Source organism: Schinkia azotoformans (assembly GCF_035811335.1).
Lineage (GTDB): Bacteria > Bacillota > Bacilli > Bacillales > Bacillaceae_J > Schinkia > Schinkia azotoformans.
Map to the genome: position 1 here is coordinate 57672 of NZ_JARSMD010000027.1, position 57671 is coordinate 115342.

At 37.7% G+C, this 57671-nt stretch carries 53 protein-coding genes, 3 pseudogenes and 1 riboswitch (2 of these 57 cut by a window edge); of the genes and pseudogenes, 42 read left to right on the top strand and 14 right to left on the bottom strand.

Annotation, left to right across the window (positions count from 1 at the left end):
- The 14 genes from P9E47_RS17015 to P9E47_RS17080 form a co-directional block, all read left to right on the top strand.
- Positions 1–1576 carry the 3' portion of a DHH family phosphoesterase gene (locus P9E47_RS17015; RefSeq protein ID WP_326164106.1) on the top strand. It extends 395 nt beyond the left edge of the window, so 1576 of the gene's 1971 nt are visible here — the last part of the coding sequence; its start codon lies off the left edge, out of view; it ends in the stop codon at positions 1574–1576.
- The gene (gene rplI, locus P9E47_RS17020) at positions 1576–2022 is read left to right on the top strand and encodes a 50S ribosomal protein L9 (protein WP_326164107.1); all 447 of its coding nucleotides are present in this window, start codon (positions 1576–1578) and stop codon (positions 2020–2022) included. The genes P9E47_RS17015 and rplI overlap by 1 nt, the downstream gene beginning before the upstream one ends.
- A gap of 245 nt (positions 2023–2267) precedes the next feature.
- Entirely contained in the window at positions 2268–3623 is a 1356-nt protein-coding gene (dnaB, locus tag P9E47_RS17025) for a replicative DNA helicase (RefSeq protein ID WP_003329743.1), read from the top strand.
- A 196-nt stretch (positions 3624–3819) separates the two neighbouring features.
- Positions 3820–5112 carry an adenylosuccinate synthase gene (locus P9E47_RS17030; RefSeq protein WP_003329742.1) on the top strand — a complete coding sequence of 431 codons (1293 nt, stop codon included), beginning with the start codon at positions 3820–3822 and terminating at the stop codon, positions 5110–5112.
- A 427-nt stretch (positions 5113–5539) separates the two neighbouring features.
- Positions 5540–6991, top strand: coding sequence for a peptidoglycan DD-metalloendopeptidase family protein (locus P9E47_RS17035; protein WP_326164109.1), 1452 nt, complete (start codon positions 5540–5542; stop codon positions 6989–6991).
- 189 nt (positions 6992–7180) lie between these two features.
- A complete protein-coding gene (gene yycF / locus P9E47_RS17040; RefSeq protein WP_003329740.1) occupies positions 7181–7885 on the top strand; it encodes a response regulator YycF in 705 nt (234 codons plus the stop codon).
- Positions 7886–7890: 5 nt separating this feature from the next.
- Positions 7891–9720, top strand: coding sequence for a cell wall metabolism sensor histidine kinase WalK (walK, locus tag P9E47_RS17045; RefSeq protein WP_003329738.1), 1830 nt, complete (start codon positions 7891–7893; stop codon positions 9718–9720).
- On the top strand, positions 9717–11051 hold the full coding sequence (locus tag P9E47_RS17050; RefSeq protein WP_003329737.1) for a YycH family regulatory protein: 1335 nt from the start codon (positions 9717–9719) through the stop codon (positions 11049–11051). Before walK ends, P9E47_RS17050 begins: the two co-directional genes overlap by 4 nt.
- Entirely contained in the window at positions 11038–11853 is an 816-nt protein-coding gene (locus tag P9E47_RS17055) for a two-component system regulatory protein YycI (RefSeq protein ID WP_003329736.1), read from the top strand. Before P9E47_RS17050 ends, P9E47_RS17055 begins: the two co-directional genes overlap by 14 nt.
- Positions 11837–12631: an MBL fold metallo-hydrolase gene (locus P9E47_RS17060; protein ID WP_003329735.1), complete on the top strand. Its 795-nt coding sequence runs from the start codon at positions 11837–11839 to the stop codon at positions 12629–12631. Before P9E47_RS17055 ends, P9E47_RS17060 begins: the two co-directional genes overlap by 17 nt.
- Positions 12632–12900: 269 nt before the next feature.
- The gene (locus tag P9E47_RS17065; RefSeq protein WP_326164111.1) at positions 12901–14124 is read left to right on the top strand and encodes a S1C family serine protease; all 1224 of its coding nucleotides are present in this window, start codon (positions 12901–12903) and stop codon (positions 14122–14124) included.
- 155 nt (positions 14125–14279) lie between these two features.
- A complete protein-coding gene (locus tag P9E47_RS17070) occupies positions 14280–14435 on the top strand; it encodes a CxxH/CxxC protein (RefSeq protein ID WP_326164113.1) in 156 nt (51 codons plus the stop codon).
- Positions 14436–14518: 83 nt separating this feature from the next.
- Positions 14519–14998: a 23S rRNA (pseudouridine(1915)-N(3))-methyltransferase RlmH gene (rlmH, locus tag P9E47_RS17075; protein ID WP_326164114.1), complete on the top strand. Its 480-nt coding sequence runs from the start codon at positions 14519–14521 to the stop codon at positions 14996–14998.
- A gap of 263 nt (positions 14999–15261) precedes the next feature.
- Positions 15262–16956 carry an RNA-binding domain-containing protein gene (locus tag P9E47_RS17080; RefSeq protein WP_003329731.1) on the top strand — a complete coding sequence of 565 codons (1695 nt, stop codon included), beginning with the start codon at positions 15262–15264 and terminating at the stop codon, positions 16954–16956.
- Positions 16957–17273: 317 nt separating this feature from the next.
- Here P9E47_RS17080 and P9E47_RS17085 read toward each other — a convergent pair whose 3' ends face one another.
- Positions 17274–18464 (bottom strand): coenzyme F420-0:L-glutamate ligase, encoded by a 1191-nt coding sequence (locus P9E47_RS17085; protein ID WP_003329730.1) that lies wholly within the window; start codon positions 18462–18464, stop codon positions 17274–17276.
- A gap of 133 nt (positions 18465–18597) precedes the next feature.
- Between P9E47_RS17085 and P9E47_RS17090 the strand changes: the two genes are divergently transcribed.
- The 4 genes from P9E47_RS17090 to P9E47_RS17105 all read left to right on the top strand — a co-directional run bounded on the left by P9E47_RS17090 (position 18598) and on the right by P9E47_RS17105 (position 23669).
- Positions 18598–19482, top strand: a complete 885-nt coding sequence (locus P9E47_RS17090; protein ID WP_326164115.1) for a LysR family transcriptional regulator — start codon at positions 18598–18600, stop codon at positions 19480–19482.
- A 118-nt stretch (positions 19483–19600) separates the two neighbouring features.
- A complete protein-coding gene (locus P9E47_RS17095) occupies positions 19601–20053 on the top strand; it encodes a hypothetical protein (RefSeq protein ID WP_003329727.1) in 453 nt (150 codons plus the stop codon).
- A 387-nt stretch (positions 20054–20440) separates the two neighbouring features.
- A complete protein-coding gene (locus tag P9E47_RS17100) occupies positions 20441–22375 on the top strand; it encodes a PhoX family protein (RefSeq protein ID WP_326164117.1) in 1935 nt (644 codons plus the stop codon).
- A 301-nt stretch (positions 22376–22676) separates the two neighbouring features.
- The gene (locus P9E47_RS17105; RefSeq protein ID WP_004430814.1) at positions 22677–23669 is read left to right on the top strand and encodes a spermidine synthase; all 993 of its coding nucleotides are present in this window, start codon (positions 22677–22679) and stop codon (positions 23667–23669) included.
- 70 nt (positions 23670–23739) lie between these two features.
- On the opposite strand, the gene P9E47_RS17110 is transcribed toward P9E47_RS17105, so the two are convergent.
- From P9E47_RS17110 to P9E47_RS17120, 3 genes are all read right to left on the bottom strand, one after another.
- On the bottom strand, positions 23740–24204 hold the full coding sequence (locus P9E47_RS17110) for a hypothetical protein (protein WP_004430818.1): 465 nt from the start codon (positions 24202–24204) through the stop codon (positions 23740–23742).
- Positions 24194–24607, bottom strand: coding sequence for an adenosylmethionine decarboxylase (speD, locus tag P9E47_RS17115; protein ID WP_004430820.1), 414 nt, complete (start codon positions 24605–24607; stop codon positions 24194–24196). Before speD ends, P9E47_RS17110 begins: the two co-directional genes overlap by 11 nt.
- A gap of 151 nt (positions 24608–24758) precedes the next feature.
- A complete protein-coding gene (locus P9E47_RS17120) occupies positions 24759–26558 on the bottom strand; it encodes a spermine/spermidine synthase domain-containing protein (protein ID WP_326164118.1) in 1800 nt (599 codons plus the stop codon).
- Between the two features lie 213 nt (positions 26559–26771).
- On the opposite strand from P9E47_RS17120, the gene P9E47_RS17125 reads away from it, so the two are divergent.
- The 5 genes from P9E47_RS17125 (at position 26772) to P9E47_RS17145 (ending at position 32219) form a co-directional block, all read left to right on the top strand.
- Positions 26772–28334 (top strand): flavin monoamine oxidase family protein, encoded by a 1563-nt coding sequence (locus P9E47_RS17125; protein WP_326164119.1) that lies wholly within the window; start codon positions 26772–26774, stop codon positions 28332–28334.
- 243 nt (positions 28335–28577) lie between these two features.
- The gene (locus P9E47_RS17130; RefSeq protein ID WP_004430824.1) at positions 28578–29879 is read left to right on the top strand and encodes a pyrimidine-nucleoside phosphorylase; all 1302 of its coding nucleotides are present in this window, start codon (positions 28578–28580) and stop codon (positions 29877–29879) included.
- A 20-nt stretch (positions 29880–29899) separates the two neighbouring features.
- Positions 29900–30574: a deoxyribose-phosphate aldolase gene (deoC, locus tag P9E47_RS17135; RefSeq protein ID WP_004430825.1), complete on the top strand. Its 675-nt coding sequence runs from the start codon at positions 29900–29902 to the stop codon at positions 30572–30574.
- A 99-nt stretch (positions 30575–30673) separates the two neighbouring features.
- A complete protein-coding gene (locus P9E47_RS17140) occupies positions 30674–31855 on the top strand; it encodes a NupC/NupG family nucleoside CNT transporter (RefSeq protein ID WP_004430826.1) in 1182 nt (393 codons plus the stop codon).
- A 79-nt stretch (positions 31856–31934) separates the two neighbouring features.
- Positions 31935–32219: a hypothetical protein gene (locus P9E47_RS17145; RefSeq protein WP_326164120.1), complete on the top strand. Its 285-nt coding sequence runs from the start codon at positions 31935–31937 to the stop codon at positions 32217–32219.
- A gap of 212 nt (positions 32220–32431) precedes the next feature.
- Here P9E47_RS17145 and P9E47_RS17150 read toward each other — a convergent pair whose 3' ends face one another.
- From P9E47_RS17150 to P9E47_RS17160, 3 genes are all read right to left on the bottom strand, one after another.
- A complete protein-coding gene (locus P9E47_RS17150) occupies positions 32432–32656 on the bottom strand; it encodes a hypothetical protein (protein WP_004430827.1) in 225 nt (74 codons plus the stop codon).
- Between the two features lie 3 nt (positions 32657–32659).
- Entirely contained in the window at positions 32660–32980 is a 321-nt protein-coding gene (locus tag P9E47_RS17155; RefSeq protein WP_004430828.1) for a YbjQ family protein, read from the bottom strand.
- Between the two features lie 143 nt (positions 32981–33123).
- Complete coding sequence (locus tag P9E47_RS17160; RefSeq protein WP_004430830.1) at positions 33124–34437, bottom strand: cation:proton antiporter; 1314 nt, start codon at positions 34435–34437, stop codon at positions 33124–33126.
- A gap of 208 nt (positions 34438–34645) precedes the next feature.
- On the opposite strand from P9E47_RS17160, the gene P9E47_RS17165 reads away from it, so the two are divergent.
- From P9E47_RS17165 to crcB (P9E47_RS22975), 4 genes are all read left to right on the top strand, one after another.
- Positions 34646–34975, top strand: a complete 330-nt coding sequence (locus P9E47_RS17165; RefSeq protein WP_326164121.1) for a PepSY domain-containing protein — start codon at positions 34646–34648, stop codon at positions 34973–34975.
- Between the two features lie 60 nt (positions 34976–35035).
- Positions 35036–35443, top strand: a complete 408-nt coding sequence (locus P9E47_RS17170; protein ID WP_004430834.1) for a hypothetical protein — start codon at positions 35036–35038, stop codon at positions 35441–35443.
- A gap of 105 nt (positions 35444–35548) precedes the next feature.
- Entirely contained in the window at positions 35549–35929 is a 381-nt protein-coding gene (gene crcB / locus P9E47_RS17175; RefSeq protein WP_004430836.1) for a fluoride efflux transporter CrcB, read from the top strand.
- A 3-nt stretch (positions 35930–35932) separates the two neighbouring features.
- Positions 35933–36292, top strand: a complete 360-nt coding sequence (gene crcB / locus P9E47_RS22975; RefSeq protein WP_004430837.1) for a fluoride efflux transporter CrcB — start codon at positions 35933–35935, stop codon at positions 36290–36292.
- 16 nt (positions 36293–36308) lie between these two features.
- Here crcB (P9E47_RS22975) and P9E47_RS17180 read toward each other — a convergent pair whose 3' ends face one another.
- A complete protein-coding gene (locus P9E47_RS17180) occupies positions 36309–36713 on the bottom strand; it encodes a hypothetical protein (RefSeq protein WP_004430840.1) in 405 nt (134 codons plus the stop codon).
- A 282-nt stretch (positions 36714–36995) separates the two neighbouring features.
- Here P9E47_RS17180 and P9E47_RS17185 point away from each other — a divergent pair, with 282 nt between their 5' ends.
- Positions 36996–37325, top strand: a complete 330-nt coding sequence (locus P9E47_RS17185; protein WP_004430841.1) for an LSm family protein — start codon at positions 36996–36998, stop codon at positions 37323–37325.
- 58 nt (positions 37326–37383) lie between these two features.
- On the opposite strand, the gene P9E47_RS17190 is transcribed toward P9E47_RS17185, so the two are convergent.
- On the bottom strand, positions 37384–38103 hold the full coding sequence (locus P9E47_RS17190) for a class I SAM-dependent methyltransferase (RefSeq protein ID WP_326164122.1): 720 nt from the start codon (positions 38101–38103) through the stop codon (positions 37384–37386).
- A 92-nt stretch (positions 38104–38195) separates the two neighbouring features.
- Here P9E47_RS17190 and P9E47_RS17195 point away from each other — a divergent pair.
- Positions 38196–38322, top strand: a pseudogene (locus P9E47_RS17195) (M20/M25/M40 family metallo-hydrolase); the annotation flags it as partial.
- Between the two features lie 144 nt (positions 38323–38466).
- Here P9E47_RS17195 and P9E47_RS17200 read toward each other — a convergent pair.
- Positions 38467–39237 (bottom strand): formate/nitrite transporter family protein, encoded by a 771-nt coding sequence (locus P9E47_RS17200; RefSeq protein ID WP_004430845.1) that lies wholly within the window; start codon positions 39235–39237, stop codon positions 38467–38469.
- 217 nt (positions 39238–39454) lie between these two features.
- Here P9E47_RS17200 and P9E47_RS17205 point away from each other — a divergent pair, with 217 nt between their 5' ends.
- Positions 39455–39769 carry a thioredoxin family protein gene (locus P9E47_RS17205; RefSeq protein WP_004430846.1) on the top strand — a complete coding sequence of 105 codons (315 nt, stop codon included), beginning with the start codon at positions 39455–39457 and terminating at the stop codon, positions 39767–39769.
- A gap of 246 nt (positions 39770–40015) precedes the next feature.
- Here the strand turns inward: P9E47_RS17205 and P9E47_RS17210 are convergent, their stop codons facing one another.
- Together P9E47_RS17210 and P9E47_RS17215 are read right to left on the bottom strand one after the other, a co-directional pair.
- Positions 40016–40444 carry a YugN family protein gene (locus P9E47_RS17210; protein WP_326164123.1) on the bottom strand — a complete coding sequence of 143 codons (429 nt, stop codon included), beginning with the start codon at positions 40442–40444 and terminating at the stop codon, positions 40016–40018.
- Between the two features lie 177 nt (positions 40445–40621).
- Positions 40622–41131 (bottom strand): OsmC family protein, encoded by a 510-nt coding sequence (locus tag P9E47_RS17215; protein ID WP_326164124.1) that lies wholly within the window; start codon positions 41129–41131, stop codon positions 40622–40624.
- Between the two features lie 275 nt (positions 41132–41406).
- On the opposite strand from P9E47_RS17215, the gene P9E47_RS17220 reads away from it, so the two are divergent.
- Positions 41407–43008: an FMN-binding glutamate synthase family protein gene (locus tag P9E47_RS17220; protein WP_004430852.1), complete on the top strand. Its 1602-nt coding sequence runs from the start codon at positions 41407–41409 to the stop codon at positions 43006–43008.
- Between the two features lie 76 nt (positions 43009–43084).
- Positions 43085–43168: riboswitch (ZMP/ZTP riboswitch) on the top strand.
- A gap of 240 nt (positions 43169–43408) precedes the next feature.
- Positions 43409–44605 carry a phosphoglycerate dehydrogenase gene (locus tag P9E47_RS17225; RefSeq protein ID WP_326164126.1) on the top strand — a complete coding sequence of 399 codons (1197 nt, stop codon included), beginning with the start codon at positions 43409–43411 and terminating at the stop codon, positions 44603–44605.
- 60 nt (positions 44606–44665) lie between these two features.
- Here the strand turns inward: P9E47_RS17225 and P9E47_RS17230 are convergent, their stop codons facing one another.
- Positions 44666–45658, bottom strand: coding sequence for an NAD-dependent epimerase (locus P9E47_RS17230; RefSeq protein ID WP_326164127.1), 993 nt, complete (start codon positions 45656–45658; stop codon positions 44666–44668).
- 394 nt (positions 45659–46052) lie between these two features.
- On the opposite strand from P9E47_RS17230, the pseudogene P9E47_RS17235 reads away from it, so the two are divergent.
- Both P9E47_RS17235 and P9E47_RS17240 read left to right on the top strand, forming a co-directional pair.
- A pseudogene (locus P9E47_RS17235) lies at positions 46053–47138 on the top strand (CotS family spore coat protein); the annotation flags it as partial.
- A 206-nt stretch (positions 47139–47344) separates the two neighbouring features.
- Positions 47345–48481 (top strand): annotated as a pseudogene (locus P9E47_RS17240) (glycosyltransferase family 4 protein); the annotation flags it as partial.
- A 72-nt stretch (positions 48482–48553) separates the two neighbouring features.
- On the opposite strand, the gene P9E47_RS17245 reads toward P9E47_RS17240, so the two are convergent.
- Positions 48554–48709 (bottom strand): anti-repressor SinI family protein, encoded by a 156-nt coding sequence (locus tag P9E47_RS17245; protein WP_326164128.1) that lies wholly within the window; start codon positions 48707–48709, stop codon positions 48554–48556.
- A gap of 52 nt (positions 48710–48761) precedes the next feature.
- Between P9E47_RS17245 and P9E47_RS17250 the strand changes: the two genes are divergently transcribed.
- The 8 genes from P9E47_RS17250 to P9E47_RS17285 all read left to right on the top strand — a co-directional run.
- A complete protein-coding gene (locus P9E47_RS17250; RefSeq protein ID WP_326164129.1) occupies positions 48762–49424 on the top strand; it encodes a sensor histidine kinase in 663 nt (220 codons plus the stop codon).
- A gap of 112 nt (positions 49425–49536) precedes the next feature.
- The gene (msrA, locus tag P9E47_RS17255) at positions 49537–50493 is read left to right on the top strand and encodes a peptide-methionine (S)-S-oxide reductase MsrA (RefSeq protein WP_326164131.1); all 957 of its coding nucleotides are present in this window, start codon (positions 49537–49539) and stop codon (positions 50491–50493) included.
- 249 nt (positions 50494–50742) lie between these two features.
- Positions 50743–51813, top strand: coding sequence for a hypothetical protein (locus tag P9E47_RS17260; RefSeq protein WP_326164132.1), 1071 nt, complete (start codon positions 50743–50745; stop codon positions 51811–51813).
- A 76-nt stretch (positions 51814–51889) separates the two neighbouring features.
- The gene (locus P9E47_RS17265; protein WP_004430871.1) at positions 51890–53005 is read left to right on the top strand and encodes a glycosyltransferase family 4 protein; all 1116 of its coding nucleotides are present in this window, start codon (positions 51890–51892) and stop codon (positions 53003–53005) included.
- A complete protein-coding gene (locus P9E47_RS17270) occupies positions 53002–53778 on the top strand; it encodes a HipA family kinase (RefSeq protein WP_004430874.1) in 777 nt (258 codons plus the stop codon). Before P9E47_RS17265 ends, P9E47_RS17270 begins: the two co-directional genes overlap by 4 nt.
- Positions 53779–53914: 136 nt before the next feature.
- Entirely contained in the window at positions 53915–54841 is a 927-nt protein-coding gene (gene galU / locus P9E47_RS17275) for a UTP--glucose-1-phosphate uridylyltransferase GalU (RefSeq protein WP_004430876.1), read from the top strand.
- Position 54842: 1 nt separating this feature from the next.
- On the top strand, positions 54843–56162 hold the full coding sequence (locus P9E47_RS17280) for a UDP-glucose dehydrogenase family protein (protein ID WP_326164133.1): 1320 nt from the start codon (positions 54843–54845) through the stop codon (positions 56160–56162).
- A gap of 432 nt (positions 56163–56594) precedes the next feature.
- A protein-coding gene (locus tag P9E47_RS17285; RefSeq protein WP_004430880.1) for an ABC transporter substrate-binding protein crosses the window boundary here: on the top strand, positions 56595–57671 show its 5' portion. Its footprint extends 123 nt past the window's final position; only the first 1077 of its 1200 coding nucleotides appear in the window; its start codon is at positions 56595–56597; its stop codon lies beyond the right edge, outside the window.

A 57671-nucleotide genomic window follows, 5' to 3' on the forward strand; every position in this document is an offset into this window, starting at 1 on the left:
AGATCATAACAAAATAATTTTAGATGGACAAATATTCCACGTTCATATTAAACGAGATGAAAGACTTCTATATTTTTTCGACATAACGAACCAAGAGGAAATTGAGCGATTATACGAGGAAGAAAAAGCTGTATTAGCAATCATCTTTTTAGATAATTATGATGATGTAACACAAGGAATGGATGATCAAACCAAAAGTACAATCAATAGCAAAGTGATCTCTATCCTTAATAATTGGGCTAGTAAATACGGTATTTTCCTTAAAAGAACTTCATCGGACCGTTTTATTGCAGTGTTTAATCAATTAATCTTAACCCAGCTGGAAAAAACAAAATTTGATATTTTAGACGAAGTTCGGGAATTAACAACAAAACAAAATGTTTCGTTGACGCTTAGCATTGGGATTGGCAGTGATTCTTCTAATTTGCCGGAGCTTGGAGGTTTGGCGCAATCCAGTTTGGAACTCGCCCTTGGTAGAGGAGGCGACCAGGTTGCGATTAAAAGCCTGAATGGAAAAGTGAAGTTTTATGGCGGTAAGACGAATCCAATGGAGAAACGGACGAGAGTAAGAGCAAGAGTAATCTCTCATGCCCTTCGTGAATGGGTGCTTGCTAGTGATAAAGTTTTTATAATGGGACATAAAGCGCCTGACATGGATGCGATTGGGGCAGCGATAGGGATTCTAAAGGTTGCAGAGGCAAATAATACGGAAGGCTATGTTGTTCTTAATGAAAACGATATTGATTCAGGTGTCCAAAGGCTAATGGCCGAGGTTAGATTGAAAGGTGAGTTATGGCAAAGATTTATTTCACCTGAAGAGGCTTTAGAAATTGCTACTGACCATTCTTTACTAGTTGTTGTTGATACTCATAAGCCATCTATGGTCATTGACCAGAGGCTACTTAATAAGCTTGATAATGTCGTCGTTGTTGACCACCATCGTCGCGGTGAAGAATTCATTGAGAATCCAGTTATGGTGTATATGGAGCCTTATGCATCCTCTACATCAGAGCTTGTTACGGAGTTATTAGAATATCAGCCGAAAACATTAAAAATTGATATGTTAGAATCAACGGCATTATTAGCAGGGATCATCGTTGATACGAAAAGTTTTACATTGCGAACCGGTTCGCGGACCTTTGATGCAGCCTCCTATTTACGCTCGCATGGCGCCGATACGGTACTTGTCCAAAGATTCCTAAAAGAAGACTTAGACCAATATATTAAACGGTCAAAGCTAATTGAAAATAGTAAAATCTATAAAAAAGGAATTGCTGTTGCGAAAGCCGGAGCCGATCAAACCTTTGGCCAAGTATTGATAGCCCAAGCAGCGGATGCACTATTATCAATGAATAATGTGATCGCCTCATTTGTGATTTCTAAAAGGCAAGATGGTAAAATAAGTATTAGTGCTCGTTCATTAGGTGATGTTAACGTTCAAATCATTATGGAGAGCTTAGGTGGGGGTGGTCATTTAACAAATGCAGCCACTCAAATTGAAGGAAAAACAATTGATGAAGTTGAACAATTATTAAAAGATGCTATCGATGATTATCTCGAAGGGGGAAAAAAATAATGAAAGTTATATTTTTACAAGATGTTAAAGGTAAAGGAAAAAAAGGTGAAATCAAGAATGTTGCTGACGGATATGCCCATAATTTCCTTTTAAAGAATAATTTAGCCCTTGAAGCAACACCTGCAAATATGAAATCATTAGAAGCGCAGAAGAAAAAACAGGAGCGCGAAGCTGCTGAAGAATTACAAGAAGCAAAAGTGTTAAAAGAAAAGCTAGAAAAGCTTACAGTTGAGCTATCTGCTAAATCAGGAGAAGGCGGTAGACTATTTGGGTCGATTACTTCGAAGCAAATTGCAGATGAGCTAAACAAAGCCTACAGCATTAAAATTGATAAACGTAAATTAGACCTAGACGACTCTATTCGTTCACTAGGTGTAACAAATGTACCGGTTAAGCTTCATCATGAGGTTACAGCTACATTAAAGGTACATGTAAAAGGAAACTAAATAGAAAAGCGGAAGTGCCCGTTCAGCGACGAAAAAACTGGAGCACGTCGACTGATATAAAGGAAACACGACGAATGAAAAGAGTCGATGTTGACTTATCGTAGGGAGACGGGGGAAGTTTTTCGAGTCGCTGGGCACAGGAGCTAGACAGATATACGCAAATTATTATAAAGAGGCTGCCACAAAGATTCTGGACAGCCTCTTTTCAAATGCAAGATTTAACTTAAATGAGAGGGGCAGTCAATATGAGTGATGTATTTACTGATCGAACACCACCGCATAATCTGGAGGCAGAACAAGCGATCATTGGTGCAATCTTTCTTGAGCCGTCTGCTTTAACAACTGCTTCAGAAATTTTGGTGCCTGATGATTTCTATCGAACAGCCCATTCGAAAATATTTACTGCTATGCTTGATCTTTCAGAAAAGGGCGAGCCGGTTGATATCGTAACAGTGACTTCAGAACTCGCTGACAAAAAGCTTTTGGAGGAAGTCGGTGGACTTCAATATTTGAGTGATTTAGCTGATGCTGTTCCAACAGCTGCCAATATAGAATATTACGCTCGAATTGTGGAAGAAAAATCTATATTAAGACGACTCATCCGTACTGCGACTGTCATCGTTACAGATGGCTTTAACAGTGAAGATGATGTGGAAGCATTATTAAATGACGCGGAAAAATCGATCCTTGAAGTAGCAAATCGAAAAAATACGAGCGGTTTTAGAAATATTAAAGATGTATTGGCTAACGTTTATGATAATATCGAGGTCCTTCATAACCGTAAAGGGGATGTAACGGGAATTCCAACCGGTTTCGTTGATTTAGACCGAATGACGGCTGGATTTCAACGCAATGACTTAATTATCGTCGCGGCCCGTCCATCAGTTGGTAAAACCGCCTTTGCCTTGAATATTGCCCAAAACGTTGCCACGAAAACGGATGAAAATGTTGCGATTTTTAGTCTAGAGATGGGCGCAGAGCAGCTTGTTATGAGGATGCTGTGTGCGGAAGGAAATATTGATGCACAAGCCTTAAGAACTGGAAAAATGTCAGAAGATGATTGGAAAAAGCTCACAATGGCGATGGGGAGCCTATCGAATGCAGGTATTTATATCGATGATACTCCAGGGGTTAGAATTAACGAAATCCGCTCCAAGTGCCGCCGATTACAGCAGGAACATGGACTTGGCATGATTTTAATCGATTACTTGCAATTAATTCAAGGCAGCGGACGTTCAGGTGAGAACCGTCAGCAGGAAGTATCAGAAATATCCAGATCCCTGAAAGCATTGGCACGTGAATTAAGTGTTCCAGTTATTGCGTTGTCACAGCTTTCCCGTGGTGTTGAGCAACGTCAGGATAAGCGCCCGATGATGTCAGATATTCGTGAATCAGGAAGTATTGAGCAGGATGCGGATATTGTCGCTTTCTTATACCGCGATGATTACTATGATAAAGAAACAGAAAACCAAAATATAATTGAAATCATCATTGCCAAGCAGCGTAACGGCCCTGTAGGGACGGTAGAGCTTGCGTTCGTTAAGGAATATAATAAATTCGTTAATCTAGAACGTCATCGAGATATGCAACCTAGTGCTTAAGCATTGGGTTGCTTTTTTACGAACAAAGTATTCAATTTTATTAAAAATTGTTCGTGTTTAATTGACTTTAAAGTTGTATATTGTTACACTTACTTTGGTATTTATTTGCATTCCTTAAGCAAATTTATACTTAATTCAGTGACAATAGACTCATGGAAAAATTATGCCGTATTTATATTCGGAGGTGCAGACAAAAATGTCTTCAGTAGTAGTAGTAGGATCACAATGGGGCGATGAAGGTAAAGGAAAGATTACTGACTTTCTATCACAAAATGCAGAGGTCGTTGCTCGTTACCAAGGTGGAAATAACGCAGGTCACACGATTGTATTTGGTGGCAAAAAGTATAAACTACATTTAATTCCATCCGGGATTTTCTTTAACGATAAAATTTGTGTAATTGGGAACGGAATGGTTATTGACCCTAAAGCGTTAGTAACGGAATTACAATACTTACATAACGAAGGTGTAAATACTGATAATTTAAGAATTAGCAACCGCGCCCATGTTATCCTGCCTTATCATCTAAAAATTGATGAGTTAGACGAAGAACGAAAAGGTGCTAACAAAATAGGTACTACTAAAAAAGGTATTGGTCCGGCTTATATGGATAAAGCTGCTCGTATTGGCATTAGAATTGCTGATTTATTAGACCGTGAGGAATTTGAAAGAAAGTTAACGCAGAACTTAGCGGAAAAGAATCGTATTCTTGAAAAGCTTTATGATGCAGAAGGCTTTAAGATTGAAGATATTTTAGATGAATATTATAACTATGGACAACAGTTTGCAAAATACGTATGTGACACATCTGTTGTATTAAATAATGCCCTTGATGAGGGAAGACGTGTATTATTTGAAGGTGCACAAGGGGTTATGTTAGATATTGACCAAGGTACATATCCGTTTGTTACATCCTCCAATCCAGTTGCTGGTGGAGTTACAATTGGATCTGGTGTGGGGCCTTCAAAAATCAACCATGTTGTTGGTGTTTGTAAGGCCTATACAACACGTGTCGGCGATGGCCCATTCCCAACTGAGCTTCATGACGAAATTGGTCACCAAATTCGTGAAGTGGGCCGTGAGTATGGAACAACAACAGGCCGCCCACGCCGCGTTGGCTGGTTTGACAGTGTAGTAGTTCGTCATGCACGTCGTGTTAGTGGAATTACAGATTTATCATTAAATTCTATTGACGTTTTAACAGGCATTGAAACATTAAAAATTTGCGTTGCTTACAAATATAAAGGTGAAGTTATTGAAGAGTTCCCAGCAAGCTTAAAAGTTTTAGCAGAATGTGAGCCAGTTTATGAAGAAATGCCAGGCTGGACTGAGGATATTACTGGTGTTAAAAAGTTAGATGAGCTTCCTGAAAATGCACGCCATTATGTTGAACGTGTTTCACAATTAACAGGTATTCCACTTTCTGTTTTTTCAGTAGGCCCTGACAGAAACCAAACAAATGTGATTCGCAGCGTTTATGCTTCAAATTAGAAAAGCGTAAGCCACCCGTTAAGCGGCGAAAAAACTGGAGCGCGTCGACTGAGATATAGGAAACACGACGAATAAAATGAGTCGATGTTGACTTATCGTAGGGAGGCGAGTGAAGTTTTACGAGCCGCTGGGTGGCTGGAGCTAGACAATGATAACATAATAAAGTGATAATTGGCTGTCCTAAATAGGTGTAGCATCTATATATAATACCTAGAACTATATCTGGGTATTATATGTGGTTGTACACTACATATGGTATAGCCTATTTCTATTTTCGGGTATTTTCGACAAATTTAGGATTTTGGTAGAGTTTTAGATTAATTTATGGTAAATTAAAAAAGGTGAAATATGGGCATGTTTCATTAAAAAAATTCTGAAATTTTCTTTACAGAAAGAAGGAGTAGGAAGAAACATAGGAGGAAGTTCCGTGGTTCAATTTTTACAAAAGATGACTGCTAATATGACACGACTATTCCAACCACCTCATTCCAATAAAACGATTAAAAAGGCGATTATTGCAACTTCTGTTGTTGCTACTTTGTCAATTGGTTCTGTATATGCTGCTAACGATAAAGATAAAGATGTTGATACTGTATACCACATATATTCCGAAGGTAATTTGCTTGGTACTGTTAGTGATAAGACCGTAATTAACGATGTACTAAAGAAAAAGATTAAAGAAGCTGAAAATACATATAGTGAATTAGATTTTTCCATAGATGATCAGATTACATATGTACCAGAAAGAGTGTATACACCTTTATACGATAATAAAGAAGCCATTAAAAATGTAAATAGTTCATTTAATGTGTTGGCAGATGCTGAAGGAATTGCCGTTGATGGCAAGGCTGTTGCATTTGTATCCAATAAAGAAGAGGCTGACCGAGTTATTAAAAGGTTAAAGATGAAATATGTTCCAGAAAAAGTTCTGACTGAGCTGGAGAATGGTTCAAAAGAAGTTAAATACGATGACTTCGTATATATTGACGTTCATCTAGAAGAAAATGTTACATCAGCCGCTGAGAAAGTTGTTCCGGAAGATATTTTATCTGTTGATAAAGCAGTGGAGCTATTAGTAAAAGGTACTCTCCAACCGAAGAAACATGTAGTAAAGGAAGGGGAAGTATTAGGCCAAATTGCAAATGATAATGGTTTAACATTAGCGCAATTTCTTAAATTGAATCCAAATTTAAACGAAGAGGCAACCATACATATTGGGGATGAAGTGAACATACAGTCATATGAACCGTTAGTTCATGTAACAGTTGAAAAAAATGCTGTTCGAAATGAAGTAATTCCTTTCGAAACAGAGGTCATCGAGGATAAAACCGTATTTAAAGGCACAACCAATGTTAAGCAAGAAGGTGTGAATGGAGAAAAAGTAGTAAGATACTCCATTATTGAAAAGAATGGTTCGATTGCAAAAAAGGTAGTCGTAGATGAGGCTATCGTGAAGGAACCTACAAAGAAGATTATGATTAAAGGAACAAAGGTGATCCCATCTCGTGGAACTGGCAATTTAAGCTGGCCAACTGTTGGTGGATATATTTCAAGTCCAATGGGATACAGATGGGGAAGACAGCATAAGGGTATTGATATTGCGGGACCAAGTAACTACACAATCATGGCAGCTGATAATGGTAAAATAGAGTCTGCAGGCTATGATGGTGGTTATGGAAATAAGATTGTCATCAACCATGGCAATGGCATGAAAACATTGTACGGCCATTTATCAAAAATTGAAGTAAAAGTCGGTCAAACTGTTTCAAAAGGTCAAAAGATCGGTGTAATGGGCTCAACTGGTAATTCAACAGGTACCCATTTGCACTTCGAAGTATATGAAAATGGTAAATTAGTAAACCCAAGAAAACAATTGTAGAATCATAATATAATAGGGCTTCTCAAATGAGCGTGTGCTTGCTGCATTTGGGTAGCCCTTTTTGTCATTGGAATTAATGGGAAAAACTCGGGAATATCTTACAAAGTGGACGTCAAGGGATGCTTAAAAGCTAAAGAAATGGTAAAGTAAAATAGGAAACTTCTGAACGATTATGGGGGAGTGAATTAGTTGGAAAAGCACATTCTAGTTGTCGATGACGAAATGCCGATAGCGGATATTTTGCAATTTAATTTAGAGAAAGAAGGCTATAAGGTTACTTGTGCTTATGATGGGTTAGAGGCTCTTCGCAAGGTGGAAGAAGTAAAACCGGATTTAATTTTATTAGATATTATGTTACCGCACAAGGATGGAATGGAAGTTTGTCGTGAAGTTAGAAAAAAATATGAAATGCCGATTATTATGTTAACAGCGAAGGACTCCGAAATAGATAAAGTATTAGGGTTAGAGCTTGGAGCAGATGATTATGTGACAAAACCATTTAGTAATAGAGAATTAATTGCTCGGGTTAAAGCGAATTTACGAAGACATCAACAAGATGCTGACAAAGGTAATGGGGAATTATCGGAGATCGTTGTAGGAGCACTTTCGATCCATCCCGATGCATATGTTGTCACAAAAAGAGGAGAACAGATTGAATTGACACATCGTGAATTTGAGCTTGTTCATTATTTAGCTAAACATATAGGCCAAGTGATGACTCGTGAGCATCTTTTACAAACTGTGTGGGGGTATGATTATTTTGGTGATGTTCGCACAGTTGATGTGACTGTTCGGAGGTTAAGAGAAAAGATAGAGGACATCCCCAGTCATCCATCATGGATTGTCACTCGTCGTGGAGTAGGTTATTATTTCAGAAATCCAGATCAGGAGTAACAGCAATGAAAAAAGTCGGTTTCTTTAAATCGATCTATTTTAAATTCGTATTAATTTATGTTTTGCTCATCTTATTTGCCATCCAGGTTATTGGCGTATACTTTGTTCGTGAGCTTGAACAGCAGCTAGTCAACAATTTTACCGAATCGATTAATGAACGGATTAGGCTATTAGTCTATAATATTGGGCAGGAAATGAAAGAAGAACGAAGTGGTAGAACGTTGCAGCTTGAAGACAAAATTAATTTGATTTTACAAGACTTTCTTTCAGACGATATTACATCTGTCCAAGTTGCAGACAGCAGTTTTCGTGTTATTGGTATTTCCGACCCGTATAATCGTGGGATGATTGGTAGAAGAACTACAGAGGTCCGAATAAAGAAGGCTATTATTGGTGGAATTGAGTCAGAGAAAATTTTATTGGATCCTCGAACAGGAAACAGGATGTTTGTAAGGGCAGTCCCTGTTAAGATGAATGAAGATGTGATTGGCGGCATGTACATCATCGCTTCAATGGAAAAAGTTTATGAACAAATGCGTGTTATCAATGCTATTTTAGCCTCAGGTACTATTATTGCCCTGGTAATAACCGCATTATTAGGGGTGTTTGTCGCCCGCACGATTACAAGACCGATCGCAGATATGCGGAAACAAGCCCTTGTCTTAGCTGAAGGGGATTTTTCTCGAAAGGTTAATGTATTTGGGGAAGATGAAATTGGTCAGCTTGCTGAGACTTTTAATGATTTGACGAATAAGCTCGAGATCGCCCAGGAAACAACGGAAGGCGAAAGAAGAAAGTTGAGTACAGTCTTGGCACATATGTCCGATGGTGTTATCGCTACCGATAAGGACGGATATATTATTTTAATGAATGAGCCTGCGGAAAAGATGCTGAATGTTTCACGTGAAACAGTTCTAAATACATCTATTTTGTCATTACTAAAACTTGAGGAAACAGTAACTTTGGAAAAGCTTTTTGATAGCAAGGATTCTGTTTTGCTTGATTTTAGTGATATTTTTCGAAATAAATATATTTTACGTGCTAACTTCTCTGTCATTAAAGATGACCATGGTGAATTAACAGGATTAATTACAGTTCTACAGGATGTTACGGAACAAGAAACGATCGACCAGGAACGCCGTGAGTTTGTTGCCAATGTTTCACATGAATTAAGAACTCCGCTGACAACAATGCGAAGTTATTTAGAGGCGCTTGCTGATGGTGCATGGGAAAATGAAGACCTTGCTCCAAGATTCATCAATGTTACACAGACGGAAACGGAGCGGATGATTCGTCTTGTTAACGATCTCTTGCAGCTGTCTCGACTAGATAGTAAGGATTATCAATTTGTTAAGAAAGGCATAAACTTCACAGGATTTTTTCAGCAAATTATTGATCGGTTTGAGATGGCGAAAGAGGATCAATTTATTTTCGAAAGGGCCTTTTCGCACCGAGATCGCTTTGTCACGATTGATAAAGATAAGATTACCCAAGTGCTGGATAACATTATTTCGAATGCATTAAAGTACTCACCCGAAGGCGGAAAGGTGAGATTTGAATTATTGCAAAAGGAAAATATTCTTCATGTAAGAATATCAGATGAAGGAGTCGGTATTCCTAAATCAGACTTGCCAAAAGTATTCGATCGTTTTTACCGTGTCGATAAAGCCCGTTCGCGGAAAATGGGCGGTACTGGTTTAGGGTTGGCGATCGCGAAGGAAATAATTGAAATTCATGGCGGAGAAATTTGGGCTGATAGTGAAGAAGGAAAAGGAACGACTATCATCTTTACGCTTCCTCTTGACATCCCGCGAAGGGAGGAGGATTTGTCATGAAAGTAAGGATTGAAAAAATAAAATCAATTATTCTTGCCTTACTCGTTTTATTAAGTTTAGCTTTGACATGGGGATTATGGACGTTTCAGCCCCAGTATGACTTTCGCCAAAAGGTAAATAACCTCAACTCCGTTGCAATTGGTGAAAAGCGGCAATTCAATGAAGTAATCAAACCAACGCAATTTATTTATCATCAGGATGGTCTTCATTATGGGGTTACCGACTCTATGTTTACAGATGAAATTTATCAAATGGTGATGGACCTTAATTCATTGGAATATGAACATATCACTTTTTCAACACCGGAACAATTGGATTCCATTTTGTTGAAAGAACGAAGCTTGGAAATGATATTTCCAGTTAATTTACCAATCAATATTTCCAACTACATTATGGGGCCAATAAGACAAGAGTGGGATATTAATTATTTTGATCGTATTATCGTAAGCTTTTCAAAGGAACCTGCTCTTTATTTGATTTCATACGCTACTGACCAAGCGGTAAAATTGAAAGTTGAACAAAATGAGGCGGGCAAAATAAATGAATTGTTGCTGCATAGCAATTTTAAGAATTCACCGTATTTTACTGTCAGCGGCAACCAAGGCCACACTTTATATTTACCGGAACAACGGATAGCGATAAAGCAGCTTACTTTTTCAACCCAAAATATTTTATCTTCTGATTTTAAAAATGCATTGTTTAACGATCCAAATACTCTTAAACAATATCGTTTAAATAATGGGGAGGAATCCTTTACCGATGGAACAAGGGCATTAGAAATCTCACAAAATCAAGATATGATGAGATTTGTAAATCCAGCTAATCAGGAAGTGTACGAGCTGGAACCTGAAGAAATGATTTTAAAATCAATTGAGTTTATTAATGACCATTCAGGCTGGACCGATTCTTTTTCATTAATAGATTGGAGCAGGGCTAAACATACAGTGAAATTTCAATTAATGGTGAACGGCCATCTTGTCTTTAATGACAAGGGTGCAACAATGATCTATGAATCATGGCGAGATAATGAAATTTATGAATATGTTCGGTCCTTAACTAATTTGCGATTTGCTATAGATAGTGAGCAAAAACAAGTGATTTTACCATCTGGAAGAGAGCTTCTTAGTTATTTAACGCAAGTAAAACCGGACTTTACGTTGAGTTCATTAGAGGCCGCACTAGTAGGCTATGACTTTTCAAAAGAAAAATTAAACACAGCTGTCGCAACAGTAAAACCGAAATGGTATATAAAATATGACGGAAAGTGGGAAGGAATCTATATTTCTAGTACGTCTATTAGTCAAGGGGGAGAAAAGCTTGGATTGGAGTAAAACTAAGACTATTTTTATTCTAATTTTTCTTGTCCTTGATTTGTTTTTGGTATTCCAAATTATTGAAAAAAGAACGACTGCTGAACTTGAATATATAACAGAGTCTACAATTGAAGAGCAGTTAGAGGCAGATGAGATCACCTATGTAGGCCTTCCAGAAGAAGTCGAACGTGAGTCTTATATTACCGGTAAAAGAAAAAGGTTTATTTCATCTGATTTACTAAAACTGACAGATCAAAAGGTATCATTTTTAACCCAGGAATGGATTGTATCTAAGCTGAACAGACCCATTCCACTCCCAAATACAAATATTGAGCCATTTTTGCAGGGGTTTTTAAAGGAACATGTGATTTCAGGCTATTCCTATAAGTATTGGGGTTGGAATAAAAAGATAAATAAGCTGATCTTTTTCCAAACCTATCGGGGAAGGCCTTTATATTTCAACGAAAATGCAATGCTTTCGATTCAGTTAAATGAAGACAATGAAATTATCAGTTATGAGCAAACGATGTTGACGAATATAAAGGAAATTAAAGAGGAAGGGTCGAATCAAGAAGTTTTACTTCCTCTGAAAGCAATTGAAAATTTATATAATAACGATTATTTGACATCTGGTGGACATATAACCAAGGTAGAATTAGGATACTACAAGAATGTTCCATTATCAGGTGATGTTCAAATATTCGTTCCGACCTGGCATATCGTTGTTAATAATAAAGAAGACTTTTTTGTCAATGCCATCGACGGACAAGTACTTGAATTAATTCAAACTGGAGTTGGAGAAAATGAGTTTGCATTTTAGTGTACTCGCCAGCGGCAGTACGGGAAACGCCTTTTACATTGGAACAGATAAAGCAAAATTGCTAGTAGATGCAGGTTTTAGTGGGAAACAAATGGAGCAGTTGATGGATACTGTTAACCTTGACCCAAAGGAGTTAGATGGATTATTAGTCACGCATGAGCATAGTGACCATATTAAAGGGTTAGGGATATTGGCCAGAAGGTATAAATTACCGATCTATGCGAATGAGAAGACGTGGAAAGCGATGGAGGGATTAATCGGCGCCATCCCAACAGAGCAAAAGTTCATCTTTGATGTTGGGTCTGTTAAAACATTTGCTGATATTGATGTGGAGTCATTTGGGGTATCCCATGATGCAGCAGAGCCCATGTTTTACTGCTTCCATAGCATGGGAAAAAAGGTAACGCTAGTAACCGATCTAGGGTATGTAAGCGATCGAATTAAAGGAACCATTCGCAATTCAGACGTTTTTATTTTTGAAGCCAATCATGATGTTGAAATGTTAAGAATGGGCCCTTATCCTTGGAATGTAAAACGCCGCATCCTTAGTGATGTCGGTCATGTTTGCAACGAAGATGCCGGCCTTGCTTTAGCAGATTGCATCGGCGATAAAACAAAGCGTATTTATTTGGCCCATTTAAGTAAAGATAATAACATTAAAGATTTGGCAAGAATGTCTGTTTCCCAGACATTGCAGGAAAAAGGATTTGCCGTCGGCGAAGACTTTAAGCTGTACGATACAGATCCAAAAGTCCCCACAAAACTTGCGGTGGTGTAGAAAAGCGGAGGCGACTGTTAACGAAAAAACTGGAGCACGGCGACTGAGATAAAGGAAACACGATGAGTGAAGCGAATCGATGTTGACTTATCGTAGGGAGGCGGGTGAAGTTTTTCGAGTCGCTAGGAGCCGGAGCTAGACAAAGAAAAGCGGAAGCCACCCGCTCAGCGACGAAAAAACTGGAGCGAATATGAAAAATTTGAGTAGTAACAGCTCAGATCGCACATCCTAGAAATATCATTCATCAGCGAAAGGATTGGTGAATCTAATTGGGATATATTAATGAGGATTATGACAACAGAAGAAAGAATGGCAGTCGCGGAGGATATTTTATAGCATCACTGGTTGGAGCAATTTTAGGGGCATTAATTATCATTTTTACAATTCCAACCTTATTGAAATATGATGTTCTCCCTTATAACTTAATACCGAAAGGAACTACAACTGAGCAGGCATCAGAAGTTCCAAATCAGGGTGGAGTACCTGGTACAGCACAAACCGTAAATGTAAATATTTCATCTGCAGTTACGGATGCAGTCAGTAAAGTATCCGATGCTGTAGTTGGTGTTATTAACATTCAAGAAACTGGTTTTTGGCAAGACACTAGTGAGGTTGGAACGGGCTCAGGTGTTATTTATAAAAAGGAAAATGGGAAAGCCTTCATTGTAACGAACCACCATGTCATTGCAGGAGCGTCAAATGTTGAGGTCAGTTTAAGCGATGGAGAACGAGTTCCAGCCAAAGTGCTAGGCAGCGACGAATTAATGGATTTAGCTGTAATCCAAATTGACGCTGCTAAAGTAAAGACTGTAGCTGAAATTGGAACATCCAATAATTTAGTAGTTGGGGAGCCTGTACTGGCAATTGGAAACCCGCTCGGGCTGCAATTTTCAGGGTCCGTTACCCAAGGTATTATAAGTGGTGTTGAAAGAACGATTCCTCAAGACTTTAATAAGGATGGAATACCTGATTGGCAGTCGGAAGTTCTTCAAACGGATGCAGCAATTAACCCGGGTAATAGCGGTGGTGCACTTGTTAACATCGAAGGACAGGTTATTGGAATTAACTCGATGAAGATTGCCGAGCAAGCCGTTGAAGGAATTGGTCTGGCAATTCCAATTGATAGCGCAATCCCAGTAATAGAAGACCTAGAGAAATTCGGGGAAGTCCGTCGTCCATTTATGGGAGTGGGGCTAAGATCATTAAATGAGATCCCAAGTTATCACTGGCAAGAAACATTAAAACTGCCTAAGAACGTTGAAAAAGGTGTCTTCATTGTGAGTGTTATGCCAAACTCCCCTGCTTCAGTTGCCGGTTTAAAAGAGTTAGACGTGATTGTAGAGTTAGATGGTAAACCAATCGTCGATGTGCTTGAGTTGCGTAAACATCTGTATATTGACAAAGAGATTGGTGATTCTATGGAAGTGACCTATTATCGCGATGGAAAGAAATTCACAACGACAATGAAGTTAACTCAGGAAGAGACATATTAAGAATAAAAGGGGGATCAATCATCCACAAGTTATTACCAATGTGGATAAATTGATCTCCTTTTTTGATGGAATAGGATTGTGGATTATGTCTAATCATGTAAAATAATTGATAGTAGTTTTGTTAGTAAAATTTTGTGGATAGAGGGTGAACAAGGATGATTAAATGCTGTGAAGAACACGTTGAATTAGCGTTAGATATAATAGTTGATGAATATGAAGTTGCACCTACTATTGAGAAGGTAGAAGGAAATGACTTATCAACAACCTGTGAATATTGTCAAAATATCGCAGTATATGTTGTGTCGAACTAATATTCGTCCACAATATACGGAAGTAGCTTTGTGGATATGTGGATAAATATTGTGGATAACTTGTTTATAGCAGGAGGACAAATGTGAATATCTCAATTTTCAGTGTTGGCAAACTAAAAGAGAAATATTTAAAGCAGGGGATCGATGAATATTTAAAAAGATTAGGACCCTATGCAAAAGTAGAAGTCATCGAAGTGACCGATGAAAAAGCACCGGAGAACTTAAGCGAAGTTGAAATGGAACAAGTGAAGGATAAAGAAGGAGAACGCATTCTTGCAAAAATTTCCGATGATACGTATGTTATTATTTTAGCCATTCAAGGGAAAATGCTTACCTCTGAAGAATTGGCGCGGGAAATTGATCAACTGGCGACATACGGTAAAAGTAAAATTGCTTTTGTCATTGGAGGCTCATTAGGATTAAGCAAGGCAGTCGAAAAGCGGGCTGATTACGCATTATCATTTTCAAAAATGACCTTTCCTCATCAATTGATGCGGCTAATATTGGTGGAGCAGATATATCGGGCTTTTAGGATTAATAGGAACGAACCTTATCATAAATAGATGCGGCCTTTAGAGAAATAAGTCCAATAATGGTTATTATGAAGTATTAGGAAAGGTGATACGGAGTCTTCTGTATTACCTTTTTAGTGAATATTTTTAAGAAGGGAATTAATCACATATATAGAATTTATAATAAATAACACGACTTTTCCAGAATGAAATTGGCCAATAAGCCTTGATATAACTAGGAAGGATAGTAATCCGATGCTCAAGTTTGTGCAGACAGTATAAAAATTCAATTTGAAAAGGAGGAGGTGTTAAAGATGATGATATCTAAAGATGAAATTTACCGTCTACTAGATAAGTTGGAAACAAATATTGCTGATGACCTCGAGTCACAACAATTAGATTTTAAGCAATGGATTACAAGAAGTTTTGATGACAATATTAAGTTGATGTTAAGAATGGCTGTGTGCATGGCCAATGGTGGAGGGGGAAGTGTTGTATTCGGTGTTGCGGATAAAGTTAAAGGGAGATCTAATGCAATATTAGGTGTTCCGCAAGATGTGGAAATCACAATACTTCAAAAAAGAATTTATGAAAAAACAGATCCACATCTAACTCCGGTATTTGAGGATATTGTTATACCTGAGGGAACAAAGCGCTTATTGTTAATGAATGTGTATCCGGGTATGCCGCCTTATACTACAACTGATGGGTCAGCAACAATAAGACAGGGCAAAGATTGTATTCCATATACTGGGTCATTAAGGCGTAAAATGATGGATTCTTCCTCTCAAATGGACTTCACTGCTGAAATTATACATGAGGATTGGAAAAGTCTTTTCTCACATTCCGCAATGGAACGAGTACGTGAAATTATGTCTAGAGAAAGGGTAGACGAAAAACTTTTATCATTATCTGATGAGGATTTATTACGGTCAATTGGAGCGTTAAAAGATAATTATTTTACAAAAGGTTCCTTGTTACTTGTTGGGAAACCTGAGGCTATTTCAAGGTTGATTCCTCAACATAAATGGTCGTATAGAAAGATGATCAGTGATACAGATTATTCCCTTAGGGATGACGGAACGCACGCTATTCCCGTGGCATTATATGAACTCGAACGATATATTGCTGTTGATAATCCAATGGTAACTGTTGAATCAGGACTTGTACATCCAGAGTTTAGCACTTATCCGACAATAGCACTAAGAGAAGCGTTACTTAATGCATTTGGTCATCGGGACTATCGAATGATTGGAACTATAATGTTGAAACAATATAAGGATAAGCTAATCCTAACTAATCCAGGGGAGTTTGTCGGGGGTATTACTCCTCAAAACATCCTCCACCATCCCCCAGTAGCGAGGAATAACCACTTAATGGATTTACTAGATAGGCTAAAATTAGTCAATCGCTCAAATTTGGGCGTTTCAAGGATATTTCGCTCATTATTAATTGAAGGAAAAGAGCCACCTATCTATAGGGAAATTGGTAGTAACATTGAGCTTACTTTTATATCTTCTCCTCTAAATAAAGACTTTAAAAACTTGATTGATTATATGGCGAAAGAAAATCATCACATTGATGTTGACCACTTGCTTATATTGCAATATTTAATAAGACATGAAGAAATTGATACTTCAATAGCTGCTGATGTCGCACAAAGAAGTATGGAACAAGCCCGTGAACTACTTAGCCGTATGCATAATGAATTTAACTTATTAGAATCAATTGGTCGTGGGAAAGGTAGGTATTTCACCCTTTCACGAAATGCTTATGAAATGTTAAAAGGTGAATTGAAATATGAACGGCAACAAAGTTTAGATAAAGAGGTAGTCAAAATTCGAATCCTATCAATTTTAAAGACAGATCGAAGCCTAACTAATAAGGAAATAAGACAATTAACTGGAATGAATCGTAAACAAGTTCAACGTTTAATACAAGAATTAGAACCTGATGGTGTAAAGACTATAGGAAGAGGAGCGGGAACGAAGTACATCTATTCACCATAAAATAGGGACAAATAGGGACATCATTAGAGCTTAAATAATTAGTATTCAAATACTAATTGTGAAAATGGGGACAAAATAGGGACATAATGGGGACATTATGGAAATTAATAATCAGACGAGGTAACCCTTTATTATTTTTAGTGGTTTTACTTCGTCTTTTTAATTAAGAAAATAAAGCTAATTTACTTATGGTGAGATATTTAGTGGAAAAACCGCAGGTATATAAGGTGCGATGAACCTAACCATAAATAGCTACAGTTTATGAACGATAAAGCAAAAGGGTGTCTTAATTTAAAAGACACCCTTTTGTACTGCTCTTATTTTGTATAGTTATCGAAGTATCCTTGAATATAGATCATTGGGGTTCCTTTGTCACCGCTGCCGGAAGTTAAATCAGATAATGATCCAATTAGGTCCGTTAATCTACGTGGTGTAGTTCCTTGTGCTTCCATTGCACCAACAAGGTCTTCATTTTTATTCTGGATATATTCAGAAATAGCCTGTTTTAACTCTTTTCCACGAAGGTGTGAGAAATTGTTATCTGCTAAGTATTTTAATTTCACTTCATTTGGTGTGCCGTCAAGCCCGGCCGTATATCCTGGTGATACAACAGGGTCTGCGAGTTCCCAAATTTTACCCACTGGATCTTTAAATGCACCATCGCCGTAAACCATGACTTCTACTGTTTTTCCTGTCTCTTCTTTAAGCTTAGCTTGAATACTATCGACAATTGGCTGACAGTTATTAGGGAATAGTTTAACACTGTCTTCCGTTGCCTTATTGGATCCTAGTAAGCCGTAGGCCTCGTTAAATCCGCTGCCATTGATTGATTCTTTGAGAATGTCATCAAGGCCCAATACATTTTTAGCCCCATTGTTTGTTAAGATGCGCTTTGTTCTAAAGCGAGAATGAATATCACAAGTTAACACATTCTTTGTAAAGTCTAAAATGGTTTTTGCATTGTTTGAGAAGATAACTTCACAATTTGCTCCTTCCGCTTCGATTAAACTTTTATAATAATCAATATAGTCAACACCTGTGAATCGATGTTTGTTATAACCGAAATGCTTGCGGAAGTCAGCTTCTGATAATACGTCTGTCCAAGGGTTAATTCCTTTAATATCGAGGTCGTCAATATCTACTAGGTGATTACCCACTTCATCAGAGGGATAACTTAACATTAAGACTACATTCTTTGTTCCTTTTGCAATCCCTTTTAGGCAGTTCGCAAATCGATTACGGCTTAGGATTGGAAAAGTCACACCGATTGTTTCTTCTCCAAATTTACTCTTAATATCTGTAGCAATATCGTCAATAGTCGCATAGTTCCCTTGGGCACGGGCTACAACGGATTCAGTAATCGTAACGATGTCACGATTTTGAATAGAAAAACCCTCTACTTTAGCTGTATTTAATACAGTATTTACGACAATTTCTTCAATGTTATCGCCTTTGTTAATGATTGGTCCGCGAAGTCCGCGTACGACTGTTCCAACTACTCTTTCCAATATAATCTCTCCTCTAATAAGAGTATTTATTGTTAATTAATGAAGTACGATTTTTTTATCCTATACTACTATATCCTTTTAAGTGATATTAGTAAAATTAATGTTTATAATATGTGGTATAAGGGGTGGTAATGTGATTGGGAAATTGGATTTATATCGCATTTTTAACATTGTCGGTCGAAATAAAAGTTTTTCAAAGGCGGCACAGGAACTATATATGACACAATCTGCTGTCAGTCAATCGATTTCAAAGCTGGAGAATGAATTAGATATACAGCTTTTCTACCGAACATCAAAGGGCGTAGAATTAACAAATGAAGGAAGTCTATTATATGAACACGTGAACTCAGCGATAGGAATGATTAATGTTGCAGAAGATAAATTATTAGAATTTAAACAATTAAAGTTTGGAGAATTACGAATCGGGGTTGGAGATACAATCTCACGTTATTTTCTGTTACCTTATTTGGAGGAATTCCATCTCCGATACCCCGGAATTAAATTAACTATATTAAATGGAACAACAACCGAAATTTGTGCGCTTATTAAAATTGGCAAAGCGGACTTAGGCTTATGTAATTTACCTATACAAGACGAGAATATTCAAACCATACCATGTAAGGAGATTCAGGATATTTTTGTTTGTGGAGAAAAATATAAAAGAATAACTAAGAAGCCAATTAGTTTTGAGTATTTAATGAAAATGCCGTTAATATTTTTAGAAAAAAAATCAAACTCAAGAATCTTTGTAGAAAACTTTTTGAAAAAGAAGGGATTCCAGGTTTCACCTGTATTCGAACTTGGATCCTATGATTTATTAATAGAATTTACAAGAATAAACTTAGGTATTTCTTGTATCATAAAAGAGTTTTCAAAGGATTACATAGAAAAGGGATATTTATACGAGGTATTGTTAGAAGAGGAAATTCCAAAAAGGAGCATTGGTATTTGTTATTTAAAAAACGTTTCGTTATCACGTGCAGCGAAAAGGTTTGTAGAAAGAATTAATTACATCTAAAGTTGTAAAGTCTTATTTTGATGTATGGCATTTTTTATCTTTTTGCACTTACTATGATTAGATTGTCCAAGCTATATCTCTTTAATTGCATATTTTACTGTATAAGGAGGTGACTTTAATGTTTCGTATAATTGATTATCAAGCAACAGAACCGGTTAGTAAGGTTGATACAATTAGACCAAAAATGATTCCTCATTCTCCGAAAAGATTGATAGTAGCACATATTAATATAACTATTCCTCGAAGAAATGCAAATAATAATAATGTAGAATTAATTGCGACAGTGGGAGTGCGTGGAGTTACTGGTACATCTCAACTTTTGTTTAAGATCTTCCGTGATGGAAGGGAAATCTTCAGGGCTCAAGAAGGAGTGGAATCAGACCCTACCTCAGAGGTAAACTATATAGCAACATTTCAAGCTATAGATACGAATGTGGGGGCAGGTAAACATCTTTATCAAGTAACAGTTGAAAATATTACTAATGGTACGGAAGCTGCTGTTGTAGGACCAATTTCCTTTAGTGGTTTAGCAATTGCTCCTTCCGAAAAAATTCATCATGAAGACGACTAAGAAATAGATCGTAACGAGTGGACATTGGTACCTTACTATTATACTACCAGATTTTATAGTGTGAATTTGTTACATTATGTCCCATGCTTTGAATGGTGGACCTCTCTCCAATTGGATTATAATTCGAAGACAACTGTAGAGGGAGGATGAACTTTTTTCACCTCCCTTGTAATCCCCATCTGGTTTAACAGGTGGGGATTATTTACGTTTACATCCAAACCCCTGAGTTCACCTTGATCAATTAAAAATGGAATGTTATCAAAAAAAGCCCCTGTTAACATTGAATATTTAGAACTAATAAAAAACATACACAAGGTTAATATTGTATTAACAATTATTTGGTTTAATTGAACTGTAAACTATAAATCTACTAGGGGGATTTTTTAGATGATTAATAAGAAACTAGCGAAAAAAGGGGCTACTTTAGCATTTACATTAGCTATTACTGTTCCAGCAGTAACACCAGTAGTAGCGGCTTCTCAGGAAAATATTAAAATAGAATCTGTTAAATTTAATGGAATGGCAGCACCTACTACTATTGATGAAATGGTAAAAACATATACAAATGCAACAGTTGATGTGAAATATATCAATGGAAAAGTAAAAACATTTCCGCTGTCTTACAACTACCTATTTAAATCCGAAGATAAGGTAGCAACAGTTAAAGGGGAAAAAATTCCTGCAGGTACTCCCATTGATGTAAATGGAAATCCAATTAAGGATCCAAGCAGCACAAACGGAGGCTACTTTGTCTCCGATGCTCCAGATTCAAACAGCTTATTAATGCCTATTAACGGTAAACTTTATATGATTACACATTATGAATATCAAACTGTTGATGCTGCTGGTAAATCAGCATACGGTTTAGTTCCAGCATCTATGTCTTTAACTGAGTTGGAACAGGACAAAAAAACAGGTGAACTTAAAACTGTAAAAGTAGAAAAAATTGATTTTTCAGCCGTGAATGGACTTTGGATTCCATGTAACGGATCATTATCTCCATGGAATACACATTTAGGTTCTGAAGAGTATGAACCAGATGCACGTCTTTTCTTAGACCCAACTTCGAAAGTAAGAAGTCAAGTTGAAACATTCTCTCAATTCTATTTCGGAGATAAAGCAAAGGCTAATCCTTATTTCTATGGCTATACTCCTGAAATTACAGTAGATAAGAATGGTAAAACATCAGTTGTAAAACATTACAGTACAGGACGTTTCTCTCATGAGTTAGCTAAAGTCATGCCTGATAACAAAACTGTTTTTTACGGGGATGATGGTGGTAATACAGGAATGTTTATGTATGTAGCGGACAAAGAAAAGGATTTATCATCAGGTACATTATATGCAGCTACATTTAAACAAACAGGTATTGAAAACGGTGGCTCAGGAGATTTAAAATGGATTAATTTAGGACATGCAACGGATAAAGAAGTGAAAGATATTATTGATAGCGGCATTACATTCAATGATATTTTTGAAACTTCAGATGCTCCTAAAGAAGGTTTCACCGCTATTAAAACATACTCAAATGAAGGAAAAGTTGAATACTTAAAACTTAAACCTGGCAAAGAAAAAGCAGCAGCCTTCCTTGAAACTCGTCGATATGCGGCTATTCTTGGTGCGACTACAGAATTTAATAAAATGGAAGGCGTAGTACTAAACGAAAAGGATAAAAAAGTTTATATTGCAATTTCCGATCAAAGTAAGGCTATGGAAAAAGATTCAACAGGAAAAGACCCAGCAGACCATATTCAATTGCCAAAAATTAAAGCTGGTGTAACTTATCAATTAGACCTACAAGGTGGCCAAAAAGATAGTCAAGGAAAGGCAATTAATAGCTCATATGTAGCACTTTCAATGTCTGGATTAGTTGTTGGTGAAGATTTAAAAGAAGCTGATGCATACGGAAACACTGCGAATGTAGATAAAGTAGCGAATCCAGATAACCTAAGTTACTCTGAAGCTATGAGAGTACTATTTATTGGTGAAGATAGTGGTGCATACACAAATAACTTCGTTTGGGCTTATAATGTTGATACTAAAGAATTAGCTCGAATTTTATCTGTTCCAGCAGGAGCGGAAGCAACTGGCTTATTTGCTGCTGATGACCGTAATGGATTCTCATACATTTTAAGTAATTTCCAGCATCCTGGTGACGAAGTGGATGGTAAGGCCATTACAGCAGTTAATAAAGAAGAACTACTTAAAGCAGTTGATGAACAAATTGGTATTAATAAAACAGGTGGTATTGGTTATATCTCTGGTCTGCCATCTGTAACAAAAATGCCGGATTTCTCTCAATCTGGTAAAAAGGGTAACTGATATAAGTGCCTGTCCACCCGTTTTTTGTCGAATTCATCGACATTATTCGGCGGGTAGCAGGCACTGTTTTTTTATTAGTTTCCATATTATATATTTTTGTAATAAACTGCTGGTTAAATAGGTGGGGTGAACCTTATCATAAGTAAATGAGGTTTTTAAAAAGGCGATTTCTAATGATATTTTAGGCGAATTTCCCGTCACAGGGCAAATAATGATTAGTGAAAAATTTCTTTTAAATTGCCTCAGTCACTCCTTCTTTCAATACATAACATATTTATATGTTGGAAGAAGGAGGGAAAAAATGATTGGCTTAAATCAATTTGGTTGGATTGTCACAGGTGCGGCTCTTGTCCTTCTCGTTGAAGTTCTAGTCTGGCTCTATTGGCGCTTTTTGGGTAGTGGTTCTATTCGAGATTATGTATCAGAAGATGAGGAGCCTGATGGAGATTATCGTATTATCAAACGTGTTAAAACACCGACCCAACGAATCGCCTTGGTTGACAATCAAGGGCAAACGCTTGTATATGCGAATGGAGATGTAATGTTTGGAACAACAGAGGACGATGAAATATATGCTGAAGCATTAATTCATTTGCCGATGGCAGTCACTGTTAAACGGGAGAACATTCTTATAATTGGTGGTGGTGGTGGCATTACAACAAGAGAAGCTCTTAAGTATCCTGAAGTGAAGGAGATCACGACACTAGATATAGACTCCATTATGATGGATTTTGGTAAAAATTTAGAACCTCTCGTCAAATTTAATAAAGGTGCATTAAACCACCCAAAAGTACGAACAGTTATCGAAGATGGACGAAAATTTATTGAAGATACTCAAGGGAAATGGGATGCCATTTTCATAGATATTCCGGAGCCGAGCGAGGAATGTCCAGAACTATGCAGGCTTTTCAGTCGGGAATTCTTTAGGCTTTTAAAAGAAAGATTGGAACCAGGTGGCGTGATTACTATCTCTTGTCCCTCACTAGCCTGGATACCAGAGTACCTTTGGTGTGTGCAAGCTACCTTAGTGAATGCAGGTTTTCATGTTTTGCCTTATCATTTTGATGTCATTGCGGAATATGAAGACGATTATGGATTTTGTATGGCGGCAAATCGTCCATTATTGCCTGACGATATCACCCCTTCTATTCCTACACGTTTCCTATCTAAGGAGAGAGTTCAGGATATGTTTCATTTTCCCTATAACTATATTAAAAGCAGGTCAAACAATAAAATTCAAACGGATCATAACCTAGTACTTGCAGAAATTGTAGATGATTGCTGGGATGATTAATGCCAGTTTGCTAATAAAAAAGTAAAAAAAACAGGCCAAGCAAGCTTTGATGAAGTCAATGCTTGCTTGGCTAATTTTTTAGAAATTCATCGAGTAAAAATAAAGTTAGTGCGGCCCTGTTGTATTTTAATGGTTTGTCTCCAGGAGCAAAGGCTTTAGCAATATAAATCCCCACTTCATCACCAGCGTTCAAAAATGATTGAACAGTTGTTCCTGTAATAATACTGATGCCATTTACGTCAAAAATGGATCCAACAAGTGGATGTGGTTCAGATTTATTCGAACTTAAGTTGATAGTGAATTCAGCAAATTGTTCTTCCTCTAAGATAACAGATACATTTGCTGTTATATGATATACACCTGATTTAAAAACTGTAATTCTGTTTGTAGCGACATTAGGTCTAGTATTTTGGTAAGGGCCAGCTATATTAAAATTAACAAGGTTTCCAGCTATAATAGGGAGAATTCCATCGTCAGGATGATCTTGTTTATACAAGGATCCATAAGTATAGGGTTTTACATTTTTAGTTCTCATAGACTTCGCCTTGATAAATCATTTGTTCAGGGTATTCTAAATGTTTAATTAGCTGAGGATATGAAACTCCGCGTAAAATGGAGTACACCATTGCTTTTTTTGAAGACAATCCTTTTAAGAGAAATTCCACTTCGCGATCAAGATCTTGCTTTCCGCATGTATAAAAATCTAAGGAAGCATATCCCTCTTCAGGCCATGTATGAACGGACAAATGTGAAGTCGATAAAACTAGTACTCCTGTTACGCCTTGAGGTTCAAATTGGTGGAAGTAAGAATATAAAATTTCCATGCCTGCGTCTAGAGCTGCTTGTTTACACAATTTCTCTAAATATGTGATATTATCCAAAAGTGAAGAATCGCACTCGAATCCATCAATAATAATATGCTTTCCTTCTTTGACCAAAATTCCATCATTCCCTTCCGTTTACCTTTTAAACTATGGTATGTAATATTAGAAAAATAACTTGTATGGTTGCCCTAGGTTATTAGAAAATGGACTTATATAAAAGGAAAAATGCGTTCTTTATTAAAAAGAACACATTTTTAAGTCCCTATTACTGACTAAATTCTTGCCGATAAATTTCATGTAATTTTAAATCAGACAAACTATTTATCTGTGCTTCCATTAAAACCGACTGTAACATAGGAGAAAAGACAAACAAGGTTGAAAGGTCTTCAGGGAGTGTTGTGGTATTCGGGATAGTTAATTTTATATCATCTACGGCCAAAGGTTTTTTTGCTGCCAAATGAAATCCCCAATCTCCGAAGGAAGGAACGTTTATATGGTAGCTTTGGACATGCATTCCTGTCTCCATAAGTGTAAGCCCGATACTCCAGTATACTAATGGAGCATATTCTGGTGAATGAGATTGGCAAACAAGAATACCGTCTTCCGTTAGAAGATTTAATAATTCCTTAAAAAATTCCACAGTATACAAGCGGCTTAAGACTTCATCGCCTGGGTCAGGTAAGTCTACTATAATGACATCATATTGGTCCTTTTGGTTTCGTTGGAATACTTGAATATCCTGCTGATGAATGAATACCCGCTTATCGTGTAGGGCGCTTTTATTAAGGGAAACAACCGCAGAAATATTACTAGCCATGTCGAGCATTAATGGATCAAGATCTACTAAGTCTATATGCTTTACATCAGGGTATTTTAGGACTTCTCTAATAGCCAACCCATCACCGCCGCCTACAATAAGGATGCTGTCCCGTTTTTGGCTTATGGATAATGCAGGATGAACAAGAGCCTCGTGATAGAATTCCTCATCTAATGAACTGAACTGTAGTTGCTTATCTAGATAAAGACGAACATCAGTTGTTTCCAAAACTAATACATGATCCCCCTCTATTCCTTCGTATAAAATACGGTGAGGATTGGAGAGAAGATGATGAAGCTCTTTCAGTTCTTCCGGATCGACATCAGCCTCTTGCTCTGCTGGAGTGGTAGAGGCTTCACTTGAGGAAGATAATTTGCGTAATGAAAGGGAATCTAAGGAGTTGACAATAACAATGGCTTTATTCTTGAATGACATGACCTGTTCCGAAAATATAAACCATGGCATTAGATTATTAGGAAGGGAACTGTTCGGCACATCAATTTTTTTCTCTTCACTCCATCTTAAGGGTTTCTTTCCAGCCAGGTGAAATCCACAATCACCAAACCAGGGAACATGGACGTGGTAGTTGAGATTGTATAATGGCACGCTTTCTAATGTTTTTGAAATACTCCAGTATTCCAAAGAGGCATCTTTCGGAGATGAGGACGTACAAACCATTAGCCCGCTGTCAGTAAGCTGGTTGGACAGTTGGAGAAAGAATTCCTGGGTAAAAAAAAGGCTCTCTTCTTCTGGCAGAATGGCGATAATAACATCAAATTTCTGCTTCTCTGTCATAAGAACATCATCTATATTGGTATCTGAGATTTGAACACGTTTATCAGAGAAGGAACCTTCGTTAAGCTCAATAATTTCTGGAGTATTTTTAGCGGCTAAAAGGATTTCGGGGGATAGTGCCACTAGATTGACATGGTTAACACTTGGATATTTAAGGACTTCTCGTAATGCTAATCCACTTTCATCGCCGATGATTAGGATACGATCGTGCCGTTCCGATAAAAGCATGGATGGATGTACTAAAGCCTCATGAAAAATTCTTTCATCCATTGAATTCCATTTAAGTTCATTATTCTGGTATAAACGTATATTCATTGTTTCTATCAAAAGCACATTCTGATATGGACTTGCACCCTTAAAAATGATTTTGTGAGGACCAGCTAATAATTGTTGAAGTTCAATCAAATCGTAAATATCACCACGGAAGGAATCCTGATTGTTATTATTACTCAATATTATATCACCTCTAGTAAGTAACTTATTGTAATTATATGAAGAAGCGAACAGTTTCGTGAATGATGTTTCACATGAAACAATAATAGGGGAATTCTCATCATATATTTAAAGTTAATTAACATGAACTATTTCAATTTAATGTAGCCAAGCATATATTGCCAATAAAACATTTTTCTATTTTTCAATAGTAAATAAAGGGGAGGATTTTATTTGGCACATACGCCATTGGCTAGTATGGTGCAGAGAGCTTTTGCAGCGGCACATATGGAAATGGAGAAACAAAAAAGGAACGAAAAAGGGATTCAACCTGATAGAAATATTTCAAAAAGCCCTGTCTATCCAAACATGGAAGAAGGACAATATTCTAATCTAAAAAGAGAAATGAAAAATGCTCCAAGAATTATTATTGTGGGAGCGGGCTTAGCAGGCCTTACTTGTGCATATCGTCTAAAGCAGGCGGGGATTTTATCTACTATTTACGAGGCGACGGATCGGGTTGGGGGGCGGTGTTGGACAAGAAGGGGTGCTTTCAAAGAAAATCAAATTGTCGAGCGTGGCGGAGAATTGATCAATACTGGTCACATGGAGATTCGAAATCTTGCTGAAGAGTTTAATTTAAAATTAGATAATTTAATTGAGGCTGAGACAAAAGGAACAGAACCGCGTTACTATCTTAAGGGATCCTCATACACTTTAGAAGAAGCAACAAAGGACTTTTTAGGAGTTTATCCTCAACTACAAAAGGATCTTGAAGAAGTGGGAGAAACTACACTTTATAATAGTTTTACAGAGCGCGGCTTTGAGCTTGATCATATGTCTATCGTTGATTATATAAATGAAATTGTGCCTGGTGGCATCCATTCAAAGTTTGGTCAATTATTGGTACTAGCCTATACAATTGAATATGGAGCAGATGCCGATCAGCAAAGTGCATTAAATCTACTCTATTTGTTAGGTTTTTCCCCAAAAGGCTCCTTGAATATATTTGGAGATTCAGATGAACAATTCCATATAAGGGGTGGAAATGACCTACTTCCAGAGTTATTAGCTAAGGAGCTGGATGGACAAATTAAATTTAATGCAGAGTTGATGAAGATTGAACAAAATAGTCTAGGTGAAATAAGACTCGTCTTTCGAAACAGTGAAAGCAGGTGGGAAGTTTTTGCGGAAAAGGTTGTCTTAACTATTCCCTTTAGAATATTAAGATTGATTGATTACGAGGATGCAGGATTTAGTTCCTTAAAAGTAACGGCCATTGAGGAGATTGGAGTGGGAGTAAATACGAAACTTCATGCACAATTTTCAAATCGGTTCTGGAGAAAGCTTGGAACCAATGGTGGAACATTTTCGGATACCGGGTATCAGAATACTTGGGAGGTTTCTCGTGCTCAAAAAGGTAAGTCGGGCATTCTTGTTAACTATACGGGGGCAGGAACGGCTGCCAATATAAATGCTTTAACAGAAGAGCAACTAGAAGAGATCACAGAATCCTTTTTCGGGCAGCTAAAACCTGTTTTGCCAGGAAGCGAAAAATACTGGAAAGGATTATCTACAGTTGACCACTGGTTAAGTAACCAGTGGTCAAGAGGGTCCTATTCATATTTCAAAGTTGGTCAATATACGAAATTTGCTGGAATTGCGGGAGAACGTGAAGGTAACATCTTCTTTGCAGGTGAGCACACATCAGTAGCTTTCCAAGGATATTTAAATGGAGCAGTTGAAACTGGAGAGAGGGCATCACAAGAGGTACTGGAGGATTTAAAAGTAAAGTAAAATAAAGAGAGACAGGCTAGGATCTGTCTTTCTTAGTCATATCCCAATAAGTATTATATCAACATAATTTGTTCAGTAGGTAACTACTGTTATGTTGATCTTTATTATTACGAATAAATCCTTTTCATCTGTTGAATCTTAAGGAGTGTCCTTAAGATTTTTTAATTAGGAATAAAAATGCTTTTGATATGGATCTATGCCAGATAAGAATTAGGTATATTCATCAGTTTAGGAGGAAGTCATATGAGAATGGTTGACTTAATTGAAAAGAAACGTGATGGTTTTGAATTAACGAAAGAAGAAATACAATTTTTGATAAATGGATTTACGAATGGAGAGATTCCAGACTATCAAATGTCGGCTTTTTCTATGGCTGTATTTTTCAAAGGCATGACAAAGGAAGAGCGTGTTCACTTAACAGAAGCAATGGTTCAATCCGGTGATCAAATTGATCTTTCCGGAATTGAAGGAATAAAAGTAGATAAACACAGTACCGGCGGGGTTGGTGATACGACTACACTTGTGTTAGCACCGCTTGTTGCTTCAGTTGGTGTTCCGGTTGCCAAAATGTCAGGAAGAGGTCTTGGACATACTGGCGGTACAATTGATAAGTTGGAATCTATTAAAGGTTTTCATGTAGAAATTACGAATGAAGAATTTATTGATTTAGTGAATAAGAATAAAGTCGCTGTGATTGGCCAAAGCGGCAACTTAACACCTGCTGATAAAAAATTGTATGCATTAAGAGACGTTACGGCAACGGTGGATTCCATTCCTCTTATTGCAAGTTCCATTATGAGTAAGAAAATTGCTGCGGGGGCTGATGCCATTGTTCTTGACGTCAAAACTGGCAGCGGGGCATTTATGAAGAGTCTTGAGGATGCAAAGGAATTAGCTAAGACAATGGTTGATATTGGTAATGGTGTCGGCAGGAAAACAAAGGCGATTATTTCAGATATGAGCCAGCCGCTTGGATTTGCCGTCGGAAATGCCCTTGAGGTGAAAGAAGCGATCGATACGCTGCAAGGCCAAGGACCTGAAGATTTATATGAACTATGTTTGACACTTGGCAGTCATATGGTTGTATTAGCCGAAAAGGCAACTGACTATAAGCAAGCACGCGAAATGCTGGAGGAATCTATTCGAAACGGAAAGGCATTAGAAAGTTTTAAAACGTTTCTTGCTGCACAGGGTGGAGATGCATTGGTTGTAGATGAGCCATCTAAACTTCCAACGGCTTCCTATACAATCGCTGTTCCTGCTAAACAAACTGGTTATGTTTCTGAAATTACGGCTGAAATAGTTGGGCTGGCAGCCATGATGCTGGGTGCAGGACGGGCAACGAAAGAGTCTGTTATTGATCTAGCGGTAGGTGTTGTGCTTCATAAAAAAGTAGGAGATTATGTTCAAGCTGGTGAGGCTTTAGTAACGATTCATAGCAATAATGAAAACGTTCAAGAAGTTATCGAGAAAATTTACTCCGCATACCAACTTTCTGATAAAAAGGTAGTAAAACCGACACTGATTTATACAGAAATTCAATAATCGAAAAAGGGATGAAAAACATGACAAAAAATTTAGCGGGATTGATTGATCATACATTATTAAAGGCCAATGCGACAAAAGCTGAGGTGATGAAGCTGCTTGAGGAAGCAAAACAATATCAATTTGCTTCCGTTTGTATTAATCCTACATGGGTGGAAACAGCAGCTGAATTTCTTCATAACACACCGGAAGTAAAGGTCTGTACCGTTATTGGCTTTCCACTCGGTGCAACAACGCCGGAAGTAAAAGCATTTGAAACAAAAAATGCGATTGAAAATGGTGCAAATGAAGTAGATATGGTTATTAATATCGGGGCATTAAAGGACCGTCAGTACGATTTAGTGGAAACAGATATTAAAGCGGTAGTCGACGCGGCGAAAGGGAAAGCGTTGACGAAGGTGATTATTGAAACCTGTCTATTGACAGATGAAGAAAAAGAGAAAGCTTGTGAATTAGCGGTTAAAGCCGGAACGGACTTTGTCAAAACATCTACTGGCTTTTCCACTGGCGGAGCAACTATTGAAGATGTTGCTCTCATGAGAAAAACAGTCGGTCCTGGAATTGGTGTTAAGGCTTCTGGCGGTGTTAGAAATTTGGAAGATGCAGAAGCCGTGATCAAAGCAGGTGCTAATCGCATTGGCGCAAGTTCAGGCGTGGAGATTGTAAACGGTGAAACTTCATCTTCTTCTTATTAACTAACGGTAATAGACTGGTTCTTGTAACGAATTAATTTTTTTGAATTGATGGAAGTGACTAATCAACTACGAATTTTTACACCATCTGGAGGACAAACGATGAAATACATCATTGCGGTCATCGGGTTGCTTGTTGTGTTTGGAATGGCTTATTTGGCAAGCAATAATCGAAAAACCATCAAAATAAAACCAATTATTCTTATGGTTGTTATTCAGATAATATTATCTGCTTTATTATTAAATACAGCGTTAGGTCTGGAATTAATTAAAGTTTTTGCTGGGGTTTTTGTAAAATTACTGGAATACGCAGGCGCCGGGGTATCCTTCGTGTTTGGTGGTCTAGCTAATAAAGGGGAATCTCCATTCTTCATTAATGTCCTGCTGCCGATTGTATTTATTTCCGTCCTGATTGGAATTCTCCAATACCTAAAAATCCTGCCGTTTATTATGAAAGCAATTGGTTTATTACTTAGCAAAATAAATGGTATGGGGAAATTGGAATCTTACAATGCAGTGGCATCGGCCATGATTGGTCAATCCGAAGTGTTTATTACAGTAAAAAAGCAGCTTGGCCTTTTACCGGCTAATCGCTTATATACTCTTTGTGCATCGGCCATGTCAACGGTATCGATGTCGATTGTCGGTGCGTATATGACAATGATTGAGCCAAGATATGTAGTAACGGCACTTGTCTTAAACTTATTTGGTGGATTTATCGTCGCCTCCATTATTAATCCGTATACTGTTAATCCGGAGGAGGATATTCTGGAAATACAGGATGCTGAAGACCAATCATTCTTTGAAATGCTAGGGGAATATATCCTTGATGGTTTTAAAGTAGCGGTGATTGTCGGTGCCATGTTAATCGGTTTTGTTGCTTTAATGGCTGCAATAAATAATTTATTTGAATTAATTTTCGGTATTTCATTTCAAGAAATCCTGGGTTATATCTTTGCGCCTTTTGCTTTTATTATGGGTATTCCTTTTTCAGAGGCGGTCAAGGCAGGAGGCATTATGGCCACAAAGCTTGTAACCAATGAATTTGTCGCGATGATGGATTTGGCAAAACTGGCACAAACATTTAGCCCGCGTACATTAGGGATCATCTCTGTTTTCCTTGTTTCTTTTGCTAACTTCTCTTCAATTGGCATAATCAGTGGTGCCGTAAAAAGTCTAAATGAGAAAAAGGGAAATGTAGTGGCTAAGTTTGGTTTAAAACTTTTATATGGTGCAACATTAGTAAGTGTGCTATCAGCTGTCATTGTAAGTATTGTTTTATAGATGGTTGAGATTTGAAAGCCATAATTCACTAATTTTCAGAGGCATAAATGAAAGGTAATGAAACCGAGTTGATTATTTAATGGATTTACTAGATAGACTTAAACTAGTAAACAGATCAAACTTAGGTGTATCAAGAATTTACCGTGAAGTAGGAAACAATATTGAGTTAACATTTATTGCCTCTCCACTAAAAAAGGGATTTAAAACGATTGTGGATTTGTTAGAGGAAGATATGAAATACGAGCGCCAACAAAGTCTAGACAAAGAAGCTATTAAAATAAGAATACTTTCTATTTTAAAAGAGCGGAATTTAACAAATAAAGAAATCAGACAGATGACAGGTATGACGGATAAACAAGTTTAACGATTAATTGCTGGTATGATTAGTGCAGAGAACCGTACTATAAGTAAATAAGCTTAACAGATAAACAATAAGGACAACCTCCATGCTTCGTGAGATTGTCCTTTACTTCTATTTTGATTGCCTATAGACCGTTGCGATGAGATACTCTGTACGGGGAGAAAGCTGTATTCTATTCTAATGTAGATTGAGATGCACCATGAATGGTCGCATACTTATTCCTCTTTATAAAAACGCTCACCGGTTTCTCGATTGAAATAAACGACTAATTTTTTGTTTGTAGTTGGATCAATAGATACTTCATTTGTTCTAACGAAGCCTTTAGGTACTTGTTGACCATGTTTTGCTTTGAAACGGCGGTCCCATATAAGCCAAGACCCGATGATTAGAAGAAGCAGAATGAGAAGTTGGATACCGTAAAATCCTAAAATCCATTTCATTGGTTATTCCTTTTCCACAATCACAGCTGTTCCATATGCAACAATTTCACTCATATTCTGACCAATTTCACCAGAATCAAAGCGCATCATAATAATAGCATTTGCCCCCATTGCTGTTGCATTTTTCACCATCCTGTCGATTGCTTGTTTTCTCGCATCTTCAAGCATCTCTGTATACTGGTTTATTTCCCCGCCTACAATTCCCTTTAGGGAAGCCAAGATATCTTTACCAATCCCTCTCGCCCTTACCGTTAAACCAAAAACTGGACCTAACACTTCTGTAACTTTATAATTCGCAATCTTTTCTGTTGTTACTATAATCATATAAAGATTAGCCCCCTTAACTAAATGATTACTACATCCTTATTCTACTTCGATTGGGGGATAAGTATTATTATTTTTTCCTTTCAAAAAGGCTACACTTTAAGGAGAAATCTTACATCTCGTTATAGTGTAGCTTTTAAAATTTACACCCATTTCTTATCCTCTTCATTCGTATATTTTAGAACCAAATTTTCATCACCAGGCATAAGTCTCCAGCCTTTGTTCACTACAATTCGGAGCCATGTACCGGGAATCCAAGAAGTTACTAGGGCCAGCATAACAAGGATGGCGAAAAATTCTTGGTTGATGATCCCAGCGGTATAGGCAACGGAGGAAAGAACGATTCCGGGGCCGCCACGGTCATTAATAGCAACTCCTAAATTTAAACTTGTGAAACGGTCTTGTTTCATAATACGGGATGTGATATAAACAGCCAAAGTTTGTGTTAGTGTTGCAAATAATAAATAGCCTATGAAAAATAGTAGGCTAAAATGTCTTACTAGGTCTAATTGCAGCCCTACTGTCGCAAAATAAATAGGGATGAACCAAGAAAATGAAATATTAGATACTCCTTGTTCGACCCGTTCTGAGAGTGTTTTCGGTAAAGCAACTTTAGCAACAATACCCGCCAATAGGGCACCAAAAATCGTTTCAACATGAAGATTACCTGCGATGGAAGCAAGAATAAACATAATAAACAGGAAGTAACCCAAATTCGAAGATCTAAATAGTAGATTTTGTTTAGTAATGGTTAAGCGTTTAAACAGGAAATACCCTAGGAGAAAGGTACCCACTATAAAGGCAATGGATGTTCCGAGACTTGACATGGCTGTACTGACTGTGAATACTCCACTCTGACTGGCAAGGGTTGTCGCAAAACCTAAGGCAACCCAGAGAAAGATGTCATGAATTCCAGCACATGCAACAACAATTTTAGCGAATCGGGTATGCATAATGCCAAGGTCATTAAATATTTTGGAAATGACAGGGATAGAGGTTATAGCGATAGATATTGCGATTACAATCTTCATTGCTAAGGGATTATTTGCCGAACCGATAAAGGGAGCTATATTAAAAAGATCCGCGGCAAACCAACCTACAATGAAAGCGGGAATAGTGGCTCCTATTACTAACCCGGAAGTTAACTTAATATCTTCTTTATTAAATTGGGTTTGGAACTTCAGACCAGAGGTAAACATTAGCATGAGCAAACCAAATTGGTAAAGTAGTCCAAACAATTTATCCTCAGTTGGAAATCCTAGAAATAACCACTGAAATGCATCTGGGAAGAAGTGCCCTAATAAGGTCGGACCTAGTACTAAACCGGCCGCTACTTCACCAATTACACGTGGTATGAATATTCGTTCTGCAAGAAATCCTAATAAATGTGCGGTTGCTAACAAACATCCCATCGCTAACAAAAAATGACTAATTTCTGCACTTGTTAAACTAAACACCAGTTTTTCACTCCTTTGTTTTATTTTTGTTTCTAATGTTAAACTATGACATGCTACATAAATAGCTTGGGTAAAGAACATGGAAAAGAATAATTTTTTATACTTTAAGAAAATCTAACTTTGTTAAAGGATTAAAAAAATGAGTTGAATTTTTATAAATAATTTTTGATGAAATGTAACAAACTAAAAATAAAAGGGAGGAATGAAAATGTTGAAGAGAGTCACCACTGTTATTTTGCTTTTAACCCTGTTTAGTTTTAACCTGTTATCTGTCAATGCCCAAGAGGTCGAATCTAAGGGAATAAGTATGGAGAAGGCAAAACAAATTGCTTTGGGACAGGTAAAAGGAGAAATTCTCAATGCCTACTTGCAGGATGATGATGGAAAGAGCAAATATGAGATCATCATCCAAGCAAAGGATGGAAAGTATGAAGTGGAGATAGATAAATCTACTGGTAAAGTGTTAGAAGTGGAGAGAGAGGGCAATAAAGGGGATAGGGATGACGACGATGATGACGATGAACGCTATGATGACTAAAAAAATTTATTCAATAGCGTTCATATCCTAAAAATCTACGTTAAAGAAGGTTCTCTAAGAATGTTAAAAGTATTGATGATTTCTGGGCTCCTTTTTGGGGCTTTTGATTACACGCCAGTCGTCACAAGGGCTAATGCTGTAGCTACTAACCAAACCGATAACGAATTGAATGATCCAGAAATGGATTGTACAAAAAAAGTGAAACTGACTTGGGCACAACGAAAGCAACTGGAGCAAATTTATCGTAGGATTTACAATGATTACAGTGATTTAATTTACGTCTATTCCCAAGTTGGAGCATTGACACCGTATCAAACAAAGATAAGACATATCTATTTGAATAACTATATTAAAACCTTTTACAAACGAGGTTATCGCTGGTGCTCAGAGCATGAATCCGACGAATGGGAAGAAGAATGGTATAACAATGATAACGATGATAAAAATGAAAAAAATGATAAAGATTAAGACAATGGCAATTTAAAGCATAGAGAAGAATCAGAGTACAGATCTGATTCTTTTTTTTGTTGCTCTGCATAAACATAAAACAGATATATAAAGGCGGGGTGTTCCATGTATATATATTTAGCGGTAGGTATAGGAGGCGTCATCGGTGCCTTACTGAGATATTTCATTCTCATCTGGTTTATTAACCTAGGATACTCCTATCCGGCTGGAACGCTTTGCGTAAATTTAATCGGGTGTTTTATATTAGGATATTTACAGGGAATTGCTAAAGTTTATGAATTACCAGGATGGCTTGTAACTGGTGTTGGAACAGGAATTATTGGAGCGTTTACTACTTTTTCCACCTTCAGTATAGATGTTATACAATTTATTAAAGAAGGATTTCTGATCCCGGCATGTACTTATATATTGGCATCTTCAATAGGTGGATATTACTTAGCATACACTGGATTCTCTCTTTCTACAAATAAAAGACGGGGAGTGTAAGGAATGGTTAATCAAATTTGGCTTGTAGGTTTAGGGGGATTTTTCGGGGCAATATTAAGGTATTTTTTTAATCAATATTTTTCAACTTTTATTTTGTTTCCTTTGGGGACTTTTCTAGTGAACATGACGGGTTCATTTTTTATAGGTCTCCTTTTAGGAAGCGATTGGATCTCAAGTTCCATTCGCATTTTAGTGGGTACAGGCTTTTTAGGGGCATACACTACCTTTTCAACTTTTAACTTTGAACTCTTTATGTTAAAAAAGAATGGTCGGGATTTTCAATTTTTCCTCTATATTGTCAGCAGTTATATCCTTGGAATCTTTTTAGCATACCTGGGATATTCCATTACTAGTTTGTTGTAATTGGATATCAATATTTTTACCTTAGCTGAAATCGGCCCAAAGCCATTCTATATCTACTGAAAACTTCGATTTTATAATCTTCCCCATTGGGGATATTCTCCATAGTTATTTGAAAACCCTTGGTATCCTTAAAATTTCCGTGGATAAGACAATGGGCATACACTGTTCTTTTTCCCCACCAACTCATTTTTACCACCGAATAAAAGATGGGGCTTTTATTATCATCAATCTCTTGAAATCCAATAATGGTGATGCATTGATTGGTGACTATAAAAGGTTGGCTATAGAAATAGCAATTGTCTACACTCAAACCCCATCTGATAAATTGCTCTCCTGTGTCTTGCTTCCTTTTTCTTAAATGAATCCACCTTAATAAATAAAAAAAGGCCCAAGCTACAGTGATCAAACTAAAAATACCCATTTAACCGTTATCACCACCCTTTGTACTATTTTAATGTTGATTTGGTTATGAACGTAACGGCGAATGATAGTAATAAAATCATCCAAAAACTCTATCCTTTAATGTGCTTCCTAACTCCTCGGCAGCGACTCCTTAACGGTATGGGAGTTACTTAAGAGTTTTCATAAGTGGGATAAAAACCAAACCTTAATTTTTCGCTTTCCTCCTTAATGACAAAAATCCGTAACACAAAGGGAACTTCGGGAATACCTTGTAAAGGAGTAAATTTGAGGAGGAAATCTAATGCAATCAAACATTTACCAAAATCAAAATAATTCCTATTATTTACAAAGGGATATGAATTTTCATGACAAGTGCCAAAAACATTTATATCAACTTATTCAAGTTGAATTAAATGATGGTTCTGTTTTTCAGGGCATCCTTCACAGCTATGATCATGATAAAATGTATCTCCTTATGCCACGGACAGATCAATCCCAAATGTCAATGCACACGGAAGGTGCAAGTAGCGACAATAGGCTGTTCTTCCCCTTCTATGGACCGTTTGGATTATTTGGCTTCCCTTTCTTTGGAATAAGAAGATTTGGGCCATTTTTCCCGTTCTTTATCTAAATTTAAATTCCGAAACAAAAAGGCCTACAGGAGACTGTAAGCCTTTTTTATTTAAATGCTATTTCGTACATAAAAAAATTCTATTATCCAAAATTCCCTGATACTTCATTAGTATATTGAGATGTTGAATCATAATTGTATAAAGATTTGGTTCAATATATTTTGAGTATTGGAACTCAGGCATTGAATCATTTTGAAACATAGAATTTTTTTGCATAAGTACTTTTATATTTTTGAAACCAGTCTGTTCAAATAAAGCAATCCAATCCGTCTCTCCCAAGAGGGAATCTAACCCATAAAATTGCTTAATTTCCTTCTCATTCGATGGATTAAGCGGTTTATTGATGGTAAGTTCATTTGCAATAAAGCGCCCGCCATTCTTTAACAATCGAAATATTTCTTTAAGAGCCCTAGGCTTATTTACGAAAGAGAGAACGGATTCGGAAAGAATAAAGTCGAATGTATTATCCTTCAGAGGGAAATCTTCTATTGAGCCTTGAATAACTTCTACTGGCAATTGGTATTGCTTCATTCTACTTTTGGCTTTTTCTATCATAATGGGATTGATATCCATCGCCGTTACTTTTGCCCCGTAATGTGCAGCTAAATAGGCAGCTGTTTGACCAGTTCCACAGCCTACGTCCAAAATATGAGAATTGCTATTTATTTTCTCACCATTAAAAATTTCTTTGGTTAGATTTAGGCCACCGGGGTGAGCGCCGCCAACACCCATTTTAGATAAAAAATCTAAATAAGTCGAAGAGCTAATGAGAACCACCTTCTTTATTTATGCTATTTGTATAATATGAAAATAAAAAATGTTGGTTCCCTATTTTTATATAAAGGAAAGTTGGATAACCTAACGGTACGGGTTATACGGCTTATCTACTTATTCTTGTTGATTGCCTTATTCAATTAAAAGATGAAATCCCAGGTACAATCAAAATCATTCACCAGCATTGCGGAAGAGGTACCGCCCGGTGGAGCAAAAAGCATAGAGTTAACCTTTATCCCTGATTACCCGCCGCTAAATTAGTAGGCTATGTTGTTTGCGGGTACTAGGATATTTTATAAAAATAAATACCTGTCATGCCCCACGTTTTGCCGTGAATACATCGACATAGCTCGGGGTGTGACTCAGCTATAAATTTTTTGAATAGGCCATCCAATAGAAGCTACCAACAAAAAGTGCTCCACCAATTGCATTCCCTAGGAAAACAGCAATGAAATTTTCTAAATACATGAACCAGTTAAAAGCGCCTGCGAAGATGGCCGCTGGAATGATAAACATATTGGCAATCACGTGTTGAAAGCCGATTGTGACAAATGCCATAATAGGAAACCAGATGCCAATGATCTTACCAGCTGTGTCTTTTGCTGCATAGGCAAGCCAGACTGCAAGACAGACAAGCCAGTTGGCACCAATTCCGGAAATCAGCGCCATTTGGAAAGATTCATTCAGTTTACTTTCAGCGACGGCAATGGTCTTAGTTATAAAGGGTTCTGTTTCTGTTAATCCAAGATGATGACCAAATAAATAGGCAACGAAAATGGAGCCAATAAAGTTACTGATGGTAATGATGGACCAATTTTTGGCGATATGCCATGTTGTTATTTTTCCAGAAAGTCTAGCGGTTGTAACAGCCATGAAATTTCCCGTAAGGAGTTCCCCTCCTGCAACAAGGACAAGGATCAGACCAAGTGGGAAAAGAGCCGCCCCGATGAAATCCGGCATCGAGCCCCAATGTATGGGGAGGCCTGCTGTGATCCTGATATGTAATAGAAAACCGAATGATATGTAGACACCTGCCAAAAAACCAAGAATTAGAGTACTGGAGAGTGGCAAATTTACTTTTTTTACACCAGCAACTATTGCAGTTTTAAGTATCTTTTCTGGAGGGTTGAATGCCATGTTGTTCTGTCACCTCGTTTTTGGAAAAAGCCTTTTTCATCATTTTGTCATTGGGAACTTGTACTCATCTGTACTATTGTATGTCTGGTTTTAGGATTATAGAATTTGAAGAATCACAAGGATATGACTTTGCACCGGTTACAGGCTAAATTGCCGCCATACCGAATAAAAAGTGATAGAATAAATATTGCAAAAAAAAATACTTGGGGGAATTTACATGAAAAACTTAGGATCCATGGAGGAATTTGAGCAATTTAAAAATGAAGGGAAGCATATATTTGTTTTTTCAGCAGACTGGTGTCCTGATTGCAGGTTTGCCGATATGTTCTTGCCGGAAATAGAATCAAAGTTTAATGATTATGTTTATGTTCACGTAGATCGTGACGAATTCATCGACCTATGCCAGCAGCTTGATATATATGGAATTCCAAGCTTTGTTGCTTTTGAGAATGGGAAGGAATTGGGCCGCTTTGTTAGCAAAGACCGCAAAACACAAGAAGAAATCGAAAACTTCATTAGTGGATTAAAATAAATAGGCTTTTGTTTATCACATCCATAAAAAATAAAGGCATCCACCGAAAGTCATAAGTGTATGCCTTTTATTTTGAGGGGAACGGGGATTTGATTCAGATAAAGAATAACTTAAAGTTGCAAATTGAGTCTGAAGCCGAGGTGAGTTCGGACAAGAAAAGCCCCTGAAGAAAAAATCTTCTTCAAAGTGCTGTTTCATTTAGCAAATAAAAATTATCGACTTAGTCATATAGGTACAAAACAAAAATTAAGACACCAAAACCCCATTAATTGAATTCATGATCATATTAACGGTTTCTTCCCCTGCCTTGGCCCATCTACTTTTATCACGGATATAACCGTCGGTGTCCAAGGGATCTTGAAATTGATTAAGCCCTGTGGTTGCGGTAAGAAGTGAGTTTTCATCGTAATCTAAGCCAATATTGACGACATGCTTAATTACAAAAGGTGTACCAAATTCGATCAATGCATTAGAATAATCCAACTCCCCGTTGACAACATAAATAGGCATTCTTAAATAAATAGATTCTCCACCTTCACGCCATAATAAAGCATCGAATTTCCCTTGATGGTAATCAAAATTACTGCAAAAACTACACCCGTGTGATTGAAAAATATTTTTGATTACCCCAAAATAGGCTCTTTTACCTTCAATGTTTGTTTGTAATTTAATCATTCATTTTTCTCTCCTTCAATATAGGTCCATCATTATTATTTACCTAATATTGGATGTGATACATTAGTTAAAATAAAAGTTTAACTGAAGCCTAGAAGGAGGAATTATGAAAAGACTTGCGAGAACTCTGCAAGTCTTTAAATGTGATAAAACTACCTTTTGTAAAATAATAATGAATCAGTTTTTGACACTATGCAAGACATCTACATTAGTAGGATTCGAAATGGTCTGCTTTACAACACAATAACGTTCTGTTAAACGCAGCAATGTCGTCACTTGCTCTTCTGAAGCATCTGTATCGAGATCAAAGTTAAGTCGAATGGATGAAAAGCCGACTGGAGCCTCTTTAGAAACGCCTAACGTTCCTCGGAAGTCTAAATCTCCTTCTGCACTGATTGTACCGCCGCGTAATTCAATTTCGAGTGCAGTTGCCACAGCTTTAAGAGTAACGCCTGCGCAAGCAACTAGTGCCTCAAGTAGCATGTCGCCGGAACAAGCAGCTAAACCATTTCCTCCTGTTGCTGGGTGGAGTCCCGCTTCAACAAGTGCTTTTCCAGTATCAACCCGACACGTAACACCCTCACCAATTTGTCCTTGGGCACGTAATGTAATCATCGCCTCCCCGGGATTCACACGATATTTCTCCTTAAGTGGTGCTTGAAGCCTGCGTAATTCTTCACTTTTCATAGAATTGTTCCCTCACTTTTTTTTATAATCATAAAAGCCTATCTTTTTAGTCTGTTATAAAAATATTAGCACAACAAATATATATATGTCCAAATAATTAATTAATTCATAAAATTAAAATAAAATAACCGCAATATAAAGGAAGCAAAAGAAAAACTATTGCTTCCGTTTTTATTTAATGGGATTCGTAAGCGTAAAAAAGTGGCATATTAATCACATATTTGGAAACTATAAGTATATTGAATATTAAATGCCTATAACTGGGGGTACTACGGTTGGAAATTGCGAATGTTTTTACTGTCATTGCCTTTGTTTTTTGTGCATTGGTACTGTTGGTTTTAATTATTACCGTGATTAATTTGTATTTTATCGATCAAAGACAGAAGCAACACCCGGTGCTCAGAAATTACCCGGTGGTCGGACGTGCCCGGTACTTTCTCGAAACGATTGGACCGGAATTACGTCAGTATTTATTTAATAATGACAATGAAGGAAAACCCCTTTCTCGAGAACAATACGAGCACATAGTCAAAAAAGCAAAGTACAAGCGTGATGTGATTGGCTTTGGTTCCAAACGGGATTTTGAAGAAGCTGGATATTATATTAGAAATTCAATGTTCCCAAAAATAACGGAAGAGTTAAAAATGGACCGGGAGACGAAGGTGACAACCAATCGCTATTTATTGGTGAAGGAGCCTTTATTTACTCGCAGAAAGGAACATTTTGAACAGGATGAATCGATTGCCTATTTGTTGGATGACAGTGATGCCATTGTGATTGGCAGAAATGTAAAACAACCTTTTATAGTAAAAGGTCAGATTGGCATGTCGGCGATGAGCTATGGATCTTTGGGTGAACGAGCTGTTACTGCACTTTCGGAAGGGTTGGGAATGGCGAAGGGGACATGGATGAATACAGGCGAAGGCGGTCTATCTGAATACCACCTTAAAGGTGGGGTTGATATCATTATGCAAATTGGGCCTGGTTTATTCGGTGTCCGTGATAAAGCAGGGAACTTTAGTTGGGATGCTTTATTAGAAAAAAGCAAAATCCCCGAAATTAAGGCATTTGAGCTTAAATTAGCACAAGGGGCTAAGACTCGAGGGGGCCATATCGATGCTGAGAAAGTGACGGAGGAAATTGCAAAAATTCGAATGGTAGAACCATTTAAGTCCATTGATAGTCCAAACCGTTTCATCGAATTTACAAATTTTCCGTCTTTGTTTGATTTTGTTGAGAGGATACGTGAGCATACTGGAAAGCCGGTTGGAATTAAAGTTGTAATTGGGAGCCGTCATGAAGCGGATGAGTTGGCAAAACAAATGAAACTTACCGGAAAAGGACCGGACTTTATAACGGTTGATGGTGGGGAAGGCGGGACTGGTGCTACTTATCAAGAATTAGCTGATAGTGTGGGGTTACCAATTAAATCTGCATTACCACTATTGGATCACGCTTTATTACAACATGGTGTTCGTGACCGTGTCAAAATTATCGCATCAGGGAAGTTGTTTTCTCCAGACCGCGTAGCTGTTGCCCTTGCGATGGGAGCAGACCTTGTGAATATCGCCAGAGGGTTTATGATCACGGTTGGTTGTATTCAAGCACTTAAATGTCACTCCAATGCTTGTCCTGTTGGTGTTACTACAACGGACCCTTTCTTGCAAAAAGCACTAGTTATTGATGAGAAAAAGCATCGAACAGCCAATTATGTAATTGCGATGAGGGAAGGGCTGTTTCGTTTGGCTGCCGCTGCAGGGTTGGATTCCCCTGTACATTTCAGAAGCGAACATGTTGTTTATAAAGATGAAAAAGGCAAGACATGGTCACTTGAAGACATCTATCAAATGATTGTGAAGGAAGAAGTGGCAAAATAATAAAAAAAAATAAAAATGTTGAAACGGATTTTGGCTTGAAGGTTAATCAAGAATTTGATAAGATAAAGTTAAACATAAAGCTATATGTGACTGGCGAGACGCGGACGAACCGCGAGGGAGCATATAGTGACGGAAATGGCCGTTCGCCTGGGCTGAGGTAAGGGATTCTCCCTTACCTCTTTATGCTTTTAGGGGGGATAAACAGGATAAGTAAGTAATTTTTAACTCAATGCACATTTGAATTTAATGTCGATATTTTCAGTTAATTAGGTTACTATTATCTTAGAGGAATTTTTCGGACAAAAGGGTCAAAGGCTTTTGGCTGATGGCAGCATGGGTATGTTTCATTTTGAAATTTATTAAACTATTATAATATAAAAAAAGGAAAGAGGAGATTACGGTGAGCATAGTAACATTAGACAAGGTAAAACAAATCAAAACGTTAAATAACATCGCGGAAAGTGGACTAAATGTATTTAACGAAAATTATTCAATTAATAACGACAGTGAAAATCCGGATGCCATTCTTTTACGCAGCTTTAACATGCATGATTTAGAATTAGGCGATAACTTAAAGGCGATTGCTCGTGCTGGTGCCGGTGTAAACAATATTCCTATTGACAGATGCACAGAGCGCGGAATCGTTGTTTTCAATACTCCGGGAGCAAATGCTAACGCAGTAAAAGAGCTTGTGTTAACATCATTAATGGCTTCTTCACGCAATGTTTTTGACGGTATTCAATGGACTAAGACATTAGTAGATGAAGGTGATCAAATTCCAAAGCTTGTGGAAGCTGGCAAGAAGCAATTCGTCGGTAAAGAAATTAAAGGTAAAACTCTTGGCGTTATTGGTTTAGGTGCGATCGGTGCACTTGTGGCTAACGATGCTCTTGACTTAGACATGGATGTAATTGGCTATGACCCATATATCTCTGTTGATTTAGCTTGGAAATTGTCTCGTAATGTAAAACGTGCAATGACACTTGAACAAGTATTTGCAAACGCAGATTATATTACTGTACACGTGCCAGTTGTTGAAAGCACTAAAGGTATGTTCAATGCAGATGCATTTAAATTAATGAAGACAGGTGTTCACATTTTAAACTTCTCACGCGGTGAGCTTGTTAACGAAGTGGATATGGCTGACGCACTTGAAAGTGGTATCGTTGGAAAATACATTACGGACTTCCCGAATGAAAATGTATTGAAGATGAAAAATACAGTTTGCATTCCTCACCTTGGAGCGTCTACTGAAGAATCTGAGGAAAACTGTGCAATCATGGCTGCACGCCAAATGAAGGAATTCTTAGAAACTGGTAATATTAAAAACTCTGTGAACTTTCCTAATGCATACTTAGAGTACACAGGAAAACGCCGATTGGCTGTATTCCATAAAAATGTTCCAAACATGGTTGGTCAAATTACTGCTGCCGTTTCAAATTACGACTTGAATATTGCTGATATGGTGAATAGAAGCCGTGGCGATTACGCTTATACAATGATCGACCTTGATGGTGAAGTAAATGGTGACGTTCTTCCTGGCATTGAGGAAAAAATTAACCAAATTGCTAACGTAGTAACAATTAATATTTTCTAAGATTACAAGTGAACTAGATTCAATAAAAGAGCCGTGCCCTTTTTACAAAGGACGCGGCTTTTATTGTTTGTTTTTATAGTAATGGGTAAACCAGTTTACAAATCTTTTGATTCCTTCATCAATGGACACTTGCGGGTGATAATGAATGTCCTTTTCCAATTCACTAATGTCAGCATAGGTTTCTACTACATCTCCTGGCTGCATCGGCAACATTACTTTTTGAGTCTGTTGACCGAGATGTTTTTCAAGTGTTTCTATAAATCTATTTAACTGTTCTGGCTTGTTATTACCAATATTATATATTTTGTGTGGAGCTGCGGAATCTATTGGCGGCCCTTTTTTCAATAACCGCATGATAGATTCAACTACATCGTCAATATAAGTAAAGTCCCGCTTCATATTGCCGTAGTTATAAACATAAATCGGCCTTTGATTGATGATCGCATCAGCAAACGTAAACAATGCCATATCCGGTCGTCCCCATGGTCCATATACTGTGAAAAATCTCATCCCCGTTGCCGGCAAATTATACAGGTGGCTATACGTATAAGCCATCAGCTCATTCGCCTTTTTGGTTGCAGCATAAATACTAACCGGGTAATCAACACGGTCCTCGATTGAAAAAGGTGTCTTTTTATTATTTCCATATACTGAACTTGATGAGGCATACAAGAGATGCTCAACCTTCCACTTTTTGCAGCATTCCAATATATTCGTAAACCCAACAAGATTCGACTGTATATATTGATGTGGGTTTTCCAAGCTGTACCGAACGCCGGCCTGAGCGGCCAAGTGAACAACTATAGGAAAGTTATATTGTTCAAATAGACTTTCTAACAGTTCCAGGTTTTCGATAGAACCTTTTATAAAAGTAAAATTGGGCGTGTTTTTTAATATCGTTAATCGATCTATTTTTAGTTTTGAATCATAATATTCATTTAAATTATCGAGGCCAACTACAGAAAATCCTTCATCTAGTAATCTTTTTGACAAATGAAATCCGATAAATCCGGCACTTCCTGTTACCAAGATAGGATTAATAGGTTGTTTCACTATTAAGTTTCTCCTCCTTTCTTTAATCCAAAGGACTTTCTATATTCCTATGATAAGAAGGTACCCTATGTTTGAGGGATTTGCACAATTGTAAAAATTTTGTAAATGGTGTGTAAAAATAGTCTTTTTGATTATGGAGCTTCTAATGAGGCTGTCTATACATGTTTGTTTAAACTCCATAGATTGGTAAAAGGTAAACATCCTAAAAGAAACTCATAGGAGGAGAAAAATGAGCAAAAAAGATAAGAAGGTGAAAACCGTTAAAGCGGAAAAAACCTCAAAGGCGGAAAAAACTTCGAAATCAGAAAACGTAAAAGCAGAAAAGACGGTTAAGGCCGTTAAGACGGAAAAATCAACGAATAAAAAGATAGAGAAAACCACGAAGGAACCAGCAATTCTCATCGAACCCTGGCTGGAAGAAGAACTGCTACGGGGTGATACCGGGGAGGAGTTTTATGTTCCGGATTATATTATTAAAATGGCAGAGGATGTTTTAAAGCACTATAGCCTATCTGTAAAGAGCATGACTTGCATTACAACCAAGTCCGATAAAGGCGGTGCAATCTGGAAGCTTGAAACGGATGCCGGTCCAAAAAGCTTGAAGCTATTACACCGGAGGCCAACGAGAAGCATGTTTAGCCTTGGTGCGCAGGAATATTTGGTTAATGTTCAAAAAGCCAACGTGCCTCCACTTGTAAAAACGAAGGATGGGGAAGATTACCTTATAATGGGAGGGAAGTGCTGGTTTGTAGCCGAATGGATTGAACCGCTGTACCCTGTCACAAAAGATTTAGAGGGTGCCAAACATCTTTGTCGTGCCCTAGGTGAATTCCATCGTTTAAGCCAAGGCTATGTCCCACCTGCGAAATCGGAGCTGCCATCACGCTTATATAAATGGCCAAAGAACTACCAAAAAGTAATAGACAAAATGGATTGGTTTCGCAATCTAGCAAATGCCTATAGTGAAATGCCTGCAAGCTCGCTTCTATTAAGTGTGGTAGATCAGTTTGAAGAGCAGGCAAAAAGAGGATTAGAAGCATTAAATCAATCTAGCTACAATGAATTAACTAAGCTTGGTAATGAAGCCTGGGGACTCGTTCACCAGGATTATGGCTGGTCAAACGGGCAAATGGGTGAGAATGGCATGTGGGTGATTGACCTTGACGGGGTAGCCTATGACATTCCGATCCGTGACTTAAGGAAACTAATTACAGGTACGATGGCAGATTTATACACATGGGATGTAACATGGGTGCGGGAAATGATCAAAGCCTATCATGAAGCCAACCCAATTTCAAAGGAACTCTATGAAATTTTAATGATTGATTTAGCAATGCCGAACGAATTTTATAAGAATGTGAAGGAAGTAGTCTATGAACCAGAGGTCTTTTTGAATGAAGAAACAGCAGCCATGATTAACACCATTGTCGAAACGGATAAGACAAAATGGCCAGTACTTGAACAAATTAAAAATGATTGGGGTAAAGTTGAAAGAACGAAGGAGAGCCGAAGCAGGGAAGAGAGTAAACAAGAAAAGCAAGAAAAGCAAGAAAAGCAAGAAAAGCAAGAAAAGCAAGAAAAGCAAGTAAAACAAGAAGGTCGGAATATGGACAAACGCAATAAAGAAGATGGCAAATCGAAAAAGAATGAAAAGAAAAACAACAAAAAGGATGGGAAAAAGAAAAAATGAAAGTATTAATGATCTGTACTGAAAAACTTCCAGTTCCACCTGTTCGCGGCGGTGCCATTCAAACATATATTGCCGGCATCCTTCCGTATTTAGGAAAGGCCCACGATATTACTGTTCTAGGGGTTGACGATCTATCCCTTCCGGACGAAGAAACGGTGGATAAGATTCACTTTGTCCGCATACCGGGAAAAGCATTAGAGGTTTATGAAGAAGGGGTTTTGCAACATCTGCAATCAAACCAATATGATTTAATTCACATCTATAATCGTCCCCGCCTAGTTCTCCCAGTTCGAAACGTTGCACCAAACTCAAAAATTACATTAAGTATGCATAATGACATGTTTAATCGTGAAAAAATTAAGCCCGAAGAGGCAGCAGCAGCTTTACAGGAAGTTTCCCAAATTGTAACAGTAAGCAACTATGTTGGAAATGTAATTAAAGAGCTTTATCCCGAAGCTGCACCAAAGCTTAATACGATTTATTCCGGTGTTGATGTTGACCGCTTTTTACCTGCTACCCATCCAAATATGAAAAAAATCCGAGAAACTATTCGTAAAGAACATAGTTTAGAAAACAAAACCGTCCTTCTTTTTGCCGGCAGGCTGTCAACAAGCAAAGGTGTAGATAAACTAATTAGAGCAATCCCAGACATAGCTAAGAAAAATAAGGATATCGCCTTGGTAATCGTTGGCAGTAAATGGTTTAGTGAAAATGATATTACTGATTATATTGCTTATGTAAAAGCATTAGCGAAAAGGCTGTCAATCCCTGTTGTATCAACGGGCTTTGTAGCGCAAAGTGAGATTCAAAACTGGTTCGCTGCTGCTGATCTATTCGTATGCACATCTGTTTGGCAGGAACCACTGGCCCGTGTGCACTACGAAGCCATGGCGTCAGGACTCCCAATCGTAACAACAGCAAGAGGCGGAAATCCGGAGGTCATTCTTCCGAGGGAAAATGGCCTCATCGTAGACAATCCGGAAGACCCAGCCAACTTTACAAAAGCAATTTCAGAAATCCTTTCCGATAAAACAATGATGAAAAAGATGGGCATTAAAAGCAGAGACCTCGCCCTTTCCCTTTACACATGGGACCGTGTGGCAGAGGAATTATTGAATGTTTGGAAAAAGGCATAAGCTGAGCCATGGGGTCGGGAACTGTGTCCCACTTATAAAAAAGCCGAATATAGGTTGTATTTTATTAACCTATACTCGGCTTTTTTGTGTATTCCCGACTGAAAGATTCATTGCTTTCTTTGTTTTACTTTCCTGTTCCTTATAAAGGAATTCTCTGATTTCCTCTATGGTTAATCCCAAATGCTTTGCCTGTAAAATAAGTTTTATCCATTCTTGATCCAGCATTCCTTCCATTCACTCCTACAAAATATTTCTCATTTCAACCTTAACCAAAGAGTTGCAATATGCTAATAAACGGCTTCAAGTCGCCAATGAAAGCTTAGAAGAAGCACACCAATCGAGGAGTAAATGGATTCGAAATATTTCCCACGAAATATCGACACCATTAACAAATATTCGCGCATATACGATGGGGATGTTGGATGGCGTTATTCCTAGTAAAAAGAATTTTATTCAATTAGTCTATGATCAAAGTCTCTATTTATCACGAATGCTGCATGATTTACATGATATGACTAATGTTGAAAACAGGCAGATTAAGTACGATTTACAAAAGGTAAACATCCAGGACTATGTTCTAAATTTTTATAATAAAACGAAGTTAGATGTCGAAAAGGAAGGAATTATTTTCAAATATCACGACCTGCTTTCCGATACAGTGGAGGAGCTAATCGTTTTTATTGATCCATTGCGGATTGAACAGGTTATTGTAAATATCCTTAAAAATGCCAAAAGGTTTGTAAAAGAAGATGAGCTTGATCTTGTCTTCAATCGGTTTTATAAGAGTAAAAACCAAAATCAACAGCAGAATGGGTCAGGACTTGGCCTTTCCATCTCAAAAGAGATTATTGAGCATCACCATGGCATGATTGGCGTGGAAAGCAAAGAAGGAGAGGGAAGTTGCTTTTATTTTATGTTGCCTTTGTTTGAAGGAATGTAGGAGCATGATGGAATATAGGAGCAGGACATTTTTGAAGCAAGCAATGGTTGTGATACAATAGCTCAAAAAGGGCTTTAAACAATTAATCATTGACAAAGGAGAGGAAGTTAAAGTGTCGGAACAGTATAAATTAGCGACATTTGCCGGTGGATGTTTTTGGTGTATGGTATCTCCGTTTGATGAACAGCCTGGAATAGAAAAGATAGTCTCAGGCTATACAGGTGGGCATACTGAAAATCCTACATATGAAGAGGTTTGCTCAGATACAACAGGACATTATGAAGCCGTGCAGATCACCTATGACCCGGCTGTTTTTCCATATAAGAAGTTACTTGAATTGTATTGGCAGCAGATTGATCCAACTGATACGGGCGGTCAGTTCCATGACAGAGGTCAGTCTTATCAGACTGCGATTTTCTACCATGATGAGGAACAAAGAGAATTAGCGGAGGCCTCTAAAGCTGAGTTAGCTGCAAGCGGGCGTTTTCAAAAGCCGATTGCAACGGAAATTTTACCTGCTGGCCCATTTTATCCGGCCGAAGAAAAGCACCAGGATTATTATAAAAAGAATCCGTTTCACTACAATATGTACAAAGAAGGCTCCGGTCGGGCCCGCTTTATTCGGGAGCATTGGAAAGAGCAGAAAAGCGATGAGGAGTTAAGAAAGGAACTAACACCGATTCAATATGAAGTAACAAGGAATAGTGCAACTGAACCGCCGTTCCGTAATGAATATTGGAATACCTTTGAGGATGGTATTTATGTTGATATCATCTCCGGTGAACCATTATTTAGTTCAACCGATAAATTTGATGCAGGTTGCGGCTGGCCAAGTTTCACTAGGCCAATCCGTCGAATCGAATTAGAGGAGCGATTGGATACGTCGCACGGCATGCGAAGAATTGAAGTTCGAGCAAAGCAATCTGATTCCCATCTAGGCCATGTCTTCGATGATGGACCAGGGCTGGACCGTGCCCGTTATTGTATTAATTCCGCCGCTCTTCGTTTTATTCCAAAGGAAAAACTAGAGGAAGAAGGGTATGGGCAGTATTTGAAGTTGTTTGGGTGAGGGTAAAAGAATTTATCCTCACCAAATGGAGTTCCACCCCTGTTTGATTATAGATAACCCAGATTTACCCCAATAACCCCCAATTGCAAATCATAATCCAAACTATTTTTAAAAAAATGGATGTTTACCTTTACATTTTATGGTACTCCTGAATTATATATAGGGAGGAGACTATATTTCAATTTCTAACAAGGATTTTTACATTGATGAATAGGCAAAAGGAATCCTGATTAGGAAGGAGTGAATAGTGTGGATACTGAATTTTTACAAAAATGTATTAAAAAAATAAAGGTTCAAAATATCGAGAATGCAGATGTTGAAGTCATCAATAAGTCGCCATTAAAAATGATGGGAAAAGGGCGCCAAGGGGCTGTTTTTCAATTTACGGATGACATTTGTGTGAAGGTGTTCGGTAATGAGGAGGACTGTGAGCGGGAACATTATGCTTTATCACTTGGAAAGGACAGTGATCTGTTTCCAAAAGTCCATGCCAAGGGACCGCTTTATATTGCAATGGATATTGTGAAAGGCGTCGATGTTCGCGAGTACTTGCAATCTCAGCCTTTGACGAAGGAGCTTTCCTCCAAATTGATTGAGATGCTAATAACATTTAAAGAAATTGGCTTCGAGCGGATTGACCACCATAAGCGACAAATTTATGTTCAACCAGACGGAAATTTAAAAGTGATTGATGTGGCAAGAACGGTTTGGCGTGACCGGGTATACCCTTATCCTCGTAAATTATTAACGTCATTAGGCGAAGAATATAAAACATTGTTTTTAACCCATGTAGCGGAGATGGCGCCTGAATTACATGAAGAATGGAAGCACTATATCCAGATGGAGGAAATATCCCGGGAAATATATCAAAGCATCCTAAGTCAATACAAAGGTAAGGAATTGAAAAAACAAAGCCAAAAGCTTCTTACCAAAAATAACGATTCATCCTATGCTTCTTCCCTTGAAGGTTTAGTTCACAAGGTTTTTAAAGAAGAATGGGTAAAGACTATGCTGGCAATAGGTCATAATCCCGATGATATCATGGATAAAATCGATGAATACTGGGATAGACGTGAACTTGAATTCGAGAATGAGATGAAACCCAACAGGGGATACGAACCAAGAAGGCAAGTTGACATCGGGAAAATGACTGGTAGGACTTGGAGTATGGATAAAGGGAAGCAGGGAGAAAAGGGTCGTTACGATGAAAAGAACTATCGTGAAGATAAAGACAAAAGGGAAAAAAGTGAGCATCAAGGGAATAAATGGAATAAAATCACATTTGATGAAAGAGGCCGCCGCAAACGTCGTTTTAAATAGGGGGATAAATTAAAAATCATGATGCTAATGCCGTATGAGGAGGCTACCCTAGAGTAATAAACGAGGAGATACGCATATGAAAGTACTTGTAATTTGGCGGCTGCTCACTGTTGGCGGGGTGAATGCTGGATGGCGAAATCGTTCGATCTATTTTAAAAAGTACGGCATTGAAACAGAATTCTTATATACAACCGACCATGGCGGGTTGCACATTATGCAAGATGTAGCTCCCGTTTATTTAACAAAAGAAGACGAGAAGATTATTAAAATTATAAAAAAGAACGGTTACGATGCTATTGTTGTCGTCGACACAGGCGCTGCCTATAAATGGATTAAAAAAGCAAAGTACAAAGGTCCCGTAATAGTTGAAGCTCGGACACCAGAGCTGATTAAGTTAATTCCCCATTTGAAAAATTTCAGAAATGTTGAACCTTTAACGATCATCGTCCCATCACAATATCAAAAACGTTTAGTCTCCATATTGATCGACACAATCCCAATAGAGGTTATATATAACGGAGTGGATACAACATTTTTTAGAGCATTACCGAAGGAGGAAATTGATTTTAATAGTACACCAATCGTTCCAAATGATAAGAAAATTGTCGCCTATATCGGGCGCTTGGATAAACGGAAAAATTGGCCGATGTTATTAGAAATTGCAAAGAAAATTAAAAGTGAACGCGATGATATCGAAATTTGGGTCATAGGCGGCGCACAAAGTGTGCAACGTGAAGAGTTTGCCGCCAAGCGGGAGGAAGAACAGTTAACCGATATTGTGAAGTGGTTCCCTGTGATTCCATACCAGCAAATGCCTCATGTCTATGCCAAAGTTCGTGAATCAGGTGGATGTACCCTTGCAACGACAAGGTCGGAGTCATTTGGCAATACGTTTATTGAATCGATGATTTGCGGTGTTCCGGTAGTGGCATCCAAAATGATGCCTATTACAGAAATCGTGCGTGATGGAGCAACCGGTCTCCTATACCATGGGCAAAATGTCGAGGATGCGACTACTAAACTATATGATATCTTGGACAATCTGAATCTTCATAAAAAAATGTCCAGTGCTGCGATTACCCATGTTCAAGACCACTTTGCTATTGAGGTTGTTGCTGAACAATATGTTGAATTATTAAAAAAGCTAGTGGGTAATAGTGAAGGTTCTGATGGTGAGGTGAACAAATCTTGATAGAGCCTGTTCGATATCAGAAAAAACTAGAAGGAAAATCAAACGCGCACTTAATTACGTTTAGCGATGGGAATGATTATGTCGTTAAGTATTTCCAACCTGGTTTTGAAAAATCACTGCCAAATGAATGGGTTGCTTACTGTTTAGCACGCTTTCTTGAACTGCCAATTCCTTACGCACGGATTGTAGACATCCCGGAAGAGTTCTCCAACAATATCAAGGAGCTTGCTGGGTTAGGCAGCGTTAAATATCAATATGCCTCATTGTACAAACCAAATTGTTTTGATGGGCATCAGGTTTTAGACGTATCAAATCTGACAAATGACCAGGTGCAATTAGCAGGCATTATTTTATTTGACTATTGGCTGTGCAATACGGATCGAACACGTAAAAATATCCTTTTACACGAAGTCACCCCAAACATACACGGGTTATCGATTATTGATCATGCGGAGGTATTCGGAACGTACAATTGGGATCTTCCAGACTTGGAGAATTTACCGACTACCCTTTTAAAAAGTGCCACACATCAAATCATGACACTTTTTATTGAGGAAGAAGAAAACTTCAGTGAACAGTTAGAAATTATCCAGACCATTCCTGTTTTATTAATGGAAGAAATTGTTGACCTAATCCCGGAAGAATGGGCTGTTTCTAAAGAAGAAAAAAAGGCGATGGTTAGCGCTTTAATTAGAAGGAGGAAGAAGGTTCTTCCAGAGTTAACGCAAAGATTTATTAAAAAAATCTATCACCCATTAAAAAGCTACGATTAACTCCTACCTGTACCTCAGGCGGGAGTTTTTTTAACTTAACGGGCTGACCATAGGCGTTTGAACGGGTCCATTAGCCATCTGAATGAATATCAATATATTGTGAATGGGGATTAAGTATTCAAGAAGGAGGCAGCATATGAAGATCAGAAAAGCTATTATTCCGGCGGCCGGTCTTGGCACGAGATTTTTGCCGGCAACAAAAGCACAACCAAAAGAAATGCTGCCGATTGTTGATAAACCGACGATTCAATATATTGTCGAAGAAGCGGTGGCTTCTGGAATTGAGGAAATTGTCATTATAATCGGCAGAGGGAAGAGATCAATTGAGGATCACTTTGATAAATCCTATGAGCTTGAGGATGCCTTATTGAAAAAAAACCAAATGGCTGTTTTAGAGGAGGTTCAGAACATCTCCAATCTCGTCAATATCTTTTATGTCCGCCAAAAAGAACCGAAAGGGCTTGGACATGCCATTCTTTGTGCAAAAAGCTTTATCGGAAATGAGCCTTTTGCTGTTTTATTAGGTGATGACATTGTGAAGTCGGAAACACCTTGCTTAAAACAAATCATCAATGTCTTCGAGTATTGCAACAGCTCAGTAGTAGCTGTTCAAGCTGTTCCGGAACAAGAGGTAAGTAAATATGGAATCATCAAGCCAAAAGGTTCGAGTATTGAGCCGAATCTATTTTATCTTGATTCTTTAGTGGAAAAACCGAGTAGGGAAGCAGCTCCTTCAAATTATGCAATCATGGGGCGTTATGTGTTAAGACCTGAAATTTTCGATATTCTCGCAAGGCTCCCGGTTGGCCGCGGCAATGAGCTTCAGCTGACGGATGCTATAAATGAGCTTAACAGGCATCAGGCCGTACTTGCCTATCATTTCGAAGGAACCCGTTATGATATTGGTGATAAAAATGGGTTCATTAAAGCAACCCTTGATTATGCGCTAGAGCGGGAGGATATCCGAGCAGAACTTCTCAAGTACTTAAGAAATTTGATTGAAAAAGAAAATAATAAGATTAACAAAGAAAATATAGATTGCGTCAATAGGGAGCAGGATTGAAATGAAGATAACGGTATTGGGTACAGGGTATGTTGGACTGTCCACAGGTGTTTGTTTAGCAGAAATTGGCCACCATGTTGTCTGTATTGATATTGATCAACGAAAAATAAAGAACCTTCAAGAAGGCATTTCCCCTATCTATGAACCAGGACTTGAAGAGCTACTTACTAAAAACATCGGAGCAGAAAGACTCAACTTCACGACATCCCACTTAGAAGGATTAAAGGCTGCGGAAATTATTATCATTGCGGTGGGAACGCCTCAGGGTGATGATGGTGGAGCAGATTTATCCTATATCGAGCAGGCAGCGAGAGACATTGCCGAGCATTTAAATCATAATGCCATTGTTGTTATTAAAAGCACTGTACCCGTTGGTACAAATGATTATATAAAAAAAATACTTGAAGAGCGCTTAAAGAAAGATATAACGATTAAAATGGTTTCAAATCCTGAATTTTTAAGGCAAGGCTCCGCAATGCACGACACGATACATGCCGATCGAATTATCATTGGCTCAGATCATGAAGAAGCAGCAAAAAAAGTCGGGGAAATGTATCTCCCTTTACATGCCCCTATTTTATTTACAACTATTAGAAGTGCAGAAATGATTAAATATGCATCCAATGCCTTTTTAGCAACGAAGATTAGTTATATTAATGAAATCGCCAACCTATGTGAGGCAGTCGGAGCCGATGTTCAAGATGTTGCCAAAGGAATGGGAAAGGATAAACGGATCGGAGAGGCCTTTCTCAATCCTGGGATTGGTTATGGGGGCTCCTGTTTTCCTAAAGATGTGAAAGCATTGCTGAAGACAGCCAATATTTACGGCACTAATTTCTCGATGTTAAAGGAAACAATCATCATCAATGAAAAGCAGCAACATCTCCTGGTTAAAAAGGCGATCAATCGTCTAGGAGATTTAAAAGGGAAAAAGATTGCGATGCTGGGTCTTTCCTTTAAGCCGGAAACAGATGATATGAGGGAAGCCCCATCCATCAAAATTGCCCACTTACTATCGCAAATGGGAACCGATGTCGTAGCTTATGATCCGATTGCCACCAATAACGCTAAAAAAGTAATAGGTAATATTATCCGATATGCCAATTCTGCCTTTGAAGCTGCAGATGGGGCCGATGCCTTGTTTATCGTAACAGAATGGGATGAGTTTAAACAAATAGATCTCACTCGCCTGTTACAAAAAATGAAAGAACCCATCATCTTCGACGGCCGGAACTGTTATGGAATAGAGAAACTAAAGTCCTGTGAGACATTAGAGTATTACCCAATTGGAAAGCCTGCAGTAATTATAGAAAAACAATAATGAAGATAAATAACGCAAATGTGTATCATTGGAAAAGGCATTCCGATGGTACACTTTTTTGTTCATGTCCTAATAAAAAAATGGAAATAGAGTAATTAATTGCGAACGTGTTTATTTAAATGCTTCCTATAGTGATTATTATTGAAGGGCAGTCTCAGCATGAAGCTGCCCTTTTCTTATATTAATTTATAAAAAAAGAGTATTATAATATAATTTTTAATCATTTTCAGAAATATAAAAATAGGCAAAAAATTTACTAGACTTAAAAGAAACTTTGAATTACAATACTATTAGCGAAACAATAATCTTAATTATTTCTTTATTCTGATAAAGGGTTTTTGATAGATTTTGTCGCTTAATAGAAAAATAGAATGAAGCAGCATGGACTATATTGTCGGAATAATTGAATAATTAAAAGGGGGATTTATTAGGATGAAAAAAGGTTTTTCAAAGCTTCTTATCACAACAACGCTATTTGCGGGCATACTTGCTGGTTGTTCCGGCGGCGGTCAAGAAACGGCAACTTCAGGTGGCGGAGATAAAGCAGGATCAGATGCTGAAGTTATTAAAATCGGCGTAAATATGGAATTATCAGGTCAAGTTGCTTCTTACGGTCAATCTAACACTGAAGGTGTTGAATTAGCTGTTGAAGAAATCAATGCGGCTGGCGGTATCAATGGTAAGCGAATTGAATTAATTAAAGTTGATAACAAGTCTGATGCAGCTGAAGCTACAAATGCTGCTATTAAGTTAACAAGCCAAAATAAAGTAAACGCAATTATTGGCGCGTCTACAAGTGGAAATACAGTGGCACAAGCCCAAATTGCTAACGATACACAAACTGTTCTTATTACTCCATCAGGAACTAGCCCAACTGTTACTGTAAAGGATGATGGATCAGTAAATGAATTTGTATTCCGTACATCATTTATCGACCCATTCCAAGGAACAGTTGCAGCCAACTTCGCAAATGAACTAGGTGTAAAAAATGCAGCCATTTTTGCTGACAACGCTAGTGATTATGCAAAAGGTCTTGCAGCATCATTTAAAGAAACGTTTGAAGCAGCTGGTGGAACAATTGTAGCTGAGGAAGCTTATGTAGCAAAAGATACGGACTTCCGTTCTACATTAACTCGTATTAAATCAAAAAATCCGGAGTTCATTTTTATTCCTGGTTATTATGAAGAAGTAGGCTTAATCATTAAGCAGGCTCGTGAAATGGGAATTACAATTCCATTAATGGGTGGCGACGGCTGGGATTCTCCAAAATTAGTAGAATTAGCTGGTGCTGAAGCTTTAAATAACACATTTATTACAAACCACTATTCTGCTGAAGATCCGGACCAAAAGATTCAAGACTTCGTTACAAAGTTTAAAGAGAAGTACAATGGAAAATCACCAGATGCATTTAACGGTTTAGGATATGATTCAGTTTACCTATTAAAAGCTGCAATTGAGAGTGCTGGCAGCTTAGATCCAGTAGCAGTTAAAGATGCTTTAGCAGCAACA

Excerpts from the sequence above, each read along its gene's own strand:
- deoC (WP_004430825.1), top strand. The coding sequence starts at position 29,900 with ATGACAAAAAATTTAGCGGGATTGATTGATCATACATTATTAAAGGCC.
- P9E47_RS17080 (WP_003329731.1), top strand. The coding sequence starts at position 15,262 with ATGATGATATCTAAAGATGAAATTTACCGTCTACTAGATAAGTTGGAA.
- P9E47_RS17280 (WP_326164133.1), top strand. The coding sequence starts at position 54,843 with ATGAAGATAACGGTATTGGGTACAGGGTATGTTGGACTGTCCACAGGT.
- P9E47_RS17185 (WP_004430841.1), top strand. The coding sequence starts at position 36,996 with ATGCAATCAAACATTTACCAAAATCAAAATAATTCCTATTATTTACAA.
- rplI (WP_326164107.1), top strand. The coding sequence starts at position 1,576 with ATGAAAGTTATATTTTTACAAGATGTTAAAGGTAAAGGAAAAAAAGGT.
- P9E47_RS17110 (WP_004430818.1), bottom strand. The coding sequence starts at position 24,204 with ATGAGAACTAAAAATGTAAAACCCTATACTTATGGATCCTTGTATAAA.
- P9E47_RS17215 (WP_326164124.1), bottom strand. The coding sequence starts at position 41,131 with ATGAAAAGTGAAGAATTACGCAGGCTTCAAGCACCACTTAAGGAGAAA.
- P9E47_RS17200 (WP_004430845.1), bottom strand. The coding sequence starts at position 39,237 with ATGGCATTCAACCCTCCAGAAAAGATACTTAAAACTGCAATAGTTGCT.
- P9E47_RS17245 (WP_326164128.1), bottom strand. The coding sequence starts at position 48,709 with ATGCTGGATCAAGAATGGATAAAACTTATTTTACAGGCAAAGCATTTG.
- P9E47_RS17145 (WP_326164120.1), top strand. The coding sequence starts at position 31,935 with ATGGATTTACTAGATAGACTTAAACTAGTAAACAGATCAAACTTAGGT.
- crcB (WP_004430836.1), top strand. The coding sequence starts at position 35,549 with ATGTATATATATTTAGCGGTAGGTATAGGAGGCGTCATCGGTGCCTTA.
- P9E47_RS17050 (WP_003329737.1), top strand. The coding sequence starts at position 9,717 with ATGAAAGTAAGGATTGAAAAAATAAAATCAATTATTCTTGCCTTACTC.
- P9E47_RS17210 (WP_326164123.1), bottom strand. The coding sequence starts at position 40,444 with ATGATTAAATTACAAACAAACATTGAAGGTAAAAGAGCCTATTTTGGG.
- P9E47_RS17140 (WP_004430826.1), top strand. The coding sequence starts at position 30,674 with ATGAAATACATCATTGCGGTCATCGGGTTGCTTGTTGTGTTTGGAATG.
- P9E47_RS17105 (WP_004430814.1), top strand. The coding sequence starts at position 22,677 with ATGATTGGCTTAAATCAATTTGGTTGGATTGTCACAGGTGCGGCTCTT.
- walK (WP_003329738.1), top strand. The coding sequence starts at position 7,891 with ATGAAAAAAGTCGGTTTCTTTAAATCGATCTATTTTAAATTCGTATTA.
- P9E47_RS17150 (WP_004430827.1), bottom strand. The coding sequence starts at position 32,656 with ATGAAATGGATTTTAGGATTTTACGGTATCCAACTTCTCATTCTGCTT.
- P9E47_RS17060 (WP_003329735.1), top strand. The coding sequence starts at position 11,837 with ATGAGTTTGCATTTTAGTGTACTCGCCAGCGGCAGTACGGGAAACGCC.
- galU (WP_004430876.1), top strand. The coding sequence starts at position 53,915 with ATGAAGATCAGAAAAGCTATTATTCCGGCGGCCGGTCTTGGCACGAGA.
- P9E47_RS17265 (WP_004430871.1), top strand. The coding sequence starts at position 51,890 with ATGAAAGTACTTGTAATTTGGCGGCTGCTCACTGTTGGCGGGGTGAAT.
- P9E47_RS17095 (WP_003329727.1), top strand. The coding sequence starts at position 19,601 with ATGTTTCGTATAATTGATTATCAAGCAACAGAACCGGTTAGTAAGGTT.
- P9E47_RS17155 (WP_004430828.1), bottom strand. The coding sequence starts at position 32,980 with ATGATTATAGTAACAACAGAAAAGATTGCGAATTATAAAGTTACAGAA.
- P9E47_RS17165 (WP_326164121.1), top strand. The coding sequence starts at position 34,646 with ATGTTGAAGAGAGTCACCACTGTTATTTTGCTTTTAACCCTGTTTAGT.
- P9E47_RS17205 (WP_004430846.1), top strand. The coding sequence starts at position 39,455 with ATGAAAAACTTAGGATCCATGGAGGAATTTGAGCAATTTAAAAATGAA.
- dnaB (WP_003329743.1), top strand. The coding sequence starts at position 2,268 with ATGAGTGATGTATTTACTGATCGAACACCACCGCATAATCTGGAGGCA.
- P9E47_RS17100 (WP_326164117.1), top strand. The coding sequence starts at position 20,441 with ATGATTAATAAGAAACTAGCGAAAAAAGGGGCTACTTTAGCATTTACA.
- P9E47_RS17170 (WP_004430834.1), top strand. The coding sequence starts at position 35,036 with ATGTTAAAAGTATTGATGATTTCTGGGCTCCTTTTTGGGGCTTTTGAT.
- P9E47_RS17070 (WP_326164113.1), top strand. The coding sequence starts at position 14,280 with ATGATTAAATGCTGTGAAGAACACGTTGAATTAGCGTTAGATATAATA.
- P9E47_RS17030 (WP_003329742.1), top strand. The coding sequence starts at position 3,820 with ATGTCTTCAGTAGTAGTAGTAGGATCACAATGGGGCGATGAAGGTAAA.
- crcB (WP_004430837.1), top strand. The coding sequence starts at position 35,933 with ATGGTTAATCAAATTTGGCTTGTAGGTTTAGGGGGATTTTTCGGGGCA.
- P9E47_RS17130 (WP_004430824.1), top strand. The coding sequence starts at position 28,578 with ATGAGAATGGTTGACTTAATTGAAAAGAAACGTGATGGTTTTGAATTA.
- P9E47_RS17180 (WP_004430840.1), bottom strand. The coding sequence starts at position 36,713 with ATGGGTATTTTTAGTTTGATCACTGTAGCTTGGGCCTTTTTTTATTTA.